This is a genomic window from Achromobacter sp. MYb9 (assembly GCF_002975275.1).
In the GTDB taxonomy this organism is placed as follows: Bacteria; Pseudomonadota; Gammaproteobacteria; order Burkholderiales; family Burkholderiaceae_B; genus Achromobacter.
On sequence record NZ_PCOQ01000013.1, the window covers coordinates 1 to 55,761 of the forward strand.

Annotated in this window: 55 protein-coding genes and 1 riboswitch (1 of these 56 only partly in view); of the genes, 27 read left to right on the top strand and 28 right to left on the bottom strand. The window is 66.2% G+C overall.

Features of this window, described 5'->3' with window-relative positions:
* The coding region (locus tag CQ050_RS30750; protein WP_146121054.1) for a phosphate acyltransferase at window positions 1-157 on the top strand (157 nt) is incomplete at its 5' end.
* Window positions 158-248: 91 nt separating this feature from the next.
* Here the strand turns inward: CQ050_RS30750 and CQ050_RS18470 are convergent.
* Window positions 249-629 carry a hypothetical protein gene (locus CQ050_RS18470; RefSeq protein WP_105558298.1) on the bottom strand — a complete coding sequence of 127 codons (381 nt, stop codon included), beginning with the start codon at window positions 627-629 and terminating at the stop codon, window positions 249-251.
* Window positions 630-816: 187 nt separating this feature from the next.
* Window positions 817-1,173 (bottom strand): DUF4148 domain-containing protein, encoded by a 357-nt coding sequence (locus CQ050_RS18475; protein WP_105558299.1) that lies wholly within the window; start codon window positions 1,171-1,173, stop codon window positions 817-819.
* 222 nt (window positions 1,174-1,395) lie between these two features.
* On the opposite strand from CQ050_RS18475, the gene CQ050_RS18480 reads away from it, so the two are divergent.
* Window positions 1,396-2,214: a class I SAM-dependent methyltransferase gene (locus CQ050_RS18480; protein WP_105558300.1), complete on the top strand. Its 819-nt coding sequence runs from the start codon at window positions 1,396-1,398 to the stop codon at window positions 2,212-2,214.
* A gap of 10 nt (window positions 2,215-2,224) precedes the next feature.
* Here the strand turns inward: CQ050_RS18480 and CQ050_RS18485 are convergent, their stop codons facing one another.
* Window positions 2,225-2,440: a SlyX family protein gene (locus CQ050_RS18485; protein WP_006222589.1), complete on the bottom strand. Its 216-nt coding sequence runs from the start codon at window positions 2,438-2,440 to the stop codon at window positions 2,225-2,227.
* Between the two features lie 140 nt (window positions 2,441-2,580).
* Between CQ050_RS18485 and CQ050_RS18490 the strand changes: the two genes are divergently transcribed.
* Window positions 2,581-4,707, top strand: coding sequence for a TonB-dependent receptor domain-containing protein (locus CQ050_RS18490; protein WP_369868508.1), 2,127 nt, complete (start codon window positions 2,581-2,583; stop codon window positions 4,705-4,707).
* A gap of 23 nt (window positions 4,708-4,730) precedes the next feature.
* Here the strand turns inward: CQ050_RS18490 and CQ050_RS18495 are convergent, their stop codons facing one another.
* Window positions 4,731-5,360 (bottom strand): nitrogen fixation protein NifQ, encoded by a 630-nt coding sequence (locus tag CQ050_RS18495; protein ID WP_105558301.1) that lies wholly within the window; start codon window positions 5,358-5,360, stop codon window positions 4,731-4,733.
* Window positions 5,361-5,573: 213 nt separating this feature from the next.
* Here CQ050_RS18495 and CQ050_RS18500 point away from each other — a divergent pair, with 213 nt between their 5' ends.
* Window positions 5,574-8,054 carry an ankyrin repeat domain-containing protein gene (locus tag CQ050_RS18500; protein ID WP_105558302.1) on the top strand — a complete coding sequence of 827 codons (2,481 nt, stop codon included), beginning with the start codon at window positions 5,574-5,576 and terminating at the stop codon, window positions 8,052-8,054.
* A gap of 94 nt (window positions 8,055-8,148) precedes the next feature.
* Here CQ050_RS18500 and cyoD read toward each other — a convergent pair whose 3' ends face one another.
* From cyoD to CQ050_RS18555, 11 genes are all read right to left on the bottom strand, one after another.
* A complete protein-coding gene (gene cyoD / locus CQ050_RS18505) occupies window positions 8,149-8,499 on the bottom strand; it encodes a cytochrome o ubiquinol oxidase subunit IV (RefSeq protein WP_054422653.1) in 351 nt (116 codons plus the stop codon).
* Entirely contained in the window at window positions 8,499-9,113 is a 615-nt protein-coding gene (gene cyoC / locus CQ050_RS18510; protein ID WP_006222595.1) for a cytochrome o ubiquinol oxidase subunit III, read from the bottom strand. The genes cyoD and cyoC overlap by 1 nt, the downstream gene beginning before the upstream one ends.
* A 3-nt stretch (window positions 9,114-9,116) precedes the next feature.
* Window positions 9,117-11,093 carry a cytochrome o ubiquinol oxidase subunit I gene (gene cyoB, locus CQ050_RS18515; protein ID WP_105558303.1) on the bottom strand — a complete coding sequence of 659 codons (1,977 nt, stop codon included), beginning with the start codon at window positions 11,091-11,093 and terminating at the stop codon, window positions 9,117-9,119.
* Window positions 11,094-11,095: 2 nt separating this feature from the next.
* A complete protein-coding gene (gene cyoA / locus CQ050_RS18520; protein ID WP_105558304.1) occupies window positions 11,096-12,004 on the bottom strand; it encodes a ubiquinol oxidase subunit II in 909 nt (302 codons plus the stop codon).
* A 257-nt stretch (window positions 12,005-12,261) separates the two neighbouring features.
* A complete protein-coding gene (locus CQ050_RS18525; RefSeq protein WP_105558305.1) occupies window positions 12,262-12,813 on the bottom strand; it encodes a response regulator transcription factor in 552 nt (183 codons plus the stop codon).
* A gap of 5 nt (window positions 12,814-12,818) precedes the next feature.
* Entirely contained in the window at window positions 12,819-14,021 is a 1,203-nt protein-coding gene (locus CQ050_RS18530; RefSeq protein ID WP_105558306.1) for a HAMP domain-containing histidine kinase, read from the bottom strand.
* Between the two features lie 198 nt (window positions 14,022-14,219).
* Window positions 14,220-14,717 carry a copper chaperone PCu(A)C gene (locus tag CQ050_RS18535; RefSeq protein ID WP_105558423.1) on the bottom strand — a complete coding sequence of 166 codons (498 nt, stop codon included), beginning with the start codon at window positions 14,715-14,717 and terminating at the stop codon, window positions 14,220-14,222.
* A gap of 38 nt (window positions 14,718-14,755) precedes the next feature.
* Window positions 14,756-15,394 carry an SCO family protein gene (locus CQ050_RS18540; protein WP_105558307.1) on the bottom strand — a complete coding sequence of 213 codons (639 nt, stop codon included), beginning with the start codon at window positions 15,392-15,394 and terminating at the stop codon, window positions 14,756-14,758.
* Between the two features lie 60 nt (window positions 15,395-15,454).
* Entirely contained in the window at window positions 15,455-15,889 is a 435-nt protein-coding gene (locus CQ050_RS18545) for a DUF2946 family protein (protein ID WP_105558308.1), read from the bottom strand.
* Window positions 15,890-15,915: 26 nt separating this feature from the next.
* Window positions 15,916-17,466 (bottom strand): acyl-CoA-binding protein, encoded by a 1,551-nt coding sequence (locus CQ050_RS18550; protein WP_105558309.1) that lies wholly within the window; start codon window positions 17,464-17,466, stop codon window positions 15,916-15,918.
* Window positions 17,453-18,745, bottom strand: coding sequence for an MASE1 domain-containing protein (locus CQ050_RS18555; RefSeq protein WP_105558424.1), 1,293 nt, complete (start codon window positions 18,743-18,745; stop codon window positions 17,453-17,455). The genes CQ050_RS18550 and CQ050_RS18555 overlap by 14 nt, the downstream gene beginning before the upstream one ends.
* A gap of 291 nt (window positions 18,746-19,036) precedes the next feature.
* Here CQ050_RS18555 and CQ050_RS18560 point away from each other — a divergent pair, with 291 nt between their 5' ends.
* Complete coding sequence (locus CQ050_RS18560; protein WP_105558310.1) at window positions 19,037-19,717, top strand: peptidoglycan DD-metalloendopeptidase family protein; 681 nt, start codon at window positions 19,037-19,039, stop codon at window positions 19,715-19,717.
* A 17-nt stretch (window positions 19,718-19,734) separates the two neighbouring features.
* Here CQ050_RS18560 and CQ050_RS18565 read toward each other — a convergent pair whose 3' ends face one another.
* The 3 genes from CQ050_RS18565 to CQ050_RS18575 all read right to left on the bottom strand — a co-directional run bounded on the left by CQ050_RS18565 (window position 19,735) and on the right by CQ050_RS18575 (window position 22,034).
* On the bottom strand, window positions 19,735-20,490 hold the full coding sequence (locus CQ050_RS18565) for an amino acid ABC transporter ATP-binding protein (protein WP_105558311.1): 756 nt from the start codon (window positions 20,488-20,490) through the stop codon (window positions 19,735-19,737).
* Window positions 20,487-21,167: an ABC transporter permease subunit gene (locus CQ050_RS18570; protein ID WP_054423301.1), complete on the bottom strand. Its 681-nt coding sequence runs from the start codon at window positions 21,165-21,167 to the stop codon at window positions 20,487-20,489. Before CQ050_RS18570 ends, CQ050_RS18565 begins: the two co-directional genes overlap by 4 nt.
* An 84-nt stretch (window positions 21,168-21,251) precedes the next feature.
* Entirely contained in the window at window positions 21,252-22,034 is a 783-nt protein-coding gene (locus CQ050_RS18575) for an amino acid ABC transporter substrate-binding protein (protein WP_105558312.1), read from the bottom strand.
* A gap of 185 nt (window positions 22,035-22,219) precedes the next feature.
* Here CQ050_RS18575 and CQ050_RS18580 point away from each other — a divergent pair, with 185 nt between their 5' ends.
* Together CQ050_RS18580 and CQ050_RS18585 are read left to right on the top strand one after the other, a co-directional pair.
* Complete coding sequence (locus CQ050_RS18580) at window positions 22,220-23,314, top strand: P1 family peptidase (RefSeq protein WP_199196865.1); 1,095 nt, start codon at window positions 22,220-22,222, stop codon at window positions 23,312-23,314.
* 102 nt (window positions 23,315-23,416) lie between these two features.
* Window positions 23,417-24,049, top strand: a complete 633-nt coding sequence (locus tag CQ050_RS18585; protein ID WP_105558313.1) for a hemolysin III family protein — start codon at window positions 23,417-23,419, stop codon at window positions 24,047-24,049.
* 33 nt (window positions 24,050-24,082) lie between these two features.
* On the opposite strand, the gene CQ050_RS18590 is transcribed toward CQ050_RS18585, so the two are convergent.
* Window positions 24,083-24,556: an Lrp/AsnC family transcriptional regulator gene (locus tag CQ050_RS18590; RefSeq protein WP_105558314.1), complete on the bottom strand. Its 474-nt coding sequence runs from the start codon at window positions 24,554-24,556 to the stop codon at window positions 24,083-24,085.
* Window positions 24,557-24,695: 139 nt separating this feature from the next.
* On the opposite strand from CQ050_RS18590, the gene kynU reads away from it, so the two are divergent.
* Both kynU and CQ050_RS18600 read left to right on the top strand, forming a co-directional pair.
* Complete coding sequence (gene kynU / locus CQ050_RS18595) at window positions 24,696-25,946, top strand: kynureninase (RefSeq protein WP_105558315.1); 1,251 nt, start codon at window positions 24,696-24,698, stop codon at window positions 25,944-25,946.
* Window positions 25,947-26,025: 79 nt separating this feature from the next.
* A complete protein-coding gene (locus CQ050_RS18600) occupies window positions 26,026-27,435 on the top strand; it encodes an amino acid permease (RefSeq protein WP_105558316.1) in 1,410 nt (469 codons plus the stop codon).
* 48 nt (window positions 27,436-27,483) lie between these two features.
* On the opposite strand, the gene CQ050_RS18605 is transcribed toward CQ050_RS18600, so the two are convergent.
* Window positions 27,484-28,407 (bottom strand): LysR family transcriptional regulator, encoded by a 924-nt coding sequence (locus tag CQ050_RS18605; protein ID WP_105558317.1) that lies wholly within the window; start codon window positions 28,405-28,407, stop codon window positions 27,484-27,486.
* A 97-nt stretch (window positions 28,408-28,504) separates the two neighbouring features.
* On the opposite strand from CQ050_RS18605, the gene CQ050_RS18610 reads away from it, so the two are divergent.
* A complete protein-coding gene (locus CQ050_RS18610) occupies window positions 28,505-29,641 on the top strand; it encodes a pyridoxal-phosphate dependent enzyme (RefSeq protein ID WP_105558318.1) in 1,137 nt (378 codons plus the stop codon).
* Between the two features lie 45 nt (window positions 29,642-29,686).
* On the opposite strand, the gene CQ050_RS18615 is transcribed toward CQ050_RS18610, so the two are convergent.
* The 4 genes from CQ050_RS18615 to CQ050_RS18630 form a co-directional block, all read right to left on the bottom strand.
* On the bottom strand, window positions 29,687-30,100 hold the full coding sequence (locus tag CQ050_RS18615) for a VOC family protein (protein ID WP_105558319.1): 414 nt from the start codon (window positions 30,098-30,100) through the stop codon (window positions 29,687-29,689).
* A gap of 69 nt (window positions 30,101-30,169) precedes the next feature.
* Window positions 30,170-30,859, bottom strand: coding sequence for a YafY family protein (locus CQ050_RS18620; protein WP_105558320.1), 690 nt, complete (start codon window positions 30,857-30,859; stop codon window positions 30,170-30,172).
* A gap of 125 nt (window positions 30,860-30,984) precedes the next feature.
* Window positions 30,985-31,845: a hypothetical protein gene (locus CQ050_RS18625; protein ID WP_105558321.1), complete on the bottom strand. Its 861-nt coding sequence runs from the start codon at window positions 31,843-31,845 to the stop codon at window positions 30,985-30,987.
* A 171-nt stretch (window positions 31,846-32,016) separates the two neighbouring features.
* Entirely contained in the window at window positions 32,017-32,484 is a 468-nt protein-coding gene (locus CQ050_RS18630; protein ID WP_105558322.1) for a CopD family protein, read from the bottom strand.
* A gap of 155 nt (window positions 32,485-32,639) precedes the next feature.
* On the opposite strand from CQ050_RS18630, the gene CQ050_RS18635 reads away from it, so the two are divergent.
* The 9 genes from CQ050_RS18635 to CQ050_RS18675 all read left to right on the top strand — a co-directional run bounded on the left by CQ050_RS18635 (window position 32,640) and on the right by CQ050_RS18675 (window position 42,094).
* On the top strand, window positions 32,640-33,149 hold the full coding sequence (locus CQ050_RS18635) for a sigma-70 family RNA polymerase sigma factor (protein WP_105558323.1): 510 nt from the start codon (window positions 32,640-32,642) through the stop codon (window positions 33,147-33,149).
* Entirely contained in the window at window positions 33,128-34,129 is a 1,002-nt protein-coding gene (locus tag CQ050_RS18640; RefSeq protein ID WP_105558324.1) for a FecR domain-containing protein, read from the top strand. The genes CQ050_RS18635 and CQ050_RS18640 overlap by 22 nt, the downstream gene beginning before the upstream one ends.
* 112 nt (window positions 34,130-34,241) lie before the next feature.
* Complete coding sequence (locus tag CQ050_RS18645; RefSeq protein WP_105558325.1) at window positions 34,242-36,872, top strand: TonB-dependent receptor; 2,631 nt, start codon at window positions 34,242-34,244, stop codon at window positions 36,870-36,872.
* A gap of 77 nt (window positions 36,873-36,949) precedes the next feature.
* Complete coding sequence (locus CQ050_RS18650; RefSeq protein WP_105558326.1) at window positions 36,950-37,996, top strand: hemin-degrading factor; 1,047 nt, start codon at window positions 36,950-36,952, stop codon at window positions 37,994-37,996.
* A gap of 10 nt (window positions 37,997-38,006) precedes the next feature.
* The gene (locus tag CQ050_RS18655; protein ID WP_105558327.1) at window positions 38,007-38,840 is read left to right on the top strand and encodes a hemin ABC transporter substrate-binding protein; all 834 of its coding nucleotides are present in this window, start codon (window positions 38,007-38,009) and stop codon (window positions 38,838-38,840) included.
* Window positions 38,824-39,822 carry an iron ABC transporter permease gene (locus CQ050_RS18660; protein WP_199196866.1) on the top strand — a complete coding sequence of 333 codons (999 nt, stop codon included), beginning with the start codon at window positions 38,824-38,826 and terminating at the stop codon, window positions 39,820-39,822. Before CQ050_RS18655 ends, CQ050_RS18660 begins: the two co-directional genes overlap by 17 nt.
* Complete coding sequence (locus tag CQ050_RS18665; protein WP_105558328.1) at window positions 39,819-40,607, top strand: heme ABC transporter ATP-binding protein; 789 nt, start codon at window positions 39,819-39,821, stop codon at window positions 40,605-40,607. The genes CQ050_RS18660 and CQ050_RS18665 overlap by 4 nt, the downstream gene beginning before the upstream one ends.
* 86 nt (window positions 40,608-40,693) lie before the next feature.
* Entirely contained in the window at window positions 40,694-41,176 is a 483-nt protein-coding gene (locus CQ050_RS18670) for a YajQ family cyclic di-GMP-binding protein (RefSeq protein WP_006222631.1), read from the top strand.
* A gap of 12 nt (window positions 41,177-41,188) precedes the next feature.
* Entirely contained in the window at window positions 41,189-42,094 is a 906-nt protein-coding gene (locus CQ050_RS18675; RefSeq protein WP_105558329.1) for a LysR family transcriptional regulator, read from the top strand.
* Window positions 42,095-42,143: 49 nt separating this feature from the next.
* Here the strand turns inward: CQ050_RS18675 and CQ050_RS18680 are convergent, their stop codons facing one another.
* Window positions 42,144-43,067, bottom strand: coding sequence for an AraC family transcriptional regulator (locus tag CQ050_RS18680; protein WP_158266070.1), 924 nt, complete (start codon window positions 43,065-43,067; stop codon window positions 42,144-42,146).
* Between the two features lie 172 nt (window positions 43,068-43,239).
* Here CQ050_RS18680 and CQ050_RS18685 point away from each other — a divergent pair, with 172 nt between their 5' ends.
* From CQ050_RS18685 to CQ050_RS30885, 5 genes are read left to right on the top strand one after another with little or no spacing between them, the layout of a single operon-like run.
* A complete protein-coding gene (locus CQ050_RS18685) occupies window positions 43,240-45,336 on the top strand; it encodes a TonB-dependent siderophore receptor (RefSeq protein ID WP_233214161.1) in 2,097 nt (698 codons plus the stop codon).
* Between the two features lie 15 nt (window positions 45,337-45,351).
* Window positions 45,352-46,539 (top strand): MFS transporter, encoded by a 1,188-nt coding sequence (locus CQ050_RS18690; RefSeq protein ID WP_105558331.1) that lies wholly within the window; start codon window positions 45,352-45,354, stop codon window positions 46,537-46,539.
* On the top strand, window positions 46,536-48,272 hold the full coding sequence (locus CQ050_RS18695) for an ABC transporter ATP-binding protein (protein WP_146121055.1): 1,737 nt from the start codon (window positions 46,536-46,538) through the stop codon (window positions 48,270-48,272). Before CQ050_RS18690 ends, CQ050_RS18695 begins: the two co-directional genes overlap by 4 nt.
* Window positions 48,269-50,095 (top strand): ABC transporter ATP-binding protein, encoded by a 1,827-nt coding sequence (locus CQ050_RS18700; protein ID WP_105558332.1) that lies wholly within the window; start codon window positions 48,269-48,271, stop codon window positions 50,093-50,095. Before CQ050_RS18695 ends, CQ050_RS18700 begins: the two co-directional genes overlap by 4 nt.
* Entirely contained in the window at window positions 50,058-50,210 is a 153-nt protein-coding gene (locus CQ050_RS30885; protein WP_158266071.1) for a hypothetical protein, read from the top strand. Before CQ050_RS18700 ends, CQ050_RS30885 begins: the two co-directional genes overlap by 38 nt.
* 15 nt (window positions 50,211-50,225) lie before the next feature.
* Here the strand turns inward: CQ050_RS30885 and mntP are convergent, their stop codons facing one another.
* Window positions 50,226-50,801 carry a manganese efflux pump MntP gene (mntP, locus tag CQ050_RS18705; protein ID WP_105558333.1) on the bottom strand — a complete coding sequence of 192 codons (576 nt, stop codon included), beginning with the start codon at window positions 50,799-50,801 and terminating at the stop codon, window positions 50,226-50,228.
* A gap of 7 nt (window positions 50,802-50,808) precedes the next feature.
* Window positions 50,809-50,983, bottom strand: a riboswitch (yybP-ykoY riboswitch).
* Window positions 50,984-51,030: 47 nt separating this feature from the next.
* Window positions 51,031-52,206: a Tet(A)/Tet(B)/Tet(C) family tetracycline efflux MFS transporter gene (gene tet, locus CQ050_RS18710; protein ID WP_105558334.1), complete on the bottom strand. Its 1,176-nt coding sequence runs from the start codon at window positions 52,204-52,206 to the stop codon at window positions 51,031-51,033.
* Window positions 52,207-52,312: 106 nt separating this feature from the next.
* Here tet and tetR point away from each other — a divergent pair, with 106 nt between their 5' ends.
* Entirely contained in the window at window positions 52,313-52,930 is a 618-nt protein-coding gene (tetR, locus tag CQ050_RS18715) for a tetracycline resistance transcriptional repressor TetR (RefSeq protein WP_105558335.1), read from the top strand.
* Window positions 52,931-53,054: 124 nt separating this feature from the next.
* On the opposite strand, the gene CQ050_RS18725 is transcribed toward tetR, so the two are convergent.
* Window positions 53,055-54,500: an AlkA N-terminal domain-containing protein gene (locus CQ050_RS18725; RefSeq protein ID WP_105558337.1), complete on the bottom strand. Its 1,446-nt coding sequence runs from the start codon at window positions 54,498-54,500 to the stop codon at window positions 53,055-53,057.
* Between the two features lie 145 nt (window positions 54,501-54,645).
* Here CQ050_RS18725 and ogt point away from each other — a divergent pair, with 145 nt between their 5' ends.
* Both ogt and CQ050_RS18735 read left to right on the top strand, forming a co-directional pair.
* The gene (gene ogt, locus CQ050_RS18730) at window positions 54,646-55,170 is read left to right on the top strand and encodes a methylated-DNA--[protein]-cysteine S-methyltransferase (protein ID WP_105558338.1); all 525 of its coding nucleotides are present in this window, start codon (window positions 54,646-54,648) and stop codon (window positions 55,168-55,170) included.
* 110 nt (window positions 55,171-55,280) lie between these two features.
* Window positions 55,281-55,761, top strand: the 5' portion of a protein-coding gene (locus CQ050_RS18735) for a tartrate dehydrogenase (protein ID WP_105558339.1). Its footprint extends 605 nt past the window's final position; 481 of the gene's 1,086 nt are visible here — the first part of the coding sequence; it begins with the start codon at window positions 55,281-55,283; the stop codon falls past the right edge of the window.

A 55,761-nucleotide genomic window follows, 5' to 3' on the forward strand; every position in this document is an offset into this window, starting at 1 on the left:
CCTGCTGAAGACGGCGGCCGGCGGCAACGTGGCGGTGGGCCCGTTCCTGCTGGGCGCGAACGCGCCGGTACACATCCTGACGTCCAGTTCGACGGTGCGCCGCATCATCAACATGACGGCCATGACCGTGCTGGACGCGAACCGGGTGGAAGCTTAGATCTGAAGGAAGGGCCCCCACGCTGCGCACGCATCGCATGCTTGAAAAGAAAAATGCCCCGTGAGGGGCATTTTTTTTGGGCGGCGGCAGCTTAGTTGCTGCTGGCCTTCCAGGTGCCGTCGGGCTGTTTGCAGAACCAGAATTGCCACTTTTCGGTGGTGCTGGTGCGTGCGAAGTCGGCCACCAGGAAGCGGCAGACGCGGTCGTCCTTGACCTTGCTGGTCTGCGTGGGCGTCAGTTGCACGGTGATCGGCGCGGCGCGCTTGGGCTGCGTCTTGCTGGCCCATTCGGTGCGTTGGCCATCGGCCGAGCTGTTCAGCGCCTGTGCGATCGCTTCGTGGAACGACGTCCGGTCGCCTTTGGGGATCTCGGTGATGAGCGAGTTGTTCAGCAGTACCGGCGGCGCGGCCACGGCGGTTGCCGACAAGCCGGTCGCGATAAGCAACGCGGCAAGAACGCGGGTGGTTTTCAAGTTGGGCTCCCTGTCTGATGGATCAGATTGTCGTGCTTGTACATGAGCGGATAGTACGCGAACCCGGTCCATTTTCAATCCGCCCGCCCGCGCGGGTCGGCTTGGCGCGCTTTGGCGAAAAAAAGGCCGCCCTATTGCAGGCGGCCAAGGTACAACAAGGGGAGGGAGTTAATCGTTGCCGGGCAGATCAGTTGCCGTGGTAGACGCCAGCGAAGGGCATGTCGTTGGGTTCGACGTTGCTGACCAGGCCGGCGGCCTTGGCGGCGGCTAGTTCGGCTTGCACGTCAGCGCGGGTCTTGCCCGACTGGGGGGCGCCGTAGACGCCTTGGAACGGCACGTTGTTCGGTTCGACGTTGGTCACCAGGCCGGCGGCCTTGGCGGCAGCCAGTTCGGCTTGCACCTGGGCGCGGGTCGGGCCTTCGTACGGGGTGCCGTAAACGCCTTGGAACGGCACGTTGTTGGGTTCGATGTTCTGCGATGCGTAGGCGCCGGCGCTCAGGGCGGCCAAGGACAACATCACAGCGGTAGCGAGGGTCTTCTTCATGGTAAATCTCCGATTTCAAGAGCCTAGGGGGCGAATCCGGCGGCCTATCCGTCGTGGTTCGTTGCTGTTTCCCGATGACTGAATTGTGCGCCGAATCCATATAGGGATAAACCCGTGTATCGGTAAAACATCTTTCCATTAATGGAAGAATGCCATTCAATTTATTCGATAGTCTCCATTAATGGAATGGATAGCGCAGGCAGTGGCCTACCTGGAGCCCGCATGGAAAAGGTTCGTCTGACCGGTGAAAGAGCCACGCTGTTGATCACCCTGTATGCCAAGGCCGAGGAAAGCCGTTTGCCCGGCTCGCTGTTGCAGGACCACTACGCCGCCGAGGCCGTGGCGCGCCTTGATCACGATTTTTCAGCGCTGGGCATGCGGCCGGACGAGATGATCGGGCTGGCCATGCGGGCGTACTCGCTGGATGCCTGGGCACGGGCGTTCATCGCCGCCCACCGTGGCGCCACGGTGCTGCATCTGGGCTGCGGCCTGGACAGCCGCGTATACCGGGTGGCGCCGCCCCCGGAGGTCAATTGGTTCGACGTGGATTATCCCGACGTGATCGACCTGCGCCGCGCGTTGTATCCGCCGCGCCCGGGTTATCAGATGCTGGGTTCATCGATGGCGGACTTGGGGTGGCTGTCGCAGATTCCCACCGACAGGCCGGCCTTGGTGGTGGCCGAGGGGTTGTTCCTGTACCTGTCCGAAGACCAGGTACTGCAATTGCTGCGCACCGTGACCACGCAATTCCCATCGGGCGAGGTCGTATTCGATGCCTACAGCCGAATGGGGCTGGCGCTGGCGGCGCGCAACCGCATGTTCCGGGCGACGGGCGCAGTCATGCGCTGGAGCTTGGACAACCCGCTGGACCTGGAGTCGCAGGTGCCGGGCCTGCGGCTGTGCGACGAGCAATGGGTGTATGAAGAAAGCGGCGGCAGGCAGTGGGCCAGATACACCTGGCCGGCCCGGGCAGCGATCTGGCTGATGCGGCGGGTTGCGCCGCTGCGGCGCCTGGGCAGGCTGCTACGCTACCGTTTCTAGCCGCGCCGGCTTAGTAGTGCGGCGGCAGTTCGTCGCGCAGGCTGCGGAAGGGCGCGGCGCCCTCGGGCGCCTGCTGGCGAAGGTCGGCCACTTCACGCAGTAGCCGGTCTATCTGCTGTTGCTGCCGCACGATGATCTGGTTCAGCTGTTCCAGCAGGTCGTCCGCGAAGCTGGACTTGACCTCCAGTTCGAGCAGGCGGCGTTCGATGTCTTGCGATGGTTCCATGGCGGCTATTAGAACCTATTCCCGCTTTGCGTTTCCAACGGGGATGGCGGCGGCCATGGCGATGGCGGGGCAGGCGCGCCGCGATAGTGGGGCGTGGTTTAAGGGAGACGGATGTGACGAAGCGGGTCGGATGGCGCGGCATGGCGGCGCCACGAGGAGTGCACTGGGGTGTCCGCTGGGCTGCGCGCGGTTCGCTGGCGGCGGGCTTGACGCACGCGCTGGCGAACGGCGCCTGGGCGCAAGACGCCAGCCCCACGCTATCCCCCGTGGTCGTGACCGGCACGCGCCTGGGTACCGCCGTGCTGGACACGCCGGCATCGGTGGACGTGGTCGAGGGCGCGGCCATGCGCCGGGGCCAGCCCGGGATCAACCTGTCCGAAGGCCTGGCCGGCGTGCCGGGCCTGCAGATCCAGAACCGGCAGAACTATGCGCAGGACCTGCAGATATCCAGCCGGGGCTTTGGCGCCCGGTCCACTTTCGGCGTGCGCGGCGTGCGCCTCTACGTCGACGGCATTCCGGCCACGATGCCGGACGGGCAGGGGCAGACGTCCAACATCGACATCGGCTCAATCGACCGCGTGGAGGTGCTGCGGGGGCCGTTTTCCGCGCTGTACGGCAATTCATCGGGCGGCGTGATTCAGGTCTATACCGAAGACGGGATGCCGCCGCCCACGCTATCGGCAAGCGGATGGGGCGGCAGCGACGGCACCTGGCGCTACGGTGTGAAGGCCAGCGGCGGCGAAGCAGGCGGCCTGGACTATGTGCTGGACGCCAGCCGCTTCACGACCGATGGCTACCGCGACCACAGCGCCGCGCGAAAGAACCTGGCCAACGCCAAACTTGGCTTGCAACTGGACGACGCCAGCCGCTTGACCATCGTTGTCAACAGCGTGGACCTCAAGGCGCAGGATCCGCTTGGCCTGACCTACCAGCAATTCCAGGACGACCCGCGCGCCGCCCCCCTGGCCGAGCAGTACAACACCCGCAAGACGGTTCGGCAGACGCAGGGCGGCGTGGTGTACGAACGGCAGCTCGATAGCCGCAACGTCCTGCGCGTGATGGCGTACTACGGCCAGCGCGACACCACCCAGTACCAGTCGATTCCTCCCGCGGTGCAGTTGGCGCCTACCCAGGCGGGCGGGGTCATCGACCTGGCGCGCCAGTATGGCGGCGCGGATTTGCGCTGGACGTCCGAGCTGGATCTGGCGGGCCGGCCGCTGACGCTGATCGGCGGGTTTTCCTACGACTCCATGCGCGAAGACCGCCAGGGGTATCAGAACTTCACCGGCACGGGCGCCGATCGGCAACTAGGGGTGCAGGGCGCGCTGCGGCGCGACGAGACCAACACCGTCTACAACGCCGATCCCTATGTGCAGGCGTCATGGAAGGCGTCCGAACGCTGGACGATGGACGCCGGCCTGCGCTACAGCACCGTCCGCTTCAATTCCGACGACCACTACATCACGGCCGGCAATGGCGACGACAGCGGCGCTGCGCGCTACCGCAAGGCGCTGCCGGTGGCGGCGCTGCGCTACGCGGCCAGCGCCGACGTCAGCGTGTACGCCTCGTATGGGCGGGGTTTCGAGACCCCGACCCTTAACGAGATTTCGTATCGGCCCGGCGGCCTGCCGGGTCTGAATTTCGGTCTGGCACCGTCACTCAGCACCAATCTGGAAGCGGGCGTCAAAGCCCGCATGGCGGGCGGGCTGGCGACGGCGGCGGTGTTCCATACCGGCACCGACAACGAGATCGTGTCCGCCGGCAGCGCCGGCGGACACACCAGTTACCAGAACGCCGGACGCACGCGGCGCGACGGGCTGGAACTGGCCTGGTCGGGGGAAGTCGCGCGCCACTGGCGCACGCAGTTTGCCTATACGTGGCTGAACGCGCGGTATGCGGACGACAGTTCCGGCGACATCCGGGCCGGCAACAAGATTCCCGGCATTGCGCGGCAGGCGGTGTTCGCGTCGGTGGCGTGGGCGCCGCCCGAAGGCTGGCAGGCGGCGGTGGAAGGCCGCTACCTGAGCCAGATCTACGTGAACGACGCCAACAGCGAAGAGGCGCCCGGCTACTTCGTGGCGGCGATCAGCGCCGGCTATGTGAAGCGCGTGGGCCCGTGGGAATTGAATGCCTATGCGCGCGTGGACAATCTGTTCGACCGCCACTACGCCGGGTCCGTGATCGTCAATGAAAGCAACGGCCGCTACTACGAGCCCGCCGCCGGGCGCAGCGTGGGCGTAGGCGCCGGCGTCGCGTACCGGTTCTAGCGCGGGCCGGCGTCAGTCAGACGTCAGTCAGGCGCATCCGGATAGCAGACGCCGTAGTCTTCGCACGCGGGGCAGCCCGGCGCGGCGGACGGCGGCAAGCCCGCGTGCTCACAGGCCGAGTACGCCAGGAAATGCTTCCAGCGCAAATTGCGCACGTTGCGGATCACCAGGCCGGGGTAGTGCCGGGCCAGCAGGAACGTGACGTCTTCGCGGCCCGACAAGCCCAGGTCGCGCCACAGGTGATCGGGGCGCAGGCACGCGTGCACCAGCACACCGGTGACCCAGGTCGTGGTTTCGGGTTCGGGCGCGCGGTAGGCGTCCAGCAGTACGCGCAGCAGCAAGGTGAAGCCGGGTTGAGGGTCGCCCCGGCCACGCGCGGCATAACTAGCGGCCTGCTCGCGCAACGCGGCCAGCCGCGCGTCGTCCGATGCCAGCGCGCCGGGAAACAGATGGTGGAGCAACTGTTGCAGCTCGTCCGGGCAAAGGCCGCTGCGCGCCAAGTCCTGGTGCGCAAGGCTGGTACCGATCACGGTGGCGAAAAAGCCCGCGTCGGGATGGCCGGGCGGCGCGTGATGCAACAAGGCGCGGGCAAACCGCTGGGCCGACGGGGGCGAAACGGCCGGGGCGGGAGAGGGGATCAGCACGGCGTCCATGAGGGGGGGCGGTCGCTACAGTCGTTCAAATGTTAATGAAATCGCTATGTTGCGGAATATATAACGAAAAATGACTGAAATTCCGTAGTACGGGACAAAAACCCCTCAGGACTTACCCGCGAGCTAGGGATGTCCCGGGGGTATGATCGGTGTCCCTGATTTCCTGGGTTTGCCCTCCGCATGCCGCGCACTTTCCGCCCCGCAGTCTCCCGAATGACCGGCGTCACCCTTCTGGCGCTGGCTGGCCTGGCGTTTGCGCCGCCGCCGGTCGCGGCGTCCGATATCGGCGCCGTCGTCGAATCCATCCGCTTGTCGCGGTATCCGTTGCGCGAACCGGAACGGCGCGTGTGGGGCACCGAGAACGTGCGCGACGCGGTGCTGGTCGGTCAAATGGAGAACCGCCTGTACCTGTATCGGTACGTGCGGGGCACCGGCAAGGAATTCCACCTGGACTTCCGTTCCCAGCCCTTGGTGATCGATCCGGCGGCGTGGAAGGCGGCGCGCGAAGAGAACGTCCGGGTCAGGACACCGCGCGACGGCGAGACCCTGTACTGGGTCGGCTATACCTACAACGACGCCGATGCCGAGCGGTCCGACGGCTTTCTGGTGGATGCGGCCGGTAATGCGGCGACGGTCCGCGCCGACGCCAGCCTGGCCGTCGTCACCGCCAACCAGCCCTGGGACGAGGCGCGCAAGGCGCAAGCCCTGGCGACGCTGCGGCAGGTGCTGACGACCTACCCCGGACGCCTGAAGGCGTTTCCCGCCGACGTGCGCTTCGAGCATCAGGCGCCGGTGGACGTGACGGCCGTGTTCCGTACCCTGCATCAGGTGGCGCGTGCCATTCCGCGGGGCAAGAGCGCGGAATTCGGACGTGCGCTGGCGGACCTGCGCCGCTTCGTCATGGAACAGGACTTCCGCGAGATCGATCCCGGCGGCAAAGATCCCGAGATGCTGACGGCCCTGAATGACTACGGTTTCTGGCTGGCGGAATCGGGCGATGCCGTGCAGGCGGACCGTGTCTTGAGCGACGTGCTGCGGCGCGACCCGTCCCGCACGGCCGCCTATCTGAACCGCGCCGATGCGCGCTGGGCGCAAAGCGCGAAAGCCGGCGACAGGCGAGGCTACTTCGAGGCCCTGGCGCGCGAGGATTACCGCTTGTATTGCGCAAACCGCCTGATGGCCAAGGAACCGATCCCCGGCAATATCGCCAGCCGCATCAGCGCCGCCTTGAACGAGAAAGCGCTGGACGCGGCCGTTTGCCGGCCCCGGCTGGCGATCTTCAAGGCGATCCGGGCCGACGACCTGGACGCGGTGCGTGCCGAGCTGGCGCGAGGCCAGGATCCCAATGGCGTGAACGAGAACGGCACGTCGGCGCTGGCCGTGGCGGTGTCGGGCAAGCAATTGGAAATCGTGCGGGCCTTGCTGGCGGCGGGCGCCCGCGCGGATGGTCCCAACAACGGGTTCGTGCTGTTGGCCAGCGCCTTGCCGGACGCCAAGGACACCCGTCCGGCGGCGGAACGCTACGCGTTGGCCGATGCCTTGATCGCGGCAGGCGCGCCGCTGAATGGTGTCGACTACAACGGCACGCCGTTGCTGGTGCGGCGCATTTCGTATTTCAGCGAAGACAAGGACAGCCTGACCTACCTGCTGGCAAAGGGCGCCGACCCGAATGCGCGCGAAAAGAACGGCCGGTCGGCACTGCATGCCGCCATGGGGGCGCCCAGCCGATTCTGGTTCGCCGAGCAACTGCTGGCCAAGGGCGCGGATATCAATGCCGCCTATGTCCGCATGTACTACGGCAACCGGGGCATGTGGGAAACCCCGTTGCTGGAAGCGCTGCGCGAATCGAATTCCGGAGAACTGACGCCGACCGCGACGTATCCGGTATCCGAGCGCGTGGCCTTCGCGTTGGCGCACGGCGCGGATGCGGCGGTGGGCGGCTACAGCGCCAGCAAGACGCCCGAGCGCAACGGCTTGAACGAAGCGCTTACCCTGGCGGCGCGCACGATGGAGCCCGCGTTGGTGGACCAGTTGGTGCAAGCCGCTGGCCAGCCGCGCATGCCGCTGACGCCGGAACCGCTGTCCAGCTTGCTGAGCGTGTGGAACCAGGTGGAGATCCGCGCGGCGATCAAGCAGAACGGTCCCGAGTGGGACGGGCAGCGCGCCAGGCTGCGCGCCACCGCTGACCGCCTGTTGGCGGCGGGCGTGCCGCTGACCCGCGCGGACGACGCCACGGGCGTCAGCAACAACGGCATCGCGCCCCTTAGCTTGCCGTGGCTGCCCGACGACCTGTATCAGGCGTGGCTGGAGAAGGGCGCCGATGCCTCGGACCGCACCGGCAACAGCGTGCGCATCGACGGCGTGGCCGATACCGACGCCCTGCCGCTGGTGATCATGCTGCGCCTGGGCAAGGAAAGCAAAACGAAGATGCTGCTGGAACACGATGCGGGCCTGTACCGCACCCCCTGGCGTTGCGGCATGGCGGTGGCCGATGTGCTGGCCTGGCAATTGGACGACGGCGGTCCGCTCAGCCCGATGGGCGCGCGTGCCGTGAAGCAGGTGCTGGATGGCGCGGCGGGCGCGGCCAGTTGCGATTTGAGCCAGGGTTCGCGCGTGCAGCCCTATGTTGGCGTTTCCGCCAGCGATCTGGCCGCGCGGGCCGGGGTGACATTGACGGTGGCGGCGCCGAAGTAGGCCGGCGCGTTCCGCGCGCGGGGCGCTCAGGCCCCGCAATGTAAAACAGGCACCCGAAGGTGCCTGTTTTTTTTGCTTCAACGGCAAGCCGTCATTACATGGCGTGGCCCATGTTGACGTTCATGTTGTACAGCACCCATGCCGAACCGCCGACGATGATGGCGATGATCAGCACGGTGAAGACGAACGCGGCCAGGTTGTCGCGTGCCGACTTCGACGCGCCCATGTGCAGGAAGTACACCAGTTGCACCAGCAACTGGAGCACGCACAGGGCGACGACGCCGACGATGGTGATGGTGTGCGACAGCGCGCCGTGCATCACCAGGCCGAACGAGCCGAAGGTGAGCAGCAACGAAAGCACGAAACCGATGATGTAGGACTTCAGGCTGCCGTGGTCGGCGGCGTGATCGTCGTGGCCGTGTGCGGCCGCAGCGGAGTGCGACATCAGATGGCTCCCATGAGATAGACGAAGGTGAAGACGCAGATCCAGACGATGTCCAGGAAGTGCCAGAACAGGCTCAGGCACGCCAGACGACGCTTGTTGATCGAGTCCAGGCCATGGCGGCGGATCATGTCCAGCAGGACGATGATCCAGATCAGGCCGAAGGTGACGTGCAGGCCGTGCGTACCGATCAGCGTGAAGAACGCCGACAGGTAAGCGCTGCGGCCCGGACCGGCGCCTTCCGTGATCAGGTGATGGAATTCCCAGACTTCCATCGCGATGAAGCCCGCGCCGAACAGGAACGTGACCATCAACCAGCCCATTGCGCGGGACTTGTTGTTGGCGTGCACGTTCAGGTTGGCCATGCCGAAGGTGAAGCTGGAGAACAACAGCAACAGCGTTTCGACCAGCACGAACTTCAGGTCGAACAATTCCTTGCCCGTGGGGCCGCCCGCGGTGGCGTTGGACAACACCGCGAACGTGGCGAACAGCACCGAAAAGATCAGCAAGTCGCTCATCAGATAGACCCAGAAACCGAAAACGGTCTTGGATCCATCGTCATGATGCGCGTGATCGTCGTGACCCGCGTGGGGGTGAGTGGCTACGGCTTGAATCATGGCTCAGGCGGCCTTCTGCATTTTTTCAAAGTGGGCGTTTTCGATGCGTTCGACTTCCGCGGCCGGGACCCAGTAATCGACGTCGCGGTCGTAGGCGCGGGCGATGAACGAACCGACCATGCCGACGAAACCGGCGATGGCGAGCCACCAGATGTGCCAGATCAGCGCAAAGCACATGACCAGGCCGAACAAGCCGATGTACACGCCGGCGCCGGTGTTCTTCGGCATGTGGATGTCTTCGTACTTGGCGGGGCGCTTGTAGGCCTTGCCGCTTTGCTTGTCTTCCCAGAACTGGTCCAGCTCATCAACGTGAGGAACGTGGGCGAAGTTGTAGAAAGGAGCCGGCGACGAAATCGACCATTCCAGGGTGCGGCCATCCCAGGGATCGCCGGTGACGTCCTGGTTTTGCTTGCGTTGGCGAACCGACACGAACACTTGCTGCAACAGGAACCAGATGCCCAGCATGATCAACGCGGCGCCAGCCAGCGCGACCAGCAGGTACGGCTGCCATTCGGGGTTGTCGTAGTGGTTCAGGCGACGAGTCATGCCCTTGAAGCCCAGGATGTACAGGGGCATGAAGGCCATGAAGAAACCGACGAACCAGCAGTAGAACGAGTAGCGGCCCAGGCGTTCATTCAGCGTGAAGCCGAACGCCTTGGGGAACCAGTAGGTCATGCCCGCGATACAACCGAACACCACGCCACCGATGATGGTGTTGTGGAAGTGGGCGATCAGGAACAAGCTGTTGTGCAGCACGAAGGACACGCCGGGGATGGCCAGCATCACGCCGGTCATGCCGCCGATGACGAAGACGATCATGAAGCCCAGCGTCCACAGCACCGGCGTCGTGATGCGCAGGCGGCCGCGGTAGATGGTGAACAGCCAGTTGAAGATCTTCGCGCCCGTCGGGATCGAGATAATCATCGTCGCGATGCCGAAGAAGGCATTGACGTTGGCCCCCGCCCCCATGGTGAAGAAGTGGTGCAGCCAGACCAGGAACGACAGCACGCCGATGGCGGCCGTGGCGTAGACCATGGACTTGTAGCCGAACAGCGTCTTGCGGGCAAAGGTGGCAACCACTTCCGAATACACGCCAAACGCCGGCAGCACCAGGATGTAGACCTCGGGGTGGCCCCAGATCCAGATCAGGTTCACGTACATCATGACGTTGCCGCCCATGTCGTTCGTGAAGAAGTGCGTGCCCAGGTAGCGGTCGGCGGTCAGCAGCGCAAGCGTTGCCGCCAGCACGGGGAAGGCGGCGACGATCAGCACGTTGGTGACCAGCGAGGTCCACGTGAAGATCGGCATTTTCATCAGGCTCATGCCCGGTGCGCGCATGCGCAGGATGGTCACGATGAAGTTGATACCGCTAAGCGTGGTGCCCAACCCGGATATCTGGAGCGCCCAGATGTAGTAATCCACCCCGACGCTTGGGCTGTAGTCCAGCCCTGACAACGGCGGATAGGCGAGCCAGCCGGTCGCGGCGAATTCACCCACGAACAGCGAGATCATCATCAGCGCGACGCCGGCGCCGAACAGCCAGAAGCTCAGCGAGTTCAGGAACGGGTAGGCCACGTCGCGAGCGCCGATCTGCAGCGGCACCACGATGTTCATCAGCCCGGTAATGAAGGGCATCGCCATGAAGAAAATCATGATGACGCCGTGGGCGGTGAAGATCTGGTCGTAGTGATGGGGTGGCAGGAAGCCGGCGGAGTCGGCGGACGCGACCGCCAACTGGGTACGCATCATGATGGCGTCGGCAAAGCCGCGCAACAACATGATCAGCGCGACGATGATGTACATCACGCCGATGCGCTTGTGGTCGACGGAGGTCAGCCATTCCGTCCAGAGGTACTTCCACTTGCCGAAGTAAGTGACGGCGCCGAAGACCGCTAGGCCTCCCAGGCACACGGCGGCCAGCGTAACCATGACGATAGGTTCATGGTACGGAATGGCCTCGAGGGTGAGTTTCCCGAGCATTGTTAGTTAATTCCTGCGATCAGATTTTTCGACGTGGGGGTGCACGTGGCGTCGTCCACACCGGCCATCTTGGACATGGTGCTGCCCAGAATGAAATCAAACATGGCGGGAGGCGCCGAGGAGTACTTGACGACCGGGTTGCGCTCGCTGCGCTTGGTCAGTTCAGCGTAGGCCTCGGGGGTCAGCGCCGTGGGCGAAGCCTTGGCTTCCTTGACCCAGTTGTCGAACCCTTCCTGCGACGTGGCGATGGCCTTGAAGCGCATGCCGGAGAAACCGGCGCCGCTGTAGTTGGCCGAGATGCCCGCGTAGGTGCCGGCTTCGGTCGCGTTCAGGTGCAGCTTCGTTTCCATGCCGGCCATCGAGTAGATCTGGCTACCCAGCTGGGGGATGAAGAACGAATTCATGACCGATGCCGACGTGATCCGGAAGTTGACCGGGACGTTCACGGGGAACGCGATCTCGTTGACCGTGGCGATGTCGTACTCGGGGTAGATGAACAGCCACTTCCAATCCAGCGACACCACCTCGATGGTGACGGGCTTGTGCTCGGAAACAAGCGGCTTGTAGGGATCCAGCGCGTGCGTGGAGCGCCAGGTGATCACGGCAAGAATCGCCACGATGATACAAGGCACGGTCCAGACCACGATTTCAATCGCCGTGGAGTGGGCCCACTTGGGCTGGTAATCGGCTTTGGTATTGGATGCGCGGTATTTCCACGCAAACGACACGATCATGAACAGTACTGGAATCACAACGATGAGCATCAGCCCGGTCGCCGTGAACAGCAAAGTCTTTTCCTGGGCGCCAATGTCTCCCTTGGGAGAGAGAATTTCCATGTTGCAGCCGCCAAGCAGCATGACCGCGCCGACGCCAAAAATGCGCGTTAGGGTCGCAAGGAGGGGGTGTTTCACGTACAGCCTTGGATGGATGGTTGGAAATGCTGCGGAGCAGCAAGCTGGAATGCTGCCAAGCAGCAACGTCCATCCTATCGGCTTGATATCGGTCAAGCATGCGACGAATGGTCGCATTGCCTGGGAGGATTCTGCCCCCAACGGAGCAGATTCAGGGTTTTCCTAGGGGGCAGACGCCCTAGGTGGCGGGGGTGGGGTGCGACGATATGTCGCACCTGCACAGAGGGGTGTTGTAAAGATGTGTCGCACTGCACCCATCAGTCGACCAGGATTTCCCGTTCCGGCCCCGGTTTTTTTGCCAGCTTGCGCTGCAGGGAGCGCCGGTGCATGCCCAACAGGCGTGCCGCCGCGGAAACGTTGCCGCCAGTCTCGTGCAGGGCCTGGTGGATGTGCTCCCATTCTAGGCGGTGCAACGGCGTCATGGTCGTTTCGATCGTAACGGATTCTGGCTTCACCAGGCCCAGCGTGCGCAGGATCATCGGCGCGGTGGCGGGCTTGGGCAGGTAATCGTCGGCCCCGCGCTTGATGGCCTCGACGGCGGTGGCCACGCTGGCATACCCGGTGACCAGCAGAATCCGCATGTCCGCGCGGAGTGCGCGAAGGGGGCGGATCAGGGTCAGGCCGGAGTCTTCACCCAGGCGCAGGTCCACCAGCGCGAAGGCCGGCCGGATCTCTTCGGCCACGCGCAGCGCTTCGGCGATGCCGGTGGCGGTCCGGGTCTCGAGGCCGCGGCGCGACAGGCTGCGCTGCAAGGTGCGCACGTACAGTTCGTCGTCGTCGATCAGCAGGCCAAGGTCGGTAGGATTCATCACTTTCAAGTTCCGGGGTTGCCCAGGGGCAGGTAAAAGCGGATGCGGGTGCCTCCCCCTGAGGCGGCGGTCATGGTCATTTCACCGCCCAGCTGTTCCACGGTGGCATGCGACAGCGCCAGGCCGACGCCCAACCCTCCCGGCTTGCCGCTGTTGAACAGGCTGGTCGCCGGCAGCAGGGTCTGGTCGGGGTCGAAGCCCCGCCCGTAGTCCCGGACTTCGCCGCGCAGGGCGCCATAGCCGTATTCCAGATGCAGGTCCACGCGGGGCGCCTCGGCGGCTTCACCCGCGTCGGCCGCGTTGTTCAAAAGCGCCTGCAGCAGATGCGCGATCGCTGGATCCACCCGCAGACTGGCCGGCAGGGTGCCGGAGCGTTGCAGGTCGATCGTCGGGCGGATCAGGCGCCATTGCCCCACCACGCGGACCAGATCCACCGCGGTTGGGACAGCCAGATTGCGGATGCGTTCCCGGCAAAGGGCCAGCAGTTGGCTCAAGGTGGCCACGTCGGCGCGCAGATCGTCGTCCTTGACCTCGGCGGCGATCTCGTCGGCCAGCAGGGTCATGGTGGCCAACGGGGTGTTCAGTTCGTGCGCCATGGCGGCCGCGTGGGTGGCCAGGGCAACGATGCCCTCGTTGCGGGTAAAGCGTTCACGCAGGCGGGCCAGCTCGCGTTCGCGGTCGCGCAGGTCGGACGCCAGGCGGGTGGAAAACACCAGCACCACCACGACGGAAATCAGGAAATTCACGCCCAGGCCCCACAGCAGCAGGGAATGGGTGTCCACGTCGCCGCGCAGGGGCTGGCCAAAGATGGCCGCCGCCGCGTAGCCGGAAATACCCGCGACCGCCGCCGCCAGCGCCCAGTTGCGCGGCAGCGCCAAGGCCGCCAGCGCGGTCAGGATCAGGAACATCGTGCCGAACGGATTGCTGATGCCGCCGCTCCAGCCGACCATCCACGACAGCACCGCCATGTCCACGAAGAGATGGCCGAAGGCGGTGGCGTGGGACAGGTCGCGCGGGTGGCGCAGGCGCAGGCTGGCGTAGGCGTTGAATCCAATCAGCACGCCGACACCGATCCACAGGGGCTCAAGCGGCAGGGCAAGGCCCAGCACGCTGCTGGCCAGCAGGATGGTGGCGGCTTGGCCGGCGATGGCGAGCCAGCGCAGGCTGCATAAGGTACGCAGGAATGAAAAGGCGGAACTACCGGGCATATCCAGACACAGAGGTGCCGGCGGCCCGCCGGCGGGTCAAGCGCCCGGCGGCGCGGAACGCAGGCATCCGGCGCGCGGCGCGAGGGGCCGGCTGCCGTCGGGCCTGGCTCAGGCGTCGACGGCGGATGTGCTGGCATTGTATGGCGATTCAGCGCGAGACGCTGGCGGGGACACGGATGGTGCGTCCCCGATATTCGCTCAGTGGCCGTGCTGCGGCGCCGGCGCGGCCCCCGCCTTCGCGTTGAGCGCGCGGGCCTCGGCCTGCACCGGCACGCGGCGCTGCTGCTGGCTGGCGTCTTCCACCACCAGGGTCAGCGCGATGCGGTCGCCGGGTTGGATCTGTTTAGCCAGGTCGATCAGCATGACATGGTAGCCGCCGGGCTTCAGTTCCACCGGCTGGCCGGCGGGCAGATCGATGCCGGGGACCTGGCGCATCTTCATGACATTGTCCTGCATGGCCATTTCGTGGACTTCCACGTGCTTGGCCGCATCGGACTCCACGGCCACCAGGCGGCCGGGCACCGCCGAGGTCAGGCGCATGAACGCGCCGGTGGCGTGCTGGCTGGGCACGGTCGCGCGCACCCAGGCGTCGTCCACCTTCAGGGTGGCGTCCTGCGCCAGCGCGGCGGGAGCGAAACCGGCCAGCGCGCACAGGGAAAGGCCGGCGGCCAGGGACTTGAACGAAAAGGGCTTCATCATGTTGGCTTCTCTTGATCGGGTTGACGGCGGCGGGGTCACAGCACGGTGCGCAGGTCTTGCACGCATTGCTCGGCGGTTTGCTGGTGGCGCAAGGCCAGCCGGAGCTTGCCCTGGGCGTCGATGATGTAGGTCAGCGCGGTGTGGTCCATGGTGTAGGACGAGCCGGTGGCCACCTTTTGATAGAACACCTTGAATGACTGGGCCGCGGCGCGGGTCTGCTCCGCGTCGCCGCGCAAGCCGACGAACGCCGGATCGAAAGCCTGGGTGTAGGCGCGCAGGATGTCGGGCGTGTCGCGCTCGGGGTCGACGGTGATGAAAAGCACCCGCAGCTTGTCCGCGTCGGCGCCCAGCAGGCCCTTGATCTCGATCGCGCGGGTCAGCGCGGTCGGGCAGATGTCCGGGCATTGCGTGAAACCGAAGAACAGCATGACGGGGTGGCCGCGGTAGTCGGCCAGGCGGCGGAGCTGGCCACCCGTGTCCTGCAATTGGAAGTCGCCCGTCGGCATGCCGGACAAGTCCATGCCGTGGAGCTTCGGGGCCTCTGGCCCGCAGCCGGCCAGGGCCAGCAGGGCAAGGGAAGACAAGAGCAGGCGGCGCCGCGGATCGGGCGCATGGGAAAGCGCCGCGCCGGCGGGCGGGCGCAGGGCGGGGGAACGCATGAACGGGGAATGCATGGAAACCTCTTGGGTCGACGGTCGGCAAGGCGCGCGGCAGGGCCGCGCGGTCAGGCGGAGTCAGGCCAAAGAGGGCGGGGCGCGCGAACCGAGGGGCGGGCCGTGGGCGGCCAGCGCGGGCAAGGCCCGGTAGGCGGGCGGGGGCGGAACATACCGGCCCGCCGGCAGCAGAATGGGCGTCAACGCGGGAGTGGGCGCGGGGACGACATGCGCCAGCAGCCCGAAGGGGCATTGCGCGCCGGTCTTGGCGCCGTCATGACCGGCGGGGGCGTCGCCGCCCGCCTTGGGGCTGGCCAGCGCCAGGCTGAATGTGGACAGGTCGCCCGCCGCCGAGCAGAACGTGACTTCCAGGCGGCCATCATGCAGCGCGCGGGCGTCGGGCATGTAGCCCGTGGGCACGAGGGCGCGCAGGACCAAGGTCAGAAGCGCCAGCCACAGCACGCCGCGGGCGCGCGCGGCGCGTCCCAGGGGGTGGAGGCGGGTCAGGTCGGGCATCGCGCCATTTTAGCCACGCCCAGGGGTCAGTCGCCTGCGTCCAGACGCCGCACCAGGGCGATGTAACGGCGTTGCGCCTGATCGACGGGCAACCCGGCCAGAAGACGCCAGGCGGCATGCCGGATCTGGCTGCGGGCATCCGCAACGGGCGGGGCCGCCGGCGGCGCGTCGCCGTGGCGCGCTTGCTGTTCGTAGGCGGTAAGCCGGATCACCACCGCGGCGGAGGGCGGTGCGGGCAGCGAACGCAATTCGATGACGGCCGCTTCAAACGCATCGGGCAGCGCGTTGGCGTCGAGGGCCAGGGTGGCCTCGTCCATGGCGTCGCCTTCGGGTTCGTGGCCGGCGGCGGCGGCCAGCCTGCGCCACAGGGCGTCTTCGGCTTCGGGTTCGTCGGCGCGGGCGGTGACTTTGCTGATCGCGTTGTTGCGCAGGCGCAGCGTGTGCGTGGCCCCGGCTTCGTACAGGCCGGCCCCGTCCTGCACCTGGAAGCGCAGCGGCAGCGCAATGGCGCGGCCCGCCAGCGCGGGTTGCCCGACGTCGCGGATTGCGAACGTGTTGCGCGAATAGTCCATCAGCCGCGAGAACAGGGTGATCAGCGCGCCGCGGCCTTCGTAGACGCCGCTGACGGGGCTATCGCCTTCTTCGGTCCAGACGACGTCCTCGGCGAACAACGGGAACAGCGTTTCGAATTCGCCCGCCAAGAGAGAATCGCGGTACGCCCCGAGGATGCGCTCGACATCGGCCGCGCCCATCGGGGCGGCGCGCCCGGCCGCGCGCGGCGACTGCGCGGCGGCGGGATCACGGTCCATGAATTGCAGCACGGTGGCCGCGACGAGGTCGCGGTCGTTGTCCACGCAGATCATGTGATAGCTGTTGTTCAGCAACACCAGCTGGCTGCCGGCGATGGCGTCATGCAGCAGATGCGCCGAACGCACCGACGTAAGCTCGTCCTCGTGCGCGTGCATGATGAGCGTGGGGCAGGCGATGCCGTCCAGCCCGCGCGTGACCGCGTTGCGCAGCCGATCGACTTCGCGCACGCAGGCCAGCGGCACCCAGCGGTAATGGAAGTTCTCGCCCCGTTCGAACTTGGCCTTGACGATGGACCGGACCAGCTCGTTCTTGATGCCGTAGGGCTCTTCCTCTTCGACGCGCATGCGCGCGGCCAGGCCCGGAATGCGGTAGACCAGCTTGCGCAGGCCGCGGTACCAGGGCGTGCTCCAGCCGTCGATGAAGACGGGCGCGGCCAGCGACACGAGCTTGCCCTGCTTGTGCCCGACCCGTTTGCAGAGTTCGACCGCCAGCAGCGCGCCCAGGCACATGCCCATGACGTGCAGGGTCTCGTGGCGCTGGGCGACTTCGCGGTATTTGTGCGTCACGGCGTCCAGCCAGTCTTCCATGCGGACGGACAGCAGGTCCTCGGGCGAACCGCCGTGGCCGGGCAGGGTCAGGCTGTAAGTCTGGATGCCGGCGCGTTTCAGTACCTTGTGCATCGACCCGAGGTCGTATTCGGTTCCGCCCAGTCCATGGATCAGGAGGGCGCCCGTGCCGGACGGGGCGTCGAGGTTACTGGCTGGCATCGGCCGGCTCGCGCTCGATCTCGCCCAGCCGCCACATGCCGGCCACGACGGCCACGCTGCCGTCAAAGTCGGACAGCGGCGACCCTCGGTCGCTGACCAGCCGCCAGCCGCCCGCCGAATGCGCCACGCGGAACAGCAAGGGCGTGCGGTCCTGGGCGCCGGCGCGGCGCGCCGCCCAGTGCATCGCCAGGCGCGACCGGTCTTCCGGATGCGCATGCGCGGTCAGCGACGCAAGATCCGTGATGGCGCTGGCCGGCAGGCCGAAAGCGTCTTGCAGGTCGCCCGCCAGTTCAAGCTTGCCGTCATGGGGATTGAAGCGGTACATCAGTTGGTGGCTGCCCGCCAGCGCCAGGTCGAAGCGCCCGCGCCATCGCTCGGCGCTTTCAAGCGCCTGGGCGCGCGCGCCGCGCAGGGTATTGACCAGCAATAGCAGCAACGCCGTGATCACAAGGTAGACCTGGGTGGCCAGCAGCACGTGCCAGGGGTCGTTGGCCTCGACAAACGGCCCTTCGCCCTGGGCGCTTTGGTACAACGCCATCAGCATCAGCGTAACCATCGCCAGCGTTCCGCCCGGCGTGCCCCAGACCAGCGCGATCAGCACGGCGAACACCAGCGGCAGATAAGTCAGCTCGAAGGAGACGACGTAGGGCAGGTTCTGGATCATGTCGCCGTCGAACGTCATGAAGGTCGACACGATCATCAGTGCGTAGGCCGCCGCGCCGATCAGCAGGTCTCGCATCCGAGGGCCGCCGGAGCGCCGCGGCCGGAATTGCGCCCATCCCGTTAGTGCCGGCGCCAGGATCAGCACGCCGGCCAGATAGGCGGTGACCCAGGTACGCAGCCGGACCAGCGCGTGGGCATCCTGCGTCAGCCACAGCCAACCGCCGCCCATCAGCGCGCTGCTGGCGGCGCCAGCGACCGCCCCGGCCAGCAGCGCGGCCACGAAACCCGGGCCTTCGGCGCGTGGCGACAAGCGCTGTACCGTCCAGGCCGCCAGCAGCGAAGACAGGCTGCCCGTCAGTGCGAAGACGATGGCGGTGGCCGGTTGCCCGCGCGTGCCCAGCGTCAACAGCAACTGGGCGCAGAAGAAGCCCGCGGCCAGCAGCAGCCAGTTGCGGCGCGGCGACAGCAGATAGGCGCCAACGGCCACCCCCGGCGGCAGCCAGACGAAGAGCGCGTGGCTGACCGGGTCGTTGAGCAGGTGCGAGAACACGCCGCACAGCAAGTAAGGGAGGGTCCACAGCAGGCAAAGCGGATTCTTTCTAACCGTGTCGGTCATGCCCATGTCGGTCCTTGCAATCGCGTTGAGTCGTGGCGAAGCGCGTTCACCGTGATCAGCGGGTTATACACGGCCCGGCGGCCGCTGCGAAGCACCCTCGCCACACTGGCACCCGAAAATCTTGGTACCCTTGAATGCACTTCCGTTTCCACCGCCCTCTCAGTGCCCCAGGTTTCAGTGCTTTCCTTGTCCGCTTCGATCGCGTCCGTGCCCGCTTCCGCCCCTTCTGCCGCGGCGCCTGCCGGCCCGCCCGGTTTCCGCAGACGGCTTCGCCCGTTCGGGCGGCTTTGGATGGGCGCCGTGGTCGTGGCCTTGCTGGTCTTGCTGACCGCTTGCGGCACCACCAAGGTTCAGCCCGGCTACTACCGGGTCCAGTCGGGCGACACGTTGACGCAGATCGCGCGCAAGCAGGGCACCAGCGTCAGCAACCTGGTGCGATGGAACAGCTTGTCGAACTCGAATTCCATCGAGGTCGGGCAGATGCTGCGGGTGGCGCCGCCTGGGGGGCAGGCCAGCACGTCCGCCTCCGGCAAGGCGCAGTCCAAACCCGCCGCGTCGTCGCCGCGGACGTCCTCGTCGACGAAGCGGCGCACCGCGCCGCCGGGCGCGATCTCGCTGGTGTGGCCGGCCCAGGGCAAGGTCACGCGCGGCTATGACGGCGGCGGATCCAACGGCATCGTCATCTCAAATTCGTCCGGCACGCCGGTAGTGGCCGCGGCGGGCGGCACGGTGGCCTATTCGGGCAGTGGCCTGCGGGGTTATGGCCACCTTGTCATCATCAAGCACAACGCCAGCTTCCTCAGCATCTACGCCCATAACAGCAAGCTGCTGGTCAAGGAAGGCCAGAGCGTGAAGCAAGGGCAGAAGATCGCCGAAATGGGCAACAGCGACAGCAAGCAGGTCGGGCTGTATTTCGAATTGCGCTATGACGGCCAGGCGGTCGACCCGGCGGGGAACCTGCCGCCGAAGTAACCCGGCGGCAACGCGGCCTACGGCGTCGCGTCCTGCGTCAGGGTCGAGATGAACGTGGCGGTGCGCGGATCCGTGGGGCGCGAGAAGAGCGTCCGGGACTCGCCGGATTCCACGACGACGCCATCCAGCAGGAACACCACTTCGCGCGATACGCTGGCGGCCAGGCGCAGGTCGTGCGTGGCCATCAGCATGGTCATGCCCTCGGTGGCCAACTGGCGCAGCACGTCCACCACTTCGGCGGCCAGCCCGGGATCCAGCGCAGAGGTCGGCTCGTCGCAGAGCAGCACGCGGGGCGCGGGCGCCAGCGCGCGGGCAATCGCCACGCGTTGCTGCTGGCCGCCCGACAGGTTGGCGGGCCAGGCGTCGGCCTTTTCTGCCATGCCGACCTTCTTCAGCAGTTCTTCGGCACGGGCGCGGGCGCGGTCCAGCGGCCACTTCTGCACCGTCAGCAACCCTTCCATCACATTGCCGATCACCGTCTGGTGCGGAAACAGCTGAAAGTTCTGGAACACCATGCCCGTCTGCTTGCGCACGCGCTGCACCTGATCGCGCGCCAACTTTTGGCCCGGTTCGAATTCAACGGTTTCGGGCCCGATGGAAAGCGTGCCGCGGTCGGGCACTTCCAGCAGATTCACGCAACGAAGCAGCGTGCTTTTGCCGCTGCCCGACGGGCCGATCAAGGCGGTGACGCTGCCTTCGGCAATGCTCACGTCCACTTGCTTGAGCACCAGGTTTCCGCCGAAGGATTTTTCGATTTTCTGCAGGCGGATCATCGGCTTTTCTCGGAGAACACGGCGTGCTGGCCAAAACGCCGTTCCAGGCGGACCTGCGCGGCGGACAGGACGGAACTGAACACCAGATAGATCAGCGCGGCCTCGGTGTAGAGGATCAGCGGTTCATAGGTGACGGCCGCGATGCGTTGCGCGGCCTGGAAGATCTCGGGCACGGTCAGCACCGCCGCCAGCGACGTGTCCTTGACCAGCGCGATGAACGAATTCGACAGGGGCGGCACCGCCACGCGGGCCGCCTGCGGCAGGATGGTCCGGCGCAGCGCCTGGCCACGCGTCATGCTGAGCGAGTACGCCGCTTCCCACTGGCCCTTGGTGATGGATTCGATGGCGCCGCGGATGACTTCCGAGTTGTAGGCGCCCACGTTCAGCGTGAAGCCGATCAGCGCGGCGGGCAGCGGGTCCAGCACGATGCCCACGCTGGGCAGGCCGTAAAAGATCACGAACAACTGCACCAGCAGCGGCGTCCCGCGGATCAGCCACACATAGAAGCGCACCACCGCCACCAGCGGCGCCGGGCCGAACAGCCGGATCAGCGCCACCACGAACGCAAGCGCCAGCCCCAGCGCGAAAGACATCAGCGTGAGCGGCACCGTGAACACCAGCCCGGCGTGCAGCAGCGGCCAGAACGAGTCGGCCATCAACTGCACCCAGGCCGGCACGGTCCACGACCCGATTTGCGCCAGCAGCCAATCGGGCATGACGGCTTGCAGCCAGGAGGGTAGCGTCATGTGCGTGCCCGTCGCTTATTGCGCCGACAGGTCCGTGCCGAAATATTTGACGGATATGGTTTTGTAGGTGCCGTCGGCCTTGATGTCGGCCAGCGCCTTGTTGATGGCGGCTTGCAGCTCGGGGTTGCCCTTGCGGATCAGCACGCCGGAATTGCTGAATTCAGCGGTCTTGTCGGTGGCGGCGATTTTCACCCGCGCGTTGGGTTTCTGCTTCTTGAAGTCCAGGAACGACAGGTTGTCGTTGACCGTGGCTTCCACGCGGCCCGAGGTCAGCAGGTCAATGGCTTCGTTGAAACCCTGCACGGCAATCACTTCCGCGCCGTGGCTTTGCGCCAGCTTGCCGAAATTGCTGGTCAGCGTATTGGCCGACTTCTTGCCCTTCAGGTCGGCAAATGATTTGATGGTGGTGTTGTCGTCGCGCACGATCAGCACCGCTGCCGAAGAGATATAGGCATCGGAAAAATCGTATTTGGCTTTGCGCGCGTCGGTGATCCCGACCTGGTTGATGACGGCATCGTAGCGCTTGGCGTCCAGCCCAGCGATCAGGCCGTCCCACTTGCCTTCCACGAATTGAGCCTTCACGCCCAGGCGTTCGGCGATGGCGCGGCCAATGTCCACATCAAAACCGGTAAGCTGACCCGATGCATCGTGGAAGGTGAAGGGCGCATACGTGCCTTCGGTGCCGATCTTGAACGTGCCGGCGGATTTGATCTGGTCCAGGCCGGACTGGGCGTGGGCAGCGGTCAGGGCGGCGGCCTGGATAAGGCCGGCGATGAACAGCGAGCGGAAGAGTTTCATGGCAATGCTCCACGGATGATCGGTGTCATTCTGGAGAGCTTGCGGGTGTGCAATGCCCTCCGGCTTAGCCGCACTCTAACAACGCGTCTATTTTTCCACAAAGCATAAGGAATAGTAAAAATATAGCGGCAAGTCATAAGGTTACGCACGCCCGGCGCGGTCCGCGCCGGGCGCACTCAATCGGCATGGCGAGGGAGAATGGTGTGGAACAGCAATGGAACAGGCGGGCGTTCATGATGGCGGCGGCGGGCGCGGCGGCGTTTGCCGGGGTGATGCCCGCGCAAGGCGGCAACGGCTTGCGGCTGACGCCGGGCGGGGGCAGCATTACCCAGGTATCGGGCCTGCGCGTGGGCCATTACACCGATACCCGGCGCCCGACCGGCTGCACGGTCATCATCGCCGAGGCCGGCGCCACGGGCGGGGTCGATGTGCGCGGCGCCGCGCCCGGCACCCGCGAGACCGATCTGCTCAATCCCATGAACATGGTGGACAAGGTGCATGCCATCGTGCTGTCGGGTGGCAGCGCGTTCGGCCTGGACGCCGCTACCGGCGTCATGCGCTACCTGGAAGAAAAGAAGATCGGCTTTGATGTGGGCGTGGCGCACGTGCCCATCGTGCCGGCCGCCATCCTGTTCGACCTGGGCGTGGGCGATGCGTCCATCCGGCCCGATGCGGCGGCGGGTTACCAGGCTTGCAAGGCGGCCGCCACCGACGCGCCGCAAGAGGGCAATGTCGGCGCCGGGGCCGGCGCGACGGTGGGTAAGCTGTATGGCGCCAAGCGCGCCATGAAAGGCGGCATCGGCAGCGCGTCGCTGACGGTGGCGGGCGTGACGGTCGGCGCGATCGTGGCGGTGAATGCGGTGGGCGACGTGCTGGACCCCGCCACCGGCCGCATCCTGGCCGGCGCGCGCACCGCCGACGGCAAGCATCTGCTGGACACGCGCGCCGCCATCCTGGCGGGCGACCTGCCCAATGCCATGCGCCCCGGCACCGCCACCACCATTGGCGTGGTCGCCACCGACGCCACCCTGACCAAGGCGCAGGCCCAGAAGATCGCCGGCATGGCCCACGACGGCCTGGCCCGCACCATCAACCCGATCCACACGATGATGGACGGCGACACGATCTTCGCGCTGGGCACCGGCACCCTGGGCAAACCGGGCAACGTGATGCTGCTGGGCGTCATGGCGGCGGAGGCGATGGCGATCGCGGTGCAGCGCGCCATCCTCGCGGCACGCGCGGTGGAGGGCTTTCCCGCCGCCGTCGATTTCATCGCCTGACGGGTTCGCGCTGCCCCGGCGACCCTCCTGACCTCAGGTTGTCACAGGAAGGGGACATCATGGCGGACACCGGGGTTCCGGTGTCCTGACAGGGGGCTCATTATGTATAAGGGCGAACGATTCAACGGCGCGACCCATCTGGCTGGCCTGGCCCTGGCCGTGGGGGCGTCCGGATGGCTGATCACGCGCGCGGCCGAGCTGAAGGTGGATACCCGGCAGATCGTCAGTTGCGTGGTGTTCGCGGCGTCGATGATCGCCGTCTACGCGTCATCGGTGCTGTATCACTGCACCCGCGGCCGCAACAAGGCGCGCTGGGCCAAGGCCGACCACTGCGCCATCTATCTGTTGATTGCCGGCACCTATACCCCGCTGGCGTTCGGGCCGGTTGCCCACGGCTGGGGCGCGGCGATGGGCGTGGCGATCTGGCTGCTGGCCGCCGTCGGGATCAGCCGGGAATTGTGGTGGGCGCGCGGCGCGGCGCCCGCCTTGCCGCTGTATCTGGCGATGGGCTGGCTGGGGGTGATGTTCGCCGCCCCGATCGCGGGCGCCCTGTCATCCGCGGGGCTGGCCTGGCTGCTGGCGGGCGCGGCGGCTTATACGATCGGCACGCTGTTCTACGTCAACGACAAGCGCTGGCGCCACGCCCATGGCATCTGGCACCTGTTCGTGATGGGCGGATCGGCTTGCCATTTCGTCACGGTGTTCGGCTTTCTGCGCTACGGCACGCCCGCCTGAGCGTGGCGGACAGGGCGCAACGAAAGAACGGTGTCATCGCCAACCGGCCAGCGGCAGCATGCCGCCCCGGTCTTTCACTTTCCGCATGACGATATGCGAACACAGGTCGCGTACCCCGGCGATCTTGCTCAGCTTGTCTTCCACGAATTGGGAAAACGCCGACAGGTTGCGGGTGCGCACCGTCAGGATGTAGTTTGAGGCCCCGGTCACGATGCTGGCTTCGGTGATCTCGTCGTGCGCGGCGATGCCGGCCAGGAAGGCTTCGTGCCAGCCGGGGCGGGACTGGTCCAACGACACATGGACGATGGCCTCGAGTTCAAACCCGAGTTTCTCGGCGTCCAGCACCGCGCGATACTGGCGGATCATCCCGCCTTCCTCCAGCGCCCGCACGCGGCGCAGGCAGGCCGACGGCGACAGCGCGACCTGTTCGGCCAGATCCTGATTGCTCAGTTGGCCGTTCTCTTGCAGGCGGTACAGGATGCGCTGATCAATCGCGTCTAGTTGCATGGTGCAATCCAATTCTAAAAATCCGGGTTCCATGCAATTTACTGCGGAATCTTAGGGTAAGCCACGCCCGGATTTGCAATATTTCGGCCCCGGCGCGCTGCTATCCTGTTTTGCAGGATATTGCCCGAAGGAGCATTGCATGACTACGCGTGAAGACTGCGTCGCCGCAGACCGGAAAGACCCCCTGGCCGCCCTGAAAGCGCGTTTTGAATTGCCGCCTGGCGTGCTCTACATGGACGGCAATTCCCTGGGCGTGATGCCGAAGGCCGCCGCCGCCCGCGCCGCTGGCGTGATCACGCAGGAATGGGGCACCGGCTTGATCCGCAGCTGGAACACCGCCGGCTGGTTCGAATTGCCCGCCCGCCTGGGCGATAAGCTGGGCAGCCTGCTGGGCGCCCGCGAAGGCGAACTGGTCGTGACCGACACCACGTCGCTGAACATCTTCAAGGCGCTGGCCGCCGGGCTGCGCATCCAGCAGCAAAAACAACCGGCGCGCCGCGTCATCCTGTCTGAACGCGATAACTTTCCGACCGATCTGTACATGATCCAGGGCATGATCGACCTGCTGCAGCAGGGGTACGAAATGCGCTTGATCGATGACGAGCTGCCGCTGGACAAGGCGCTGGACGATTCCGTCGCCGTGATGCTGCTGTCGCACGTGAACTACCGCAGCGGCCAGATGCACGACATGGCCGCCGTCACCGCCCTGGCGCACGAACGTGGCGCGCTGACCATCTGGGACCTGGCGCATGCCGCCGGCGCGGTGCCGGTCGACTTGAACGGCGCCAACGCCGATTTCGCCGTGGGCTGCACGTATAAGTACCTGAACGGCGGCCCGGGTTCGCCGGCCTTTATCTGGGTGGCGCCGCGCCACACGCAGGATTTCTGGCAGCCCCTGTCCGGCTGGTGGGGCCACACCCGCCCGTTCGACATGGCCGTGGCCTATGAACCCGCCGGCGGCATCCGCCGTTACCTGTGCGGCACGCAGCCCATCGTGTCGCTGTCGCTGGTGGAATGCGGCCTGGACGTGGCCCATGCCGCCGACATGGCCGACGTGCGCCGCAAGTCGCTGGCGTTGGGCGACCTGTTCATCGCGCTGGTCGAAGAACGCTGCGAAGGCCATCCGCTGACGCTCGTCACGCCCCGCCAGCACGCCGACCGCGGCAGCCATGTCAGTTTCCGCCACCCCAACGGCTACGAGGTGATGCAGGCTTTGATCGCGCGCGGCCTGATCGGCGACTATCGCGAACCCGAGGTGCTGCGCTTTGGCCTGACGCCGCTGTATTTCGGCTACGCCGACGTGTGGGACGCGGTGGATATCCTGAAAGACGTGCTGGACAGCCGCGCCTGGGACAAGCCTGAATTCAAGCAGCGGTCCGCCGTGACCTGAACGCCCTGACGCGTTGCCTTATCGCGCGGGCCCAATCGGTCCTACATCCAGAAAAAGAGCGCAGTACAAGGAGGAGACAATGCAAAAGCAGCAACAGGGCTTCGGCCAGATCACCCAGCGCGAACAAGGCTTGAAGCGGCGCCTGACCTCGGGCCAGATGAGCATGATCGCCATCGGCGGGGCCATCGGCACGGGCTTGTTCCTGGGCAGCAAGTTCGCCATCGGGTTTGCCGGGCCCAGCGTGATCATCAGCTACGCCATAGGCGGGGTGATCACGCTGCTGCTGATGGGCTGCCTGGCCGAAATGACGGTGGCGCATTCCACATCCGGTTCCTTCGGCGCCTATGCCGAGCATTACGTGGGTCCGCTGGCGGGCTTTCTGGTGCGCTATGCGTACTGGTCGTGCGTGGTGCTGGCGGTGGGCACGGAAGTGACGGCGGTGGCCGAGTACATGAAGTTCTGGTTCCCCGGCGTGCCGGGTTGGCAGTGGGTATGCGTTTTTTCGGCGGCGCTGATCTTGATCAACGCGATGAGCGTCAAGGCCTTCGGCACCATTGAATACTGGTTCTCGACCATCAAGATCACGGCGATCGTGGCCTTCATCATCCTGGGCGCGTATGTGGTCTGGGGGAATCCGCAATACGGCACGGCGCTGTATACCTCGCACGGCGGCTTTTTCCCGAATGGCGTGTGGGGCATGTGGGTCGCGGTGGTGATCTCGATCTTCAGCTACCTGAGCGTGGAGATGATCGCGGTGGCCGCTGGCGAAGCCGAGGACCCGGAACGCGCCGTCAAGAAGGCGTTCCGCGCCACCATCGTCCGGCTGGTCGTCTTCTACCTGCTGACGCTGGCGCTGATCCTGGCCATCGTGCCGTGGGACGAAGCCGGCAAGGGCGGCAGCCCGTTCGTGAAAGTGATGCAGGCGCTGCAGATTCCCGGCGCGGCAGGCGTGATCAATTTCATCGTATTGGTGGCGGCATTGTCCGCCATGAACAGCCAGCTCTACATCACGACGCGCATGATGTTCAGCCTGTCTCGCGCCGGGCACGCGCCATCCGCGTTCGGCCGGCTGACCCGCAGCGGCACGCCGCTGAACGCGCTGCTGCTGTCCACCAGCGGGATCGCCATCGCGGCCGTGTTGAACGCGCTGTACCCCGAGACCTCGTTCACGCTGATGATGGCGATTTCGATGTTCGGCGCGTTGTTCACCTGGATGATGATCTTCGTCACGCACTATTTCTTCCGCCGCCGTTGGGCGCGGGAAGGAGGCGCTGCGCTGTCGTTTCGGATGCCGGGCTTTCCGGCGCTGACGCTGCTGGGCGCGGTTGCGATGCTGGCCATTCTGGTCACGACGGCCTTCACCGGCGTGTTCAAGATGACGCTGGTCTTTGGCGTTCCCTTCCTGCTGATTCTGGCCGCGCTGTATTTCCTGCTGTTCAAGAAAAGCGGCGAAACGCTGCTGCTGCAGGCGCGCGACCAGCAAGGGTGACCCGAGCCGCCAACCGCGCCCGGATCATCGCGGGTGTTGCAGCCCGGGTTACCGCCTGGCCTGCCGCCCCGGACCGGACGCGCATTGCCGGATCGCCGCCAGCATGGCGCGGGCGCGGGCCGGTAGCGAACGCGACGCGTACACGGCGTGCATTTGCGGCGCGGCGCCCTGGGCCGAGGTCACGGTATACGCCGGACACACGCGCACCAGGGCGCCACGTTCGATTTCCGGCTGCGCGGCCCAATCCGCCAGCCGCGCGATCCCCATGCCTTGCAAGACCATCGCCATCAAGCCGCTGCCGCTGCTGACCCGCACGGCGGGTTCGGCGTGCATGCGCACAATGCGCTGGTCGTCCCGCAGGTGCCAGTCCTTCAGCACGCGGGGGCCGGTGTGCATCACCAGGCGATGCGCTTTCAGGTCTTCGGGCTCGCGGGGCAGACCCCTGCGGCGCACGTAGTCCGGGCTGGCGCACAACAGCCGGTCGTAGGGCCACAGGTGCGCGCCCAGCAAGTCGCTGGAGGCCGGGAACCCGCCTCGGATCGCAAAGTCCAGGCCTTCGGCGATGGGGTCCACCCATTTGTCGGTATACAGGATGTCCATGCTGACGCCGGGATGGGCGTCCGCGTACTGCCGCAGCACGGCGGGCAGCAGCGCCACGCCCAGCAGGTCCGGCGCTGAAAAGCGCACGCGGCCCTGCACGCCGCCCTGCGCGTCTTGAAGGTCGTCTCGCGCTTGCGCTTCCAGGCGCAGCAACTCGCGCGCCGACTGGAAATAGCTTTCGCCCTGCGGCGTCAGCACCACGCTGCTTTTGCTGCGCAACAGCAGCTGCGCGCCCACTTGGCGCTCCAGCGATTGCACGGCCCGGGTGACGGCGCTGGGCGAGGCGCCCAGCGAGCGGGCGGCCAGAACGAAACTCTGGCGTTCGGCCACGGCGCAGAACACCTGGTATTCCCATAGCGCGCCTCGTTCCATGCGGATTCTCCATTGCGATTATCGCAACATGATATTGCAACGCAGTGCCGGGCGCCCGGCCTAGACTGACGGCTTTCCCGCCTTATTTCTCTTCATCATGCCGCAGCCCTTCTATGTGGACCCGCTTTCCGGCGGACGCTATCCGATCACTGACGCACGCTGGTGCTCCGACGCCCAGACGCCGCTGATGATTTCGGCGTTGCCGGGCATTTCGCGCGACGACATCGATACCCGCGACCGCTCGATCTGGCGCTATCGCGCCGCGTTGCCGCAGGACATTGCAACGCCGGTGTCGATGGGGGAGGGCGGCACGCCGATGGTCGAACGCGCTTGGGGCGGCCTGCGGCCGCATTTCAAACTGGAATGGTTCAACCCCACCTGCAGCTTCAAGGATCGGGGCGCGGCGGTCATGCTGTCATGGCTGCGCCAGATCGGCATCCCGGCGGTGGCCGAGGACAGCTCGGGCAACGGCGGCGCGGCCATCGCTGCCTTCGGCGCGGCGGCGGGCATGGGCGTGACCATTTTCGCGCCGGCCTATACGTCCATTGCCAAAGTGGCGCAGATCCGCGCATTCGGCGCCGACGTGCGGCTTGTGGAAGGTCCGCGCGAGCATTCGCAGACCGAAGCCATCCGGGCTTCACAAGACATCTTCTACGCCAGCCACAATTGGCAGCCGTTCTTTTTGCAGGGCACCAAATCGATCGCCTACGAGATGTGGGAAGACTTTGGTTTCCAGGCCCCCGATAACGTCGTGATCCCGGCGGGCGCGGGCAGCAACGTGCTGGGTTGCGCCATCGGCTTCGCCGAATTGCTGGCTGCGGGCCAGATCCGCCGCCTGCCCCGGCTGTTCGTGGCGCAGCCGTTGAATTGCTCGCCTGTGGACGCCAGCTTTCAGGCGGGGCAAGACGAGGCGGTGCCGCGCCAGGTGCTGCCCACCGTCGCTGAAGGCACGGCCATCAAGCATCCGGTGCGCTTGCGCGAGGTGTTGCAGGCGGTGCGGGCCAGTGGCGGACAGACCGTGGCGGTGCCGGAAGCGGACATCGTGGCGGCAGTGAAGCGCCTGGCGCTGTCCGGCCTGTACGCCGAACCCACTAGCGCGACGGCGGCGGCGGCCCTGGACGTACTGCAAGCGCGTGGCGCGATCCAGGCCAGCGAGCGCACGGTCGTGCTGCTGACCGGCACCGGCATCAAGTCCACGCAATTCATGACGGACCTGTATTCGACGGCGTCGTGAATGGGGCGCGGGCGTGCTCGGCATGCCGGCAAGCCCGCGCTGGCCTCAACTGGCTTGGGCCGCTGCGATGCGTTCGTCTGCCGCGTTCAAGGCAGGGGCGCGCGAGAACACGCGCAGACGGTGCCCGTCGGGATCCAGCGCGACGAAGGTGCGCCCGAAGTCCATGTCGGTGGGGGCTTGCAGGATGGGCAGGCCGCGCAGGCTCCATTCACGGTGGCGCTGGTTGACGACGTCGACATCGGCCACGGCGAAGGCCAGTTCGGACGCGCCGCCGCGGCCGGCCGCAGCCGGCTCCACCGTGTAGCGCGACCACAATCCCAGCTTCAGGCCGGAATCCAGCACGAAGAGGGCGAACGTGGGCGAATTCTCGACCGGTTCGCGTTGCAGCAGCGCACTGTAGAAGGCGGCGCTGGCCTGGGGCTTTTCGACGTAGAAGAGGACGTAGTTGGTATCGGACATGAGGCGCTCCTGGTGGTTGATGCGCTCATGTTAGGCAGGGGTACTGTCAGTTTTTGGCAGTAGTGTGCATCAGGCTTTTTTCGGCTCCTGGTGGATCCCGCGCCACTCTTTCAGCAAGGCGTGACGGCGCCGGGGATAGCGGTCGCCGGCAGTCAGCGCGGCGATGCGGTCGGTGCGGAAATGCCGGAAGTCCTGGCGCAGTTCACACCAGGCCATGACCAGCCGCACACTGTCGAAAAAGCCCAACGCGAAGGGCCAGATCACGCGGGCGGAATCCGATCCCTTGTCGTCGCGGTACTGGATCTCCAGTTTCCGCTCGTTGCGGATCGCCTGGCGGATCAGCGCCACGTCCACGCGGTCGATGACCGCGCTGGCGCTGGGAGCGACCAGCAACGGAATGGCGTCCAGCTCGTCGCGCAACTCCTGTGGCAGCACCGCGCCGATTTTGGCCAGGGCATTGCGGGCGGCCAGACCCAGGCGTTCGTCGGAACGGCCGGCCACCCAGCGCGTGCCCAGCACCAAGGCTTCTATCTCTTCGGTGCTGAACATCAAGGGCGGCAGCATGAAGCCGGGGCGCAGCACGTACCCCACGCCGGGTTCGCCCTCGATTTCGGCGCCCTGGCATTGCAGCGTTGCGATATCGCGGTACAGCGTGCGCAGGCTGATGCCCATTTCGGCGGCCAGCCGGTGGCCGCTGACGGGAAGGCGGTGGCGGCGCAGCGTCTGGAGCAGCTCCAGCAGTCGTTCGGTGCGAGACATGGCGGGGGGAAGGAACCGGATGCGTAATGCTGCCACGAAATGGCAGCATTCGGTCGGCTATTCGGTCGGCTATTCAGCCGCCGTGTCCGACCGTCGCGCGTCCGGTTCGCCCGCAGCGGATGGCGCTAGGAGCCGACCTTCTTGCCCGTCGCCACGTCGATCACCGAGCCGTCTTCCAGGCTGACGCGGTAGATCTCGCGCACGACGTTGCCGGCAAAGCCGATTTCAACGATGGACACGTCTTTGAACGTGGTGTTGATGCCGTCGGGCAGCACGGCATTGAACTTGTCGGACTCTTGCTTCATGGCGTCCTGCAAGCGGGTGTCGTAGATCGCCATGCTGTAGACCAGCGTGGTGTGCGGGTTGTGGGCGCGCGCCTCTTTGCCGTCCTGCATGATGTTGACGCCGCTGACGCCCATGGTCTTGACCAGGTTTTTGCCCGCGTCGCTCATCTTGGCGTAGACGGGGCCCGTCACGCGTGGCAGCGGGCCGTCGCGCAAGGGGGCCAGCGCGGCGGTCGCGGCGGTGTTGTAGCGCATCATGTCTTCAAAGCCCTGGCCGCTTTTGACGACGCCCAGATCCAGCCACCACGGATGGCCGGCGCCCTTGGCGGCTTCCGTCGGGTAGAAGGTCTTCAGCGTGACCTGCAGCGGGGCGGGCGGCTTGGGCAGCGCGCGCAGCATGCGGGCGGGGGTCTCGGGATCGGCGCTGTGGATGTGGACCACGGTGACGTGCGGCATGTTGGGCGTTTCGGCCTCGGTCTTCAGGCCCAGCGCCAGCAGATCCTGCTTGAGCGTGCCGGTGATCTTGGCGTCCAGGACGGCGTTGACGTCCTGCGGCAGGCGGTACACCACGCCGTAGGTGGCTTTGTGGGCGCGGAACTCGGGCTTGTCCAGGGCGCTGTTGTCGATGGGCGCGGCGGCCTGGGCGGCGAACGAGGTGGCGAACAGGCCGAGGGCGGCCAGGTGGAATGCACGTTTGATCATGGGGAATCCCTTGTCGTTGTTGACGTGACCCGCGAGAGTCATCCGCAGTGTGGCCACTGCGGATGTACGGGGTATTGCACCAGTCGAAAGAATCCCGATACCAGTCCCCACTTGGCCGATAGGTGGCGGCGGCGGCCGGTATCCGCGCGGAGCCGGCGGCCGGAGCCAGCGCTAGATCATGAAGACGATGGCCACGATGGCGATGCCCAGCACCAGGTTCACGCCCACCCAGCGGCGGATGCCCGCCATGGCCTGGCCGCCTTTCGGCCAATCGCCCGCGGCGACCGCGGCGGCCAGACGCTTGTAGAGCGCAAAACGGATATGGCCGAAGATGGCCATCATCACGATCCCGCCCGATGCCATCAGCGTCCAACCCAGCGGCATGAAAAACGCGCCGCCCGTGCGCGAGGCCTGGCTGGCCTCCTGGCCGATCATCGATATGCCCGTCAGCAGGATCAACACAATCGCCCACAGCACGGCGTTCAGGAAGGGGCCCAGCACCGACGCCATCAGTTTCAGGCGCACCGGCGGTTCCAGTTGCGCGGCCGCCGGCCGCAGGAAACAGTGCGCGAACAGCATGCCGCCGACCCATAGGATCACGGCGATCACATGGATGAACTTCACGACGCTATAGAACATGGGGGCTGCCTGCAAGGGAAGGGCCGCGGAATGCCGCCCGGTCTGTCCCCATCATATCGCCGCAACATAATCTTGCGCGGACTTGACCGGAATCATGGTTTTGCATTTAGAATGAGATTGATTTCTATTTGTACATAGCGTTCTGGGAGCCCGTCGTGCCGAACCCTGTACTCGCTTCAGGCGACGCCGTTCAACTTTTGTACCGCACGCATCATGGATGGCTGCAGGGCTGGTTGCGGGCGAAACTGGGCAATACCTTTGATGCGGCCGACCTGGCCCAGGACACGTTCGTGCGGGTGCTGCGCCACCGCCACGAGCTGGACGCACTGCGCGAACCGCGCGCCTATCTGACCACGATCGCCAAGCGGCTGCTGCTGAATCATCACCGGCGCCGCTCGGTTGAAGACGCCTACCTGGAAGCGCTGGCGCTGATGCCGGAAGCGGTTGCGCCGTCGGCCGAACATCGCCTGATCATCCTGGAAACGCTGCAGGAGATCGATGAAATGCTGTCCGGGCTGTCCCGGCCCGCGCGCCAGGCGTTCCTGCTGGCGCAGCTGGAAGGGCTGAGCCACGGCGAAATTGCCGAACGGCTGAATGTGTCGCTACGGTCCGTCCACCGCTACATCACGCGCGGGTTCGAGCAATGCATCATGGCGGTGGCGTGAGCGCGCCGGCTGGCGAGCTGCCCGCCGTCGAGCGCAATGTGGCGCGCGAGGCGGCGCGCTGGCTGCTGCGGCTGAGTTCGGGCCGCGCGACCGATGCGGACGTGCATGCCTGCGACCAGTGGCGCGCCAGCAAGGCCGAACATGAATACGCGTGGCAACGCGCGCAACGCGTGAACCAGCGCTTTGGCCTGATCCCGGCGGCACTCGGCATGGCGACCCTGAACCGGCCGCAATTGCAGCAGCGGCGCGCGGCGTTGAAGGCGCTGGTGGCCCTGGTGGTGGCGGGCCCCGCCGGGTGGGCCGCGTGGCGCGCTGACCCGCTGGACTGGACGGCGGACTATCGCAGCGGGCCAGGCCAGCGGCGCGACATCACGCTGGCAGACGGCTCCACCTTGCATCTAAACACGGCCAGCGCAGTGGATGTGGCGTTTGACGCCGCGACGCGCCTGGTGCGGCTGCGGTCGGGCGAGATCGCCGTGCACGCGGTGGCGGATGCTTCGCCCGCGCCGCGGCCGTTCGTGGTCCGCACGAGCCTGGGCGATATCGAGGCGATGCCGTCGCGCTTTTGCGTGCGCCAGGACGGCGGGCAATGCCAGATCAGTGTGCAGGAGGGGCAGGTCCGCGTCAGCGGCGGCGCGCATTCCGGCCGCGTGCTCAGCCTTGCCGCAGGCCAGCAAGGCCGGCTGACCCAGGACGGCGTGTCGGCGCCGTCGGCCGCCGATCCCCATGCCAGCGACTGGATGCGCGGGGTGCTGTACGCCAACCAATTGCGGCTGGACGCGTTCGCCTCCGAACTGGGGCGGTACCGCTCGGGCGTGCTGCGCTGCGATCCGGCCATCGCGCATCTGCGTATCTCTGGCGCCTTCCAGTTGAACGACACGGACGCCGTACTGGCTGCCTTGCCGGCGACGCTGCCGGTGCAGGTTCGCTACCGCACGGCCTACTGGGTGACGATCGGGCCCCGGGAAGGGGCCGCGTGATTTTCGGCCGTTACAAAATAGTGACGCCCAAGCTGTCCGATTCGCGATTCACGAGGGTCATGGTCTGTATAGGCAAACGAATGCCGATACCCGTTGGATCGAAAGGACGACCATGGCTTATCTCCCCGCCGGCCGCGCAAGCGGCTCCCGAAACGCTCCGGACGCGCAGGTCCGGTTGACCCGTCTGACTTGCGCCGTGCATGCCGCCTTGGCGTTCGCCGCCATCGCCGGTGCCATGTTGCCGATAGCCACCGTTCAAGCGCAGGCCTCCGCGCAGGCGTCGGGGCAAGCCGCCGCGCGCAGCTACCGCATCCCGGCCGGCCCCCTTGCCGAGGCATTGCCGCGTTTCGCCGACCGCGCTGGCGTGACGGTGCTGTTCGACGCCGCGCTGGTGGGGCAACGCCGTTCCGGCGGACTGGAGGGCACGTATTCCGTGCGTGATGGCTTCGAGCGGCTGCTGGCCGGCAGCGGGCTGGCGGTGAACGAGCGCAGCGCCGGGGTCTTCGTGTTGTTGGCGGCCCCGCAACCCGGCGTGACGCTACTGACTCCGGTCCAGGTGGAAGGCGAGAGGGCGGTCGTGACGCCCGCCTGGGAAACCAGCACCGACCGCAAGAAGATGGACGATCTTCAGATCAAGAACTGGAGCGATCTGGGCAAGCGCGCCGAAGCAGGGGTGAGCTTCAACCGGACGACAAACAGCATCAACATCCGCGGCCTGGATCAGGATCGCGTGCTGACGCGCGTGGACGGCATCCGCTTGCCGTGGCTGGACGACGGCGCGCGGGGCGTGAAGGGCGGCCTGGAGGCCGTGGACTTCAACAGCCTGTCGCGGCTGGACATCGTGCGTGGCGCCGACGCGACCGGCGGCGGCTCGGGCGCCCTGTCCGCCACCGCCGACCTGTACACGCTGGAACCGTCCGACCTGCTGACCGGCGGCAAGACCTTCGGCGCGCTGGCCAAGACCGACTACGATTCGGCCGACGCCAGTTGGGGCGCCAACGCCGCGCTGGCGGGCCAGATCCACAGCAACACGTTTTGGCTGGTGCAAGCCGGCGTGCGCAACGGGCACGACGTGGACAACCGTGGTGATGTCGGCGGCTACGGTCCCAAGCGCAGCCAGCCCAGCCCCGAAGACTATGACCAACAGAGCTTCCTGATGAAGCTGCAGCAGCGCGTCGAAGGCGGACACCGGTTCGGCCTGACGGGCGAATATTTCAAGCGTCGCGCCGACATCGACAACATGTACGACCAAGGCGCGGGCACCAGCTACCTGTACGGCGAAAACAGCACCAGGAAGGAAACCGAGCGCGAGCGCGTGTCGTTCGATTATTCCTATAAGGCGCCCGGCGAAGGCAGCCTGATCGATACCGCCACCGCGGTCGTCTATTGGCAGCGGATGCGGCTGGACAATTCCCTGGACGGCGTGCGCAGTGTGGATTCGCGCGCCGGCATCATCCCGGGCGATCCGTTCCGCTACGGCTTTCCCAGCGGCCCCTACGGGCGCAGCAACTCCATCCAGCAGACGCTGTTCGGCGTGAACGGCGAACTTACCAAACGACTGGGCGGCGCCTCGATGTCGCAGCTGTGGACGGTGGGCGGCGAGTGGTATGGCAACAAGACCGAGCAGAACTCCAGCGGGTACGACAATTGCCCCGTGTTGCGCCCGGGTCTGCCTGCGCTGTTCGGCCCGCGTTCGTGCGACATGCTGCACACCAACCAGGCCGACGTGCCGCAATCCAAGGGCAACCAGTGGGCCCTGTGGGTGCAAGACGAATTCAGCTTCGCCGACGGCCGCTATACCGTCATGCCCGCGCTGCGCTACGACCACTATGAACAGAAGCCGCAGTCCAGCGCCAGCTACGAAAGCAATCCCAACGCAGGCGCCTTGCCGCCGTCCAACAGTGGCAGCCGCTTCTCGCCCAAACTGCTGGGCACGTGGAAAGCGGCCGAGCAACTGAGCCTGTACGCCCAGTACGCCTACGGTTTCAAGGCGCCCAGCGCCAGCCAACTCTACACCAACTACGGTGGCCCCGGAACCTATCTGCGCGTGGGCAATCCCTATCTGAAGCCCGAAACCAGCAAGGGTTGGGAATTGGGCGCCAAGATGGGCAGCGACGACCTGGGCGGTGCGGTATCGTTGTTTGATAATCGTTATCAGAACTTCATCGATGCCAATCAGCCGTTGAACCCGAGCTCGCCGCAGTGGCAGCCGGGTTGGACGGGGCAGTATCCGCTGGGCATCACGGGCAACGTCAACCGTGCGAAGGTCCGCATCTACGGCGCGGAAGCCAGCGCGCATTGGAAGTTCGCGCCGGGCTGGCGCACCTGGGGTTCGGTGGCATGGACCGTGGGCAAGGACGAAGGCACCGGGCAGCATCTGAATTCGGTGGCGCCGTTGAAGGCCATCGTCGGTGTGGGCTACGGCCGCGACGTGTGGGGGGTGGACGCCCTGTTGACCACCGCGCTCAAGCGCGACAAGGTCGAATACCCCGATGGCCCGCCGGCGGCAGCCAATGCCGACTTCCAGGCGCCGGGTTATGGCGTGGTGGACCTGATGGGCTATTGGCGCCCGGCGGCGGTGAAGGGGCTGCAAGTGCAGGCTGGCGTGTTCAACCTGTTCGACAAGAAATACTGGGAGGCCATCAACGTGCCCACCGCAGGGACCCAGGCGCTGCCGCGCACGGTGGATTGGTATACGGAACCGGGCCGCAGCGTGCGCGTGTCGTTGACGTACCAGTATTGATTTCGCGCCACCGCCGGCCGCATGCGGGGCTGGCGGTGGTTTTTCAAGAATGCTCTGCTCTGGCCGGAGGGCCTACGATGACGAACCAAGATTTCAACTCCCGCGCGCAAGCGCTGCGCATCCGCAACGATGAATTGGCGGCCGCGCAACCTGGATTGCGCGCTCGCAACCTTGCCCAGGCGCTGGGCGTCTCCGAAGCGGAATGGGTTGCTGCCGGTTGTGGCGGCGTGAAGGCGACCGCGCTGCACGGCACGCCCCAAGCCATCTTCCGCGAACTCGGCACGCTGGGCGAAGTGATGGCATTGACGCGCAACGACTGGTGTGTGCACGAACGCCACGGCGCCTACCTGGACATCCAGGCGGATGGTCCGGTGGGCCTGGTGTTGGGGCCGGACATCGACCTGCGCGTGTTCTTCAGCGCCTGGAAGTCGGCCTGGGCGGTCGAGCAGGACGGCCGCCACAGCCTGCAGTTCTTCGACGGCGCCGGCGTGGCCGTGCACAAGGTCTATCGCACCGATGCCACGGACGCCGCCGCCTACGCGGCGCTGGTCGCGACATTCGCGGGCGAACCGCAATGGCCGGAAACCACCGCCTATGCCCCCGCCACCGATGCCCAGCAGGTCGAAGACGCGGCAGGCTGGCGCGAGGCCTGGCTGGCCATGAAGGACACGCATGAATTCTTCCCGCTGCTGCGCAAGTTCAAGGTGACGCGCCTGGCCGCGCTGGCCGCGGCGGGTGAAGACCTGGCGCAGCCCGTGCCGGCGGAATCCGTTGAACGCATGCTGCAATCGGCGGCGGAATCGGGCCTGTCGATCATGTGCTTCGTGGGCAACCGGGGCATGATCCAGATCCATAGCGGCCCCGTGCAGCAGCTGCGCCGCACCGGCCCCTGGTACAACGTGCTGGACCCGAAGTTCAACCTGCACCTGGACACCACCGCCATCGCATCGGCCTGGGTCGTGAACAAGCCCACGTCCGATGGCTGGGTGACGTCGCTGGAGGTGTATGCGGTCAATGGCGACCTGATCGTGCAGTTCTTCGGCGAACGCAAACCGGGCAAGCCTGAACTGACCGGATGGCGCGAATTGATGATCAGCTTGTGCGGCGCGCCCTTGGCCGCCTAAGGATCCGTTGATGAAAAAGTGGCTGGCAATTGCATTGGGCTGGGTCATGGCGGCGGGCGTGCATGCCGCCGAACCCAGCCGCGTGGTGACGCTGGGCGGCAGCGTGACGGAAATCGTGTACGGCCTGGGGCAGGGCGGCCGGCTGGTGGGCGACGACCTGTCCAGCCTGTATCCCGAGGCGGCCACCAAACTGCCGCGCGTGGGCTATTACCGCGCCGTGCCGGTGGAGGGCGTGCTGTCGCTGAAACCCGACCTGGTGCTGGCGTCGGAGCAGGCGGGGCCCCCGGACGCGCTCAAACGCCTGCAGGGCGTGGGCGTGCGGGTCGTGACGGTGTCGGACGCGCCCTCGGTGGATTCACTGAAGGCGCGTATCCGCGGCGTGGCCGACGCGTTGGGCGTGGCGCCGGCCGGCGAGCGCATGGTGGACGAGGTCACGCGGGAACTGGCCCGCGCCGAAGCCTTGCCCGCCACGCGCGCCCGGGCGTTGCTGCTTATCAACCGCACCGGGTCGCCACAAGGCGCGGGCCGCGACACGGCCGCCAACGAAGTCATGCATCTGGCGGGGCTGGTCAACGTGCTGCACGATCAGCAAGGCTACAAACCCCTGTCGGCCGAAGCCGTCGGCGCGCTGGCGCCCGACCTGATCGTGGTGACGCAGGCCTCGCTGGATGCGGGCGGCGGCATGGAGGCCTTCCTGCGCCTGCCGGGCATTGCCTCCACGCAGGCCGCAGCCAAGCGGCGGGTGGTGGTGATGGACGACCTGCTGATCCTGGGTATGGGGCCGCGTCTGCCGCTGGCGCTGACTGAACTGAAGAAGGAGGTCGCGGATGTCATGGCGCGTTAGCGCGCCATTGGCATTGGGCCTTTTGACCGCGGCGTTGGTGCTGGCGGCGCTGGCCGCCACCGCCAATGGCGCGGTGGCCATTCCGCTGCGCGAACTGCCTTCCTTGCTATGGGGGGCGGCCACGCCAGAAAACGCCCTGTGGCGCAATGTGCTGATCGACATCCGCCTGCCCCGCGTGCTGTTCGCGATGGTGACGGGGGCGGGCTTGGCGATATCGGGCGCGGCCATGCAGGCGCTGTTCAGGAACCCGCTGGCCGAACCCGGCCTGATCGGTATTTCGGCGGGCGGCGCGCTGGGGGCGGTTGCCGCCATCGTGCTGTTTTCGGGCGGGTTCTGGGTCACGGCGCCGTCGGCCTTCATCGGCAGCCTGCTGGCGACGCTGTGCGCCTATGCGGTCGGCCGCCGGGTACCGGGTGTGGCGGGCCTGCTGCTGGCCGGCGTGGCGATCACCGCGATGGCGTTCAGTCTTATTGGCGTGCTGACGTTCATCGCCACCGACGCGCAACTGCGCGATCTGACCTTCTGGAACATGGGCAGCCTGGGCGGGGCCAACTGGGCGCTGCTGGCTTTCCTGGGCCCCTGGGTCCTGCTCGTCAGCGTCTGGCTGGTCAGCCAATGGCGCGTCATGAACGCCTTGCTGCTGGGTGAACGCGAGGCCCAGCATCTGGGTTATGCGCTGAAACGCGTGCGGGCCAAGCTGGTGCTGGCCAGCGCGCTGATCGTCGGGCCGCTGGTCGCCGCCACGGGCACCATCGTGTTCGTCGGGCTGGTGGTGCCGCACCTGGTACGCATGACTCTGGGCGCCAACCACCGCTGGCTGCTGCCCGCCACCGTCATCGCGGGCGCGTTGGCGCTGGTGTTGGCGGATTGGGCGGCCCGCACGGTGGTCGTGCCGGCCGAATTGCCCATTGGCCTGGTGACGGGGCTGGTGGGTGGGCCCTTCTTCCTGTGGCTGCTGGCGCGCGGAAGGAGAATCGGATGACCCTTGCCGCACGAAACCTGACGCTGTCCCGCGGGGGCGCGCGCATCCTGACCGAGGTGTCGCTGGACGTCCGGCCAGGCGAAGTCGTGGGCCTGCTGGGCGCCAACGGCGCGGGCAAGTCGACCCTGCTGGGCGCGTTGGCGGCCGAGCTGACCCCCGACTCGGGCCACGCGTGCCTGGACGGCACCGCGCTTGCCGCGTTGCCGCACCGGCAGCAGGCGCGGCAACGCGCCGTGTTGCCGCAAAAACCCGGATTGACCTTCGATCTGGATGTACGTGAAGTCGTCGCCATGGGGGCCTATCCGTTTCCCGAATTGCCGCCCGGCCAGGTGGACGCATGGGTGACGCAGGCGCTGGAGCTGGCCGACGTGGCGCATCTGGACGGGCGCCGCTATCCCGAACTCTCCGGCGGCGAACAGCAGCGCGTGCAATTCGCGCGGGTGCTGGTGCAATGCCATGCGGCGCGAGCCCCGGGCGAAGCGCGCTACCTGCTGCTGGACGAGCCCACGGCCAGCCTGGACCCGAAGCATCAGGCCGACCTGCTGCGCCGCGCCTGGGAACTGGCGCACGCCGGCAATACGGGCGTACTGGTGATCCTGCACGACATGAATCTGGCGGCGCGCTGGTGTGACCGCCTGCTGCTGCTTAGTGGTGGCCGGGGCATCTCGGTGGGCACGCCCAGCCAGGTGCTGACGCCGGCCAACCTGTATCTGGCCTACGGCATCGACGCCCAGGTGATTGCGCACCCGCTTCAGCCCGGGCGGCTGCTGGTGCTGACGGCTTGAGCACGACACGGGCCGCGCGGGGTCGGTAAAATAGACAATACCTAGGTATTCGCCCATTTCACCCATTACTCAACAGGACCCGTGTCATGCCTACTTTTGACGTCGTCTCCGAAGTCGACAAACACGAACTCACCAACGCCATCGACCAGGCGAACCGCGAACTTTCCACCCGTTTCGACTTCAAGGGCACCGATGCCAAGTTCGAACTGGAGGGCTTCGTCGTGACCCAGGTTGCCTCCAGCGCATTCCAGTTGAAGCAGATGCTCGACATCCTGCGTGGCCGCCTGTCGGCCCGCGGCATCGACGTGCGTTGCCTGGATGTGGCCGACCCCTTGGAAAACCTGGGCGGCGCGCGCCAGAAGGTGACCATCAAGCAGGGCATCGAGCAGCCGGTGGCCAAGAAGCTGATCGCCGCCATCAAGAACGCCAAACTGAAGGTGGAATCCCAGATCAACGGCGACAAGCTGCGCATCACCGGAAAGAAACGTGACGACCTTCAAACGGCCATCGCGCTACTGAAGAAGACCGACGTCGACCTGCCCCTGCAGTTCGAGAACTTTCGCGATTGATGCCGCCGGCTCATGGGTCATTCCACGGAGCTGCAACTCGTTGTTGAACTCGCGCGCGCCGGCGGCATGTCGGCCGCCGCGCGGGAACTGGATGTCACGCCGGCCGCCGTCAGCAAGCGGTTGGCGCAAATCGAAGCGCGCCTGGGCGTGCGCCTGTTCAACCGCAGCACGCGGCGCCTGAGCCTCACGGCCGAAGGCGAGGTCTACCTGGAAAGCGCCCGCCGTATCCTGGGCGAGATCGAAGACCTGGACACGCTGATCGCCAGCCGCCAGGCCAGCCCGCGCGGCCTATTGAAAGTCAACGCGCCGCTGGGCTTCGGCCGCAGCTACATCGCGCCCGCCATCGCGGAATTCGCCGCGAAGTACCCCGACGTATCGCTGCAACTGCAACTGACGGACAGCCCGGCCGACTTCGTGCAGGATGCGTTCGACGTCGCCGTGCGCTTCGGCGACCTGCCCGACACCCGCCTGATTGCCCGCAAGATCGCGCCCAACCGGCGCCTGGTCTGCGCGTCTCCCGCTTACCTGAAAGCGCACGGCACTCCGGCCATCCCGCACGACCTGACGCGGCACCAGTGCATCGTGTTGCGGCAGAACGAGGCCACCTACGGATTGTGGCGGTTCACCAAGGGCCGCCGCAGCGAAACCGTGAAGGTGCGCGGCAATCTCAGCAGTAACGACGGCGAAGTGACGCTGACGTGGGGCCTGGCCGGCCTGGGCATCCTGCAACGCGCGGAATGGGACCTGGCCCGCTATCTGCGCAGCGGCCGGCTGGTGCGCGTGCTGGAAGACTATGCCTTGCCCCAGGCGGACATCTACGCGGTGTTTCCGGAACGGCATCACCTGTCGGCCAAGGTCCGCGTGTTCGTGGATTTCCTGGTGGGGTATTTCCAGAAGGGATCGGAAAATAGCTGGTGACGCACGCAGCGGCGTGCAAGCCGCAAGGGCGGCAGCCCGTGCCGGCAGGTCAGGCGGCAGCCCGTTTCGCGCCGCGCAGCGATGACGGATTGACGCCGAACTGCTTGCGGAACGCGGCGGTGAAATGGCTGGCATTGCTGTAACCGAGATCCGCCGCGACGTGCGCCACCGATAAGCGGCCACGCAGCAGCAGCGCTTGTGCCTGGCGCATGCGTTCGGACTGGAAATAGGTATAGACACTGCATCCGTATTGGCGGCGGAACGCCCGCACCAATGTCGGCACGCTCACGCCCGCGTCATCGGCCAGCGCGGCCAGGCTGGGCGCCCGGCTCAGATCGGCCAGCAGATGTTCGTGCACGCGCGCCATCCGCTGTTGGGCGCTGGCCGACAAGCCGGTCAAGGGCCGCGAGCATGATTCCAGGAACAGACTCACCAGCATCAATGCCTGGGCTTGCATCCACAGCCCGTGACGGCTTGCCGTGCCTTTGCCGGAAAGGGTCTGCGCCAACAGATGCGCCGTGCTTTGCAGTTCGGCGCCGCCATGGCCGTGCAGGAAGCAGGCCGACGAGGCCAGGCCGCTTGCCAGGCTGCCGTCCACATCGTGGGTCCAGCGCTTGAGGACATCCGGCCGGACCATGACGGTCACGTTGTCCAGCCGGCCTTCCTGGCAGTAATGCCCGCGCCGTCCGGGGCCGTAGCTGATGCTGCCCATGCCTTCGCTTACGGCGAATTCCCGGCCGCCTTCCCAACGCTCGAAGTGGCAGGCGGCGCGGCCGTGCATGCGGCTGTTGAAGCTGAAGTGGACGTAATCGCTGTCGTCCTGCAAGGGAATGTCCAGCGTTTCGTTGAAGGCGCTGCGCCAATAGACCAGTTGCGCGCCTTCCTGCAGCGGCACGCGGGTGATGTGGCAGATGCTGCCGGGGCCAAGACGCAACACCGACGTGTCGGTGACAACGCGGGACAGCGGGATCATGCCGGAACTCATGGCGGTTCGCACCAGATAAGGTGATCCGATCGGGGGAGTTGATCCGATTCGGGTGGAAATACAAATGGAAATCATTATCATCCATTTGTGTTGACCCTGCAAATACGGCCCGGCCAGCCGTATCCGACCCGAATCCCCCGATCATCCTGAAAGGCCCCCAATGCGATTCCCTGCCTTGCCGGCGCTCTCCCTGCCCACGCTGGCGTTGTCTATTGTCCTGCCCGTCCACGCCCAACCGGTTGGCGAGGCGGCGGCCTTGCCCGCCATCACCGTGCATGCGCGCGGTACCGGCGAGACCGATAAAGACCTGCCGTACACCGTCAATGTCATGGACGGCATCACGCTTGAAGAACGCCGCATGCTCAATGTGGAGCAGGTGCTGCGGGCCACGCCCGGCGTGAACGTCAATTCCTCCGGCGGCGCCAACGTATCCACGATTTATATCCGTGGCGTCGGCGCGCTCTATCCCATGAGCATGGACGACAGCTCGGTGGCGTTGAACGTCGACGGCAGCCCCCTCTCGACGCGCCACATCTCCATCGGAACGCTGGACGTCGATCAGATCGAGGTGCTGAAAGGGCCGCAAGGCACGCTGTTCGGCGGCATGGGCGAGGCCGGCGCCGTCAACCTGACCACGCGCCGCCCGACCCGTGAGTGGGAAGGCTACGCCCGCGCCGAGTATGGCCAAGAGCGCCAGTTCCTGACCGAGGCGGCTGTCGGCGGTCCGCTGACCGACAAGCTTGCGGGCCGCTTCGCGATACGCGCGGGCGGCTCCGACCACTGGATCGAAAACGCCCGCAACGACCGGCCGCTTTCCAAGCCGCGGGACGTGGCCTTTCGGGGTAGCCTGCTTTTGGACATCACCGCGCGCACCAGCGCGTTGGTCTCGGCCGAACGCCATCAGATCCGGCACCTGGGCGAGCAACTGGTGTTGATGCCCTACGGCCGGCCCCCGACGGTGGATATGGACCCATCGTTGCTGGACGACGCGAAGAAAACCGTCGAACGCTACACCCTTCAGGCCGATCATCGTTTCGACGGCGCCAAGCTGACGGCAACATCCGCCTACACCGATAGCTACAACATCGGCCCCGTGGTCTACGACCGCCGTCTGCAGACCGCCATGGGGCGCGGTTCCAGCGAGTTCTGGAACGTCGACGAAGCCCGTGAACATCTGTTCACGCAGGATCTGCGCCTGGCCTCGCTGCCTGGCGCCGACGTCTTCTGGGTGACGGGATTGTCGTATTCCCACGCCACGCGCGCCTACGACACGCCGCGCAATACCTACGGCGAGGCCAGCGCCAAGTACCGCGATTTCGACACGGACCGGTATGGCGTCTATGGAGAAATGACCTATCCCATCGCCGAGCAGTGGAAGCTGACCACAGGGCTGCGTCAGTCATGGGTGAAGAAGACATATGCCGGCGAGTACCACGGCGAGGGTAGCGTCCAGACAGACCACCGCAAGCTCGACGACAGCTTCACCACCGGCCGCATCGCGCTTGCGTATGCGCTCACATCCGAAACGACGGTGTATGGCAGTTATGGCCGCGGCTACAACCCGGCCGGCTTCAACGACTATGCTGCGCAGCCAGCGGACAGCGCGCCGTATAAAGCCGCCGAAACCAACTCCTATGAACTCGGCTTCAAGTTTCTGAGCGCCGACGGACGCTACGGCTTGAATGGGTCCGTCTATTTGAACCAGGTGCGCAACAACCACTTGCTGTCTTATGACTCGGCAACGTATGTCGTCAGCGCGCTCAACGCCGACACGCGCAGCAAGGGGGCGGAGCTTCAGGGCAACGTCCGGCTGGACAACGGCCTGGGCTTCACGGCGGGCTTGAGCTACATCGATGCCAAGATCATGACAACCGTGTCAGGCATTGGCGATGGCGACGTGCAAGCCGGCAACCGCGTGCCGGACGTCTCGCGCTGGAGCGGCACGCTGGGCGTTACGTACCGCCGCGCCATGCCCGCCTTCATGGGGCTGTCGGCGCCGGTGCTGAATGCCCGGCTGGACTACCAGTATGTCGGCAAGCGCGCCGCCGACCCGCAGAACCACTTTGATCTGGACGACTACCACTTGCTGAATGCCCGCTTGGGGCTGGCCAACGGGCGCGCCGAATACTACGTCTGGGGCAGCAATCTGTTGAACCAGCAGTATGACCTTTATGGGTATTTCGCGCCGCCCAGCGTGGCCTATGGCGTACCCGCCCGCGGCCGCACGCTGGGCGTCGGCGTGTCGTACACCTTCTGACCCTGGAGCCGCATCGTGCACCTCCAACGCGCCTGGCGCCTGCTGGCAAGCCTTTACAGCACCCAGTTCCTGGGTCTGATGTTCTTCGTCGTCGCCATGGCGGCCATCCTGCGCGACCGCGGCGCCAGCCTCGATACCATTGGCCTCGTGTATCTGCTGGGCATGGTGTGGCCGCTGAAGGCGCTGTGGGCGCCCTTGATTGACCGCTATGCCATCGGACGGCAGGGCCACTATCGCGGCTGGCTGCTCTTCACCCAAGGCGGCATGGTGTTATGCCTGGCGCTGATCGGACTGCTGGACTTGCAGGCCGACTTTGCGCTGATCTATCTGCTGTGCCTGGCGACGTCGCTGTTGTCCGCGACACAGGATATCGCCGTTGATGGCCTGGCCTGCCGCCTGCTCACCGCTGCGGACCGCGGGTTTGGAAATGGGCTGCAGATCGGCGGCGGGCTAGTGGGCAACCTGGTCGGCGGCGGGGCAATGTTGATGCTGTATCCGACCTTCGGATGGACCGGCTGCTGCCTGACGCTGGCGGCCCTGACCGCCTTGTCGTGGCTGCAATTGCTGCGCTACCGGGAACCCGCATGGCCGCGGCCGGCGCGGCCTGCCGGCTACTCCCGCCTTATCGGGTTCTGGCGCGCGCCGGGGCGCCTGCGTCTGCTGCTGTTGCTGCTGATCTATCCGGCCGGCAGCGCATTGGCCTATTCGATCGTCATGCCGTCCCTGATCGATGCCGGATGGGGCTTGGAAAGCGTCGGCCTGGTCGTCAATGTGCTGGGGTCGCTGGCGGGTGTGGCCGGCGCGCTGGTCTATGGCCGCCTGTTGCGGCGCTACTCGCGGCGCCGCGCCATGGTCGTGGCCGCGCTGCTGCAACTGCTGGGCATCTGCGGCCTGGCGCTGCCTGCGATGGGGTGGGCGTCCGCCGCCATGGCGGGGGCGGCGGTCGTGGCCTACTTCCTGCTCTACAACCCGGCCGCGACCGTGCTGGCGACGTTGATGATGGATCAGTCGTCTGCGGCAAGCCCGTCGACCGATTACACCCTGCAGGTCAGTCTGAGCCAGTGCTTCGTGATGCTGCTGACGTCGGCGGGTGCGATGCTGGCCGCGCGCATCGGCTATGGCGGGGTTGTGGCGGCGGCCGTCGTGCTGGCATTGTTGGCGGCCGCCGCCAGCTTGCGCTGGACACCTCGGAGCGCCACATGAACAAGCCGTGGCAGATACTGCGCCCGGTACGCGGCTGCATACGGCGGGCCATGGCCTTGGCCGTGATCGGCGTACTGTCCAGCATGGCGGCGCTGGCCAGCCTGGCATTGGCGGTCCAGGCCCTGACGCTTGCGCCCGGCGTATTCCCTTGGCGCCAGTTCGCGGGTGCGCTTCTGTTCACCGTGCTTGCCTACGCGTTGCGCTTGCAGGCGTTCAATCAGTCGCATTACGCCGCCTTTCGCCTGGAGGTCATCCTGCGCACGAACCTGGTCGGGCATATTGCGCGTCTCTCGTTTGGCGAGACGCAAGCGCTGGGAAGCAGCGCGCTTGCCAAAGTGGTGCATGACGATGTCCAGGCGCTGCATACTTTCGTGGCGGACAGCACGCCGCTCTATGCCCGGGCATACGCCATGCCGGCTGCCAGCGCCGTACTGCTGTTCGCGCTGGATTGGCGGCTGGCGCTGGCCTGCGTCGGCGTGTTGGCGGCAGGGGCATGCGTGTTGTCTCGGGCCATGCGCGGGCGCGACACGATGACGCGCCGCTATCACGAGGCGCGCGAGCAGGTTAGCGCGGCGGTGGTCGAATACGTCCAGGCCATGCCGGTGGTCCGCACCTTCGATACCGGTCAGACCACGTTCGGCCGCTACCACCAAGCGTTGGAGCGCTATCTGGCCATGTTGACGCACTGGTATCGCGCAGCCAGCTTTCCCGCGCGCTTTTCCATTGCGCTGCTGGGACCGTTGCCCACGCTGGGCCTGCTGCTGTGGACCGGAGCCTGGCTGATTACGCAGGGACAGCTGACATTTCCCACCTGGCTGGCTGCATTGCTGTTCGGGATGGGGATGGCCGAGGCCATGTTCCCGATGATGTCGCTGGCCCACATGATCGACCGGGCCAAACTCAGCGTCGCCCGGATCCAGCAGGTGATGGACATCGCCCCTTTGCCGCCGGCGCTCGCGCCGGACAAGCGTCCCGCGGACAGCTCGGTCAGGTGCAACGGCGTGACGTTTTCCTACGACGGCAAGCGGGCGCTTGATGACCTTACCTTCACCGCCCAGGCCGGGCGGATCACGGCCCTGGTGGGGCCATCCGGCGCGGGCAAGAGCACCGTGGCGCGCCTTATTGCGCGCTTCTGGGATGTCGATGCCGGCAGCGTGACCATCGGCGGCGTCGACGTGCGCGACATGGCACGCGACGTGCTGTTCGAACACGTCGCCTTTGTTTTCCAGGACACTTTCCTGTTCTCGGGCAGCGTCGCCGAGAACATCGCCATGGGTCGGCCCGATGCTGCCCGCGCGGATATCGAGGCCGCCGCAACCGCCGCGCAAGCCCATGACTTCATCGCGGCGCTGCCCGAGGGGTACGACACCGTATTGCGCGAAGGGGGCAAGAACCTCTCGGGCGGCCAGCGCCAGCGCCTGACGATCGCCCGCGCCATCCTCATGAACCGGCCGATTCTTGTACTGGACGAAGCCACCTCCGCGACCGATCCCGAGAACGAGCGTGCCGTCGGTGCCGCGCTGGCCGGGTTGATGCGCGGCAAGACCGTCATCATGGTCGCGCATCGCCTGAACGCCGTCCGCCACGCCGACCAGATCCTGGTCCTGGACCACGGCCGTCTGGCCGAGAGCGGCACGCACGAGGGATTGATCGCCGAGGGCGGCCTCTATGCCCGTCTGTGGAGCAACCACGAACGCGCCCGCCTCTGGACCTTGGGAGAACACCAGCCATGAGTCACCACCCGGCCACGTGGCCCGAAACCTATCGCCGCCTGATGCGCAGCGCCGGCCCGCAGGCTGGCCGCCTGCGCGCGAGCCTTGCGCGACTGCTGGCGGCCGCGATGCTGCAAGGCATGGCGCTTGCCTGCATCGCGCCGCTTTTCGTTGCCGTCGCCCATGGCGCGCCGTGGCGCACGCTGGCAAGCTGGCTCACGGCCTTTTCCCTATTGGCGTTGGGCGCAACAGTTGTGCGTTGGCGCGCTCAAGGGTTCGATTACCAAGGCCATATGGCGGCCGCTTCGCATGACCTGCGTATCCGTCTGGGGCAGCAGCTCCGGCGTATGCCGCTGGAGGCCTTGCAGGCCCACCGCACGGGCGACATCGCCGCCAAGCTGCTTGGCGGCGTCGATGAACAGATGAACTACGTGTTGACGGTGGTGAACCTCATCCTGGGGGCAGTGGTGACACCGGCGGTGACGGCCTTGGCGCTGTTGGCGCTGGATTGGCGCATTGGCGTGGCGCTACTGCTGGTGTTTCCCGCGATCCTTCCGCTTTACCGCTGGCGCCGGCCGGCGATGGACCAGGGCATGAAAGCGGCGGGACTGGCGAACGAAGCCCTGAGCGCCGAACTGCTGGAGTATATGCAGGGCGTTCCGGTTTGCATGGCGACCGGGCGCGCCGGCGTCGAAAACCAGCGCTTGCGCCATCGCTTCGAAGTGGTGGAGCGCGTGCAGCGCGACGCCCACCGCCGTGGGGCCAAACCCGATCTGATGATTGCCAGCGTGATCGAACTGGGTCTGCTCGGTATTCTGGCCTGCGGGGCGTTCTGGGTGGCCCAAGGCAGCCTGGACGCCGCGTTGTTGGCGGCCGTGCTGGTACTGGTGGTGCGCTTTGCCGAGCCGATGGCGACCTTCGTGTCGTTCACCGCCATTTTCGCGCTGATCGAAGCCGCGCTCGCGCGCGTCGAGGCACTGCTGTCGGTCGCGCCGCTGCCGCAATGGCCTGTTGCCGGCGATGCGCCGCGTGACGCCGCTATCCGCGTCGAGGGCATGACTTTCCACTATGCGGGTACCAAGACGCCCGCCTTGCGCGGTATGGACCTGCGTTTGCCGGCGCGCGGCCTGACCGCGCTGGTGGGCCCCTCTGGCTCCGGCAAGACGACGCTCACGCGCTTGCTCATGCGGCACGCCGATCCCCAGGCCGGCGCCATCATGATCGGCGGGGTCGACCTGCGCCGAATGCCGCCTGCGGAAATCAACGGTCTTGTGTCCACGGTGTTCCAGGACGTGCATCTTTTCGACGATACGGTGCTTGCCAACATCGGCATGGCGCGACCACATGCCAGCGACGCGGATATCCGCGCAGCGGCGCGTGCCGCGTATTGCCTGGACTTTGTCGAACGTCTTCCGCAAGGTTGGCAGACCCGTCTGGGCGAAGCGGGCAGCCGGCTGTCGGGCGGCGAACGCCAACGCTTGTCCATTGCGCGCGCCATCCTGAAGGACGCACCCATCGTGATCCTGGACGAACCTACGGCCGCCCTGGACACCGAAAGCGAGTTGGCGGTCCAATCGGCCATCGATGCGCTGGTGCGGGAACGCAGCGTCATCGTCATCGCCCACCGCCTCTCGACCATCGTCGCCGCCGACAATATCCTTGTCTTTGAAGATGGCAGCATTACGCAGTCGGGAACGCACGCCGACCTGCTGCGGGTCCAGGGCCGCTATCGCGCCATGTGGATGGCGCAGGAAGCCGTTCTAAGTAAATTCCCGATTCCCGAGCCTCAACAGTCAGGAGCGTTTCATGACGACACGGGAACGGCATCGGGTCCGTCTGTTTGACGATACCGTCTTCCATGGCGAGGTTGTCGCGTCGCTGGCGGCGCCCAACGAGCGGCGCGACGCAGAAAAGGGCGCCATCGCCGAGCTTCGGGTGCTGGGTTTCCTGGAAGACTGAAACCCTTAAGGCGCGTCAGACGGCTGCCGCCGCCGTCAGGTGCTGGTACAGGATCAGCGAGCCGATCCCGATGAGCGCGAGTCCCCCCAGTATCTCGGCCCGTTTTCCGGCCACGCTACCCAGCGCCCGTCCCAGCATCACGCCGATCGTCACCATCAAGGTGGTGGCAAGACCGATCGCGACGGCGGCCACAGCGATGTTCACGTCCACGAACGCCAGGCCGACGCCCACCGCCATGGCGTCGATGCTGGTGGCGAAGCCGGTTGCGGCCAGCAGCCAGAAGGAATGGCGGGAGACGGGCGGCGCGTCCTCCTCGTCTTCCTTGAAGGCGTTGCGGATCATCAGCAAACCGAGAATACAGAGCATCGCGAAGGCGATCCAATGGTCCCAGTCGGCCACGAATTTCGCCGCGACGGAACCGAGCCCCCAGCCGATCACAGGCGTGATCCCTTCGATCACGCCGAAGATGATGCCGGTGCGCAGCGCTTCCGGCAGGCGGGGCTTGTGCAGGGCGGCGCCTTTGCTGATGGCGGCCGCGAACGCGTCCGTCGACATGGCGAACGCGAGGACGATGATGGAGAGGGCATTCATGGAGTATGGGGTCCAACCGGGCGAGAACGGCACAGACCCCCCACACCGCCCAGCGTCGTGTGAAAAGTCCGTGGTCTCGCCAAGCGCGAATGCTGCTTACGCCATGGCCGGCTAGGCCAAGAATGTTGACGCAAGCCCTTTCAGACCGGGCTGAAAGGCGGCTACTCCCCAAAGAGATGACGAAGTCTAGCAGAGCTGCCTGAAGGACGCGTGACAGTCCTGGAGGCGATCAGGATGCATTTTTCGATACCACGGCCGGCCAGCACAGCAGATAGAGCGCGGCGCCCGCGATCCAGGGCCATCCCGTCCAGGTCGCGGCGGACGCGGCATGGATCGCCGTGAAGCCCAAGGGGCCGATGATCGACGCCGCGCTGCCTAGCGCCGCCAGCGATCCTTGAAGCCGCCCTTGATGCGCCTCATCCACCCGCCGGGACAACGTGGCCTGCAACGCCGGCATGCCGATGCCGCCGCTCGCAAGCAGGATCATGATGGCAAACGCCATCCATCCTTGCGTCGCGAAGGCGAGCAGAACGTATCCGGCGCCGTCGGCCAGCATCCCGGCAATGAGTGCGCGCTTCTCGCCCAGCCTGGCGATGGCGGGGCCGGTGGCCAACGCCTGGGCAAGCGCGTGCAGGACGCCGAACGTGGCAAGCGACACGCCGGTCATGGCGGCGTTCCAATGAAACCGGTCTTCGCCGAAGATGACCCAGAGCGCGGCAGGCACCTGCCCGACGAGTTGCATCACGAAGAAAACAGCCATCAACGCAGCGACGACGGTCATGCCCTGAGCCCATCGGAATGAGGCAAGCGGATTGAATGCCGTCAATGCGATGGGTCCGCGTTCGCCCTTGTGTGATTCCGGCAACAGGAAGGCCCCTGCCAGGAAGTTAAGGCCGTTCAACACCGCCGCGGCCCAGAATGGCGCATGCGGCGACATCCCCCCGACGAGTCCGCCGATGGCGGGGCCCGCGACCATGCCAATGCCGAAGCATGCGTTCATGAAGCCAAAGTGACGGGCGCGCGCGTCGCCCTCGGTGACATCGGCGATATAGGCGCCAGCCACCGCGCTTGTCGCCCCGGTGACGCCGGCAACGACACGTCCGATGTACAGGACCCAGAGGACAGGGGCGGTCGCCATGATCGCGTAGTCGACGGCCGCGCCAACCAGAGAGACAAGCAGGACGGGGCGCCGTCCGAATCGGTCGGACAGCGCGCCGAGCATCGGTGCGCAGAGAAACTGCATCAGCGCGTACAGCGCCAGCAGGACGCCATAGTGCGTGGCGACATCGCCTGCCGCGGCCAGTTCGCGCAGCAAGCCGGGCACCACGGGCATGACCAGGCCCACGCCGGCAGCGTCAAGCGCAACGGTACTAAACAGGACGCCAAGGGCGGGATTGGATTTCACGGGTGGGGCTTCGGGACGCCGCCGCTGACGGTCGCGGCGGGTATCCACAAAATTTATCAGTGATAGATAACTAGACAAATAATTTATCGGTGATAAATTGTCAAGCATGACAAAACTGCAACCGAACGCGGTAATCCGCGCCGCGCTGGACCTGCTGAACGACGTCGGCATGGACGGCCTGACGACGCGCAAGTTGGCGGAGCGATTGGGCGTGCAGCAACCTGCGCTCTATTGGCACTTCAAAAACAAGCGCGTCTTGCTGGACCGGCTGGCTGAAGCCATGTTGGTCGAGCGTCACACGTATCCCTTGCCTCGGCCCGGCGACGATTGGCGCGCGTTCCTTATCGGCAATGCCCACAGCTTCAGGCAGGCATTGCTGGCCTATCGCGATGGCGCGCGCATCCATGCCGGTACGCGGCCAAGTGAACCGCAGTTCGAGACGGTGGAAACACAGCTTCGCTTCTTGTGTGAGGAAGGATTCACGCCGGGCGACGCCGCCCAGGCACTGCTGACGGTTAGCCACTACACCGTCGGCGCGGTGATTGAACAGCAGTCCGACGAAGCCGATGTGGATGAACGCCCCTCGTCATCAGCCAGCGCTGCTGCCGCCACGCCATTCCTGACGGCGGCCATGCGCGACATCGATAACGCCGGTCCGGATGCCGCGTTTGAGTTTGGCCTGGGAGTCATCATCGATGGGCTGAAGGAAAAGCGCAGGCGATAAACGGCGTCGGGCCGGGTGACCGAAGCGGTTGTCCCCGTGCCAAAGAATATCTACGGCGCCACCAAGTTGGCGGCCGAGACGCTGGGCGAACTCTTCGCGCGCAAACACGTATTCCTCGCAGCCGCTACGCCGTCCACAAATGCTGCGCCGCATACGCGCGCCACGGCCGCCATTGCTCGGACCGGGCCAATAACTGCGCGGGGGTGATGTCGCGCGATTCCAGCTTTTCCAACGCGCGGATCAAGCCGATGTCCGCCGACGGGAACGCGTCCGGTTCGCGCAACTGGCGCAGGGCGATGTATTGCGCCGTCCATTCGCCCACGCCGCGGATCTGGCGCAGGCGCGCCACGGCTTCTTCCAGTCCGGCGGCCGCATCGAACAGGTGCTTGTCGGCGACGGCGGCGGCGCCCACGGCCGACAACGTCGCGGCGCGGCTGCGGGGCATGCCTAGCGAAGCGAGTTCGGCGCCAGCAACGACGGCCGGCTCGGGAAAGACATGGGTCAACGTGCCTTCCGGCCGCGTCATGGGCGCGCCGTGCGCCGCCACCAGTTTTCCGGCCAGGCGGATGGCGGCGACCACGGTGATCTGCTGGCCCAGCACGGCGCGCATCGCGAGTTCAAAGCCGTCCCAGGCGCCGGGGACGCGCAGCCCGGGCCTGGCCTGGATCAGCGACGTCATGACGGGGTCTTCCGCGAATTGCGCGGCGATGGCGACGGGGTCGCTGGCCAGGTCGAAGACGCGGCGTACCCGCGCGATGATCGCCGGCAGCGCTTGCAAATGGGGAAAACGCACGATGACCTGCAAGGCGTTGCCGGTGCCGGGGCGCACGGTGACGGTACCCTGATGGCCATCCAGGCTGACGGTGCGCGCGTAGCTGTCTTCCGTGACGTGTTCGATCCCCGGGATGGCGCGCAGCCGCAGAAACGCCAGCATGGCGTCCCAGTCATAGGGCGGGCGGTAGCGCAGCAGCAGCTTGATCTCGCCGTGTTGGCCGGCGGAAACGTCGGGTTTTTCGGAGCGGCGCAGTTCGCCCGGGGCGCGGCCGAACAGGTCCAGGAAAATCTCGTTGAAGCGGCGGATGCTGCCAAAGCCCGACGCAAAGGCGATTTCCGCCATGGGCAGGCGAGTTTCGTGAATCAACTGTTTGGCGAGCAACACGCGGCGCGTCTGCGCCACCGCGACGGGCGACGCACCCAGATACTGGCGGAATTGGCGGCGTAGCTGACGTTCGCCCACGCCCAGGCGTTGCGCCAGCGAATCCACGCCGCCTTCGTCCAGGGCGCCCAGTTCGATCAACTGCAACGCGCGCGCCACGGCGTCGGGCAGTTCATGCCCTGGCCCCAATTCCGGAGCGGTCTCTGGCCGGCACCGCAGGCAAGGGTGGAATCCCGCTTCTTGCGCGGCGGCCGCCGTGGAAAAGAACGTGACGTTCTTCGACAATGGCGTGCGTGCCGGACAGACGGGGCGGCAATAGATGCCGGTCGTCTTGACGGCCGTGAAGAAGCGGCCGTCGTAACGGGCGTCGCGCACCTGGATGGCGCTGTAGCAGGCGTCGTGGTTCAGTTCCATGCAGCGATACTAACGCCGCGCCGGGGCCGGGATCTAGCGGTTTTCGGACACGGTTGTAAGGCGCATACTGATGTCCGAAAACCGCCAGCCGAGGGGCCGGACGGGATTTATATTGGCCCCATCGAGACTTCTCCAGGAGCCGGCCATGCCGATCCACACATTCTCTTTGGAGCGCGTTGCCACGCCATTGGGCCAGATGCTGGTGCTGACGGATTCGCAACAGCGCCTGCGCGCGGTCGATTGGGAAGACTATGAAACGCGCATGGTCACGCTGCTGCGCCGGCAGTACGGCAAAGACGCCGTGCAGGTGCGGGATGCGGCCGGGCCGTCGGCGGCGCGCCGGGCGCTTGAGGCGTATTTCGATGGCGACGTGGCGGCGATCAATGGCCTTCCCGTGGCGTTGGGCGGCACGGATTTCCAGCGGCAGGTCTGGCAGGCGTTGCGCGGCATCGCGGGCGGGCAGACCGTCAGCTACGGCGTCCTGGCCGGCCGCATCGAACGGCCATCGGCCGTGCGCGCGGTGGGGCTGGCCAACGGCGCCAACCCGGTCGGCATCGTGATCCCCTGCCACCGGGTGATCGGCGCCAACGCGTCGCTGACCGGCTACGGCGGCGGGCTGCACCGCAAACGCTGGCTGCTGGAACACGAGGCCAGGCATTCCGCGCCCTGACCGCCACTTTCAACTCCAGGTTAAAGATGTTGTGAATTCAGGCGCCGTTCGCGGCGCCTGCGCTCGGTAAAGTGCCCACAGACCCTTATCAGCAAGGAGCCTGTCGGCCCATGAAGACGTATCGCATCGCAACCATCCCCGGCGACGGCATCGGCAAGGAAGTCATTCCCGCCGGCCAGCGCATTCTGCAAGCGCTGGCCAGTCAAAATGGCTTGCGCTTCGAGTTCCAGGATTTCGACTGGGGCGGCGACTACTACCGCAAGCATGGCGTGATGATGCCGGCCGACGGGCTGGAGGCGCTGCGCGACAAGGACGCGATCCTGTTCGGGTCGGCGGGGGATCCCGACATTGCCGACCACATCACCCTGTGGGGCCTGCGCCTGAAGATCTGCCAGGGCTTCGACCAGTACGCCAACGTGCGGCCCACGCGAATCTTGCCCGGCATCGATGCGCCGCTTAAACGCTGCACGCCCGAACAGTTGAACTGGGTGATCGTGCGGGAAAACTCGGAAGGCGAGTATTCCGGCGTGGGAGGGCGCGTGCACCAGGGGCATCCCATCGAAGCCGCCACCGATGTGTCCATCATGACGC

Bases quoted from the DNA above. Each gene is read 5' to 3' on its own strand.
- CQ050_RS18525 (WP_105558305.1), bottom strand. From the start codon at position 12,813: ATGAATCCTACCGACCTTGGCCTGCTGATCGACGACGACGAACTGTAC.
- CQ050_RS18545 (WP_105558308.1), bottom strand. From the start codon at position 15,889: ATGCCCGACCTGACCCGCCTCCACCCCCTGGGACGCGCCGCGCGCGCC.
- CQ050_RS18660 (WP_199196866.1), top strand. From the start codon at position 38,824: ATGTCATGGCGCGTTAGCGCGCCATTGGCATTGGGCCTTTTGACCGCG.
- tetR (WP_105558335.1), top strand. From the start codon at position 52,313: ATGACAAAACTGCAACCGAACGCGGTAATCCGCGCCGCGCTGGACCTG.
- CQ050_RS18630 (WP_105558322.1), bottom strand. From the start codon at position 32,484: ATGTTCTATAGCGTCGTGAAGTTCATCCATGTGATCGCCGTGATCCTA.
- CQ050_RS18645 (WP_105558325.1), top strand. From the start codon at position 34,242: ATGGCTTATCTCCCCGCCGGCCGCGCAAGCGGCTCCCGAAACGCTCCG.
- CQ050_RS18590 (WP_105558314.1), bottom strand. From the start codon at position 24,556: ATGCAACTAGACGCGATTGATCAGCGCATCCTGTACCGCCTGCAAGAG.
- cyoC (WP_006222595.1), bottom strand. From the start codon at position 9,113: ATGATTCAAGCCGTAGCCACTCACCCCCACGCGGGTCACGACGATCAC.
- CQ050_RS18620 (WP_105558320.1), bottom strand. From the start codon at position 30,859: ATGTCTCGCACCGAACGACTGCTGGAGCTGCTCCAGACGCTGCGCCGC.
- CQ050_RS18495 (WP_105558301.1), bottom strand. From the start codon at position 5,360: ATGGACGCCGTGCTGATCCCCTCTCCCGCCCCGGCCGTTTCGCCCCCG.
- CQ050_RS18500 (WP_105558302.1), top strand. From the start codon at position 5,574: ATGACCGGCGTCACCCTTCTGGCGCTGGCTGGCCTGGCGTTTGCGCCG.
- CQ050_RS18490 (WP_369868508.1), top strand. From the start codon at position 2,581: ATGGCGGCGCCACGAGGAGTGCACTGGGGTGTCCGCTGGGCTGCGCGC.
- CQ050_RS18600 (WP_105558316.1), top strand. From the start codon at position 26,026: ATGCAAAAGCAGCAACAGGGCTTCGGCCAGATCACCCAGCGCGAACAA.
- CQ050_RS18485 (WP_006222589.1), bottom strand. From the start codon at position 2,440: ATGGAACCATCGCAAGACATCGAACGCCGCCTGCTCGAACTGGAGGTC.
- CQ050_RS18540 (WP_105558307.1), bottom strand. From the start codon at position 15,394: ATGCATTCCCCGTTCATGCGTTCCCCCGCCCTGCGCCCGCCCGCCGGC.
- CQ050_RS18580 (WP_199196865.1), top strand. From the start codon at position 22,220: ATGGCGAGGGAGAATGGTGTGGAACAGCAATGGAACAGGCGGGCGTTC.
- CQ050_RS18565 (WP_105558311.1), bottom strand. From the start codon at position 20,490: ATGATCCGCCTGCAGAAAATCGAAAAATCCTTCGGCGGAAACCTGGTG.
- ogt (WP_105558338.1), top strand. From the start codon at position 54,646: ATGCCGATCCACACATTCTCTTTGGAGCGCGTTGCCACGCCATTGGGC.
- CQ050_RS18680 (WP_158266070.1), bottom strand. From the start codon at position 43,067: ATGATCCCGCTGTCCCGCGTTGTCACCGACACGTCGGTGTTGCGTCTT.
- CQ050_RS18625 (WP_105558321.1), bottom strand. From the start codon at position 31,845: ATGATCAAACGTGCATTCCACCTGGCCGCCCTCGGCCTGTTCGCCACC.
- CQ050_RS18575 (WP_105558312.1), bottom strand. From the start codon at position 22,034: ATGAAACTCTTCCGCTCGCTGTTCATCGCCGGCCTTATCCAGGCCGCC.
- CQ050_RS18535 (WP_105558423.1), bottom strand. From the start codon at position 14,717: ATGAAGCCCTTTTCGTTCAAGTCCCTGGCCGCCGGCCTTTCCCTGTGC.
- CQ050_RS18530 (WP_105558306.1), bottom strand. From the start codon at position 14,021: ATGCCCGGTAGTTCCGCCTTTTCATTCCTGCGTACCTTATGCAGCCTG.
- CQ050_RS18670 (WP_006222631.1), top strand. From the start codon at position 40,694: ATGCCTACTTTTGACGTCGTCTCCGAAGTCGACAAACACGAACTCACC.
- CQ050_RS30885 (WP_158266071.1), top strand. From the start codon at position 50,058: ATGACGACACGGGAACGGCATCGGGTCCGTCTGTTTGACGATACCGTC.
- CQ050_RS18550 (WP_105558309.1), bottom strand. From the start codon at position 17,466: ATGCCAGCCAGTAACCTCGACGCCCCGTCCGGCACGGGCGCCCTCCTG.
- cyoB (WP_105558303.1), bottom strand. From the start codon at position 11,093: ATGCTCGGGAAACTCACCCTCGAGGCCATTCCGTACCATGAACCTATC.
- CQ050_RS18560 (WP_105558310.1), top strand. From the start codon at position 19,037: ATGGGCGCCGTGGTCGTGGCCTTGCTGGTCTTGCTGACCGCTTGCGGC.
- CQ050_RS18725 (WP_105558337.1), bottom strand. From the start codon at position 54,500: ATGGAACTGAACCACGACGCCTGCTACAGCGCCATCCAGGTGCGCGAC.
- CQ050_RS18665 (WP_105558328.1), top strand. From the start codon at position 39,819: ATGACCCTTGCCGCACGAAACCTGACGCTGTCCCGCGGGGGCGCGCGC.
- CQ050_RS18650 (WP_105558326.1), top strand. From the start codon at position 36,950: ATGACGAACCAAGATTTCAACTCCCGCGCGCAAGCGCTGCGCATCCGC.
- CQ050_RS18480 (WP_105558300.1), top strand. From the start codon at position 1,396: ATGGAAAAGGTTCGTCTGACCGGTGAAAGAGCCACGCTGTTGATCACC.
- CQ050_RS18640 (WP_105558324.1), top strand. From the start codon at position 33,128: ATGCATCATGGCGGTGGCGTGAGCGCGCCGGCTGGCGAGCTGCCCGCC.
- CQ050_RS18605 (WP_105558317.1), bottom strand. From the start codon at position 28,407: ATGGAACGAGGCGCGCTATGGGAATACCAGGTGTTCTGCGCCGTGGCC.
- CQ050_RS18685 (WP_233214161.1), top strand. From the start codon at position 43,240: ATGCGATTCCCTGCCTTGCCGGCGCTCTCCCTGCCCACGCTGGCGTTG.
- CQ050_RS18615 (WP_105558319.1), bottom strand. From the start codon at position 30,100: ATGTCCGATACCAACTACGTCCTCTTCTACGTCGAAAAGCCCCAGGCC.
- kynU (WP_105558315.1), top strand. From the start codon at position 24,696: ATGACTACGCGTGAAGACTGCGTCGCCGCAGACCGGAAAGACCCCCTG.
- CQ050_RS18475 (WP_105558299.1), bottom strand. From the start codon at position 1,173: ATGAAGAAGACCCTCGCTACCGCTGTGATGTTGTCCTTGGCCGCCCTG.
- CQ050_RS18655 (WP_105558327.1), top strand. From the start codon at position 38,007: ATGAAAAAGTGGCTGGCAATTGCATTGGGCTGGGTCATGGCGGCGGGC.
- cyoD (WP_054422653.1), bottom strand. From the start codon at position 8,499: ATGTCGCACTCCGCTGCGGCCGCACACGGCCACGACGATCACGCCGCC.
- mntP (WP_105558333.1), bottom strand. From the start codon at position 50,801: ATGAATGCCCTCTCCATCATCGTCCTCGCGTTCGCCATGTCGACGGAC.
- CQ050_RS18675 (WP_105558329.1), top strand. From the start codon at position 41,189: ATGGGTCATTCCACGGAGCTGCAACTCGTTGTTGAACTCGCGCGCGCC.
- CQ050_RS18555 (WP_105558424.1), bottom strand. From the start codon at position 18,745: ATGACCGACACGGTTAGAAAGAATCCGCTTTGCCTGCTGTGGACCCTC.
- CQ050_RS18610 (WP_105558318.1), top strand. From the start codon at position 28,505: ATGCCGCAGCCCTTCTATGTGGACCCGCTTTCCGGCGGACGCTATCCG.
- CQ050_RS18700 (WP_105558332.1), top strand. From the start codon at position 48,269: ATGAGTCACCACCCGGCCACGTGGCCCGAAACCTATCGCCGCCTGATG.
- CQ050_RS18695 (WP_146121055.1), top strand. From the start codon at position 46,536: ATGAACAAGCCGTGGCAGATACTGCGCCCGGTACGCGGCTGCATACGG.
- CQ050_RS18585 (WP_105558313.1), top strand. From the start codon at position 23,417: ATGTATAAGGGCGAACGATTCAACGGCGCGACCCATCTGGCTGGCCTG.